This window comes from Enterobacter sp. FW301-JW81 (assembly GCF_058788735.1).
The window spans coordinates 114,635-170,412 of the sequence record NZ_JBYTBA010000008.1 but is presented as its reverse complement, the minus strand read 5'-3'; the positions used below and the strand labels follow the sequence as shown (position 1 = coordinate 170,412).

Here is a 55,778-nt window from a genome sequence, read left to right as displayed (position 1 = left end):
GCAGTCAGGGTAGTTTTACCATGGTCAACGTGGCCGATAGTACCAACGTTGACGTGCGGTTTTGTACGTTCAAATTTTTCTTTAGACACGGCTATATTCCTTACTATAGTGCTCTCCCCTCTGGAGAGAGCACGGGACTTAGGTTTTAATCCTGTGGATTACTTACCACGGGCTTCAATAACGGCCTGAGCAACGTTGTTAGGCGCATCATCATACTTCAGGAATTCCATGGTGTATGATGCACGACCTTTGGTCAGAGAACGCAGCTGAGTTGCATATCCGAACATTTCAGACAGCGGAACTTCAGCGTGGATCTTAACGCCAGTTACTTCGGATTCCTGACCACGCAGCATACCGCGACGACGGCTCAAGTCACCGATAACGTCACCGGTGTTCTCTTCAGGAGTTTCTACTTCAACCTTCATGATTGGCTCAAGCAGAACTGGTTTTGCTTTCTTAAAGCCTTCTTTAAAGGCAATAGACGCAGCCAGTTTAAACGCCAGTTCAGAGGAGTCAACGTCGTGGTAAGAACCGAAGTGCAGACGAACACCCATGTCAACAACCGGATAGCCAGCCAGAGGGCCCGCTTTCAGCTGTTCCTGAATGCCTTTATCAACGGCTGGGATGTATTCGCCAGGAATTACACCACCTTTGATGTCGTTGATGAACTCGTAACCTTTAGGGTTAGAGCCCGGCTCCAGTGGGTACATGTCGATCACAACGTGACCGTACTGACCGCGACCACCAGACTGCTTAGCGTGTTTACCTTCAACATCGGTAACTTTCGCACGAATCGCTTCGCGGTAAGCAACCTGAGGTTTACCCACGTTCGCTTCAACGTTGAATTCACGCTTCATACGGTCAACGATGATGTCCAGGTGCAGTTCACCCATACCAGCGATGATGGTCTGGTTAGATTCTTCATCAGTCCATACGCGGAATGATGGGTCTTCTTTCGCCAGACGGCCCAGAGCCAGACCCATTTTTTCCTGGTCAGCTTTGGTTTTTGGTTCAACCGCGATGGAGATTACCGGCTCAGGGAATTCCATACGCTCCAGAATGATCGGGTGATCCGGGTCACACAGGGTGTCACCAGTGGTCACGTCTTTCAGACCGATAGCTGCAGCGATGTCGCCCGCACGAACTTCTTTGATCTCTTCACGTTTGTTAGCGTGCATCTGTACGATACGGCCAAAACGTTCACGCGCCGCTTTCACGGAGTTCAGGATGGTGTCACCGGAGTTAACCACACCAGAGTAAACGCGGAAGAAGGTCAGGTTACCCACGAATGGGTCGGTAGCGATTTTGAACGCCAGTGCAGAGAATGGCTCTTCGTCGCTTGCGTGACGCTCTGCTGGAGTATCTTTACCGTCGTCCAGGATGCCGTTGATCGCAGGAACGTCAACCGGGGATGGCAGGTAGTCAACTACCGCATCCAGCATTGCCTGAACACCTTTGTTCTTGAACGCAGAACCACAGGTTACCAGGATGATTTCGTTGTTCAGAACGCGCTGACGCAGAGCTTTTTTGATCTCTTCTTCAGTCAGTTCTTCACCACCCAGGTATTTCTCCATCAGCTCTTCAGAAGCTTCAGCTGCGGATTCGATCAGGTTCTGGTGCCATTCGTCAGCCAGGTCCTGCATTTCAGCCGGGATATCTTCGTATTCGAAGGTAACGCCCTGGTCTGCGTCGTTCCAGTTGATGGCTTTCATTTTCACCAGGTCGATAACGCCGGTGAAGCCTTCTTCAGCACCAATTGCCAGCTGCAGCGGAACAGGGTTCGCGCCCAGACGGGTTTTGATCTGACCAACAACTTTCAGGAAGTTAGCACCCATACGGTCCATTTTGTTAACGAACGCGATGCGTGGAACTTTATATTTGTTCGCCTGACGCCATACGGTCTCAGACTGTGGCTGAACACCACCAACTGCGCAATAAACCATTACCGCGCCGTCAAGAACACGCATGGAACGTTCTACTTCGATGGTGAAGTCAACGTGGCCCGGGGTGTCGATGATGTTTACGCGATGCGGTTCGTACTGCTTAGCCATACCTGACCAGAATGCAGTAGTCGCTGCGGAGGTGATAGTAATACCACGCTCCTGCTCCTGTTCCATCCAGTCCATGGTGGCTGCGCCGTCATGAACTTCACCGATTTTGTGGTTTACACCGGTGTAGAACAGAATACGTTCGGTAGTAGTGGTTTTACCGGCGTCGATGTGCGCACTGATACCGATGTTACGGTAGCGTGCGATGGGTGTTGTACGAGCCATTTGATTCCTCGTTTATATCTTTAGGCGTTCAGTTAAGTTACCCAGAGCGGGCGGCTTCTCTGAAGCGCCCGCCTGGTGACTAATACTCCGAAGGGATTACCAACGGTAGTGTGCGAACGCCTTGTTGGCTTCTGCCATACGGTGAACGTCTTCACGTTTCTTAACTGCAGTACCTTTGTTGTCTGCAGCATCAGAAAGTTCGTTCGCCAGACGCAGAGCCATGGATTTATCACCGCGTTTACGAGCAGCTTCAACGATCCAACGCATTGCCAGAGCATTACGACGAACCGGACGAACTTCAACTGGAACCTGATAAGTAGAACCACCAACGCGGCGGGACTTAACTTCTACGGTAGGGCGAACGTTGTCGAGAGCGACTTCGAAAGCTTCCAGTTCATTTTTACCAGAACGCTGAGCCAGGGTCTCAAGCGCGCTGTATACGATTGCTTCTGCAGTAGATTTTTTACCATCTACCATCAGGATATTTACAAATTTTGCCAGCAGTTCTGATCCGAATTTCGGATCTGGAAGAATTTTACGCTGACCAATGACGCGACGACGTGGCATGGGAATACTCCGTTGTTAATTCAGGATTGTCCAAAACTCAAAGAGTTTAGTTTGACATTAAGATAAATCAGTTTGGCCTTACTTAACGGAGAACCATTAAGCCTTAGGACGCTTCACGCCGTACTTGGAGCGAGCCTGCTTACGGTCTTTAACACCTGAGCAGTCGAGCGCACCACGAACGGTGTGGTAACGAACACCCGGAAGGTCTTTAACACGACCGCCACGGATCAGGATCACGGAGTGTTCCTGCAGGTTGTGACCTTCACCACCGATGTAGGAAGTCACTTCGAAACCGTTAGTCAAACGCACACGGCATACTTTACGCAGTGCGGAGTTTGGTTTTTTAGGAGTGGTGGTATATACACGAGTACATACACCACGTTTCTGCGGGCAGGCTTCCAGCGCAGGCACGTTGCTCTTTGCAACTTTGCGTGCGCGTGGTTTGCGTACCAGCTGGTTAACTGTTGCCATTAAATAGCTCCTGGTTTTAGCTTTTGCTTCGTAAACACGTAATAAAACGACCTCATACAATATGAGGACGCGAAATTTTAGGGCTACGTCGAAAAGGTGTCAAGAAATATACAGCGATCTCAAATCACCAGTTCATTTGACTGGCGTGTATCACAGTAAGATTGACGAAATCAGTATAGCCAACCACGTCAACTTTGGCTGAAATTTGACCAGACAGTCCTCGCGCATCAAGATCGTCTTTCAGCGCAGAGACAGATATGGGGGCATTGCAGAGGATTTCAACGAAACGACTGCCTTCAAGCGCGGCGAGCACGCCATCCTGAATCAGCAGCAGGTCATCACCTTCGCGCAGCATACTCAATAACGCGTCGATATCACATTGCCACGGTGAATGGCTCAGAGTATGGAGCATGGCAGCCTCAGAAAGTCAGAACGGTGTCGTAACGGGAAAGGTGTTCGCGCAGTGCGGCAGAAGACAGCGTTGTCACATCCAGCACGAAAGGCGTTGCCTCATTTAAACCGCGCGCGGCCAGGGAGTCGGCACAGACATAGCACGTTTCGATGTCGTAAAGCGGTAAAACTTTGAAGGTTGCAATGTAATCCCGCGCCAGAATGGCCTGAGGCTGTTGCCCCGCCAGAAGCTGAAATACACCGTCCCCCAAAAAGAAGACGCCAATATCGTCGGTCAGCGCTGATGTCGCGAGCAGCGCATCCAGCCCTTCTCTGCCTGACGCATTACCGTGCGGCGCGGAGGAAAAAACAAACGCGACACGCTTCATCAGAATTGCACCACTCTGTCGCAGGTTAACGCCGCCTGTGCCAGTGCACCCAGACCACTCAACGAAAAACCGGGCTGCAGGTTAGAACCCGATAAACCAAGCCGGGCGGCTTCGGTTGCATCGGTCACGCCGCGGCGCAGTGCCGCCGCAACGCAGATATGCAGTTCTACGCCCTGCTTTTCGTTTAATGCCTGCCAGGCGCGCACCAGATCAAACTCATCGCTCGCCGGTGACGTAAACTGGTTCGCGTTATACACCCCTTCCCGATAGAAGAAGACGCTTGCCAGCTCATGTCCGGCCGCCAGTAGCGCATGCGCAAACTGCAGCGCGCTGCTGGCCTGCTGAGTACCGTACGCCGGGCCTGTCACCATTAACGCAAAACGCATTACTTGTCTTGTCCCAGGAAATCACCGCTTTTGAACTGGCGGATGTAGAGGTAAACCGTGTGCTTGGAGATGTTCAGACGATCGGCCACCTGATTGATGGCGTCTTTAATATCAAAAATTCCTTTCTCATAGAGATTAAGCACGATCTGGCGATTCTTGGCGTTGTTCGAAACGTTGCGATCGGCATTCACCTCTTCAATCGTAAACTCAAGCGTCTGAGTCACGAGATCTTCAACGGAGGAGGCAAAGTTAACAGAAGAGCCCACATCCGGCGTTTCTGGTGGAATAAAGGTGCTCATGATTTGCGAGAATGGCACATCAAGGTTCATGTTGATGCACAGCAGACCAATTACACGATGCTCGCGGTTTCGAATCGCGATGGTTTCTGATTTCATCAGCACGCCGCTTTTGGCGCGGGTGAAATAGCATTTGGAGACGCTGCTGTCCGCGCCGGTCATGTCATGCAACATACGCAATGCAAGGTCGGTGATTGGCGAACCAATTTTACGGCCAGTATGCTCACCATTCGCAATGCGGATGGCGGAACACTTCAGATCTTGCAGGGAGTGCAATACGATTTCGCAGTGGGAGCCAATGAGCATCGCTAACCCGTCCACCACCGCTTCATAGGATTTCAGAATATCGAAGTCGGTCTGATCGAAAGGACGTTGATCCAGCAAATCAAGTTCACTGGTTTCGTTGGTTAAAAGCGACCTGGACATGAAAAAAACACTCCTTTTCAGGAGCCTGTCGTTAGGTTTTCAGGGCAGGCTCATTATCTACACGGACAACTAAATTAATACAGCGTGTATAGCGCTTTCCAGTGTTAATTATATCTGCCCCACAATAAAAAAACCGCCGCCTTAAAGGCGGCGGTTTTTATCACATTACTTCTTAGCGTCTGTCGCGGCTTTTTCTTCAGCCGGCGCGTCTGCCTTTGCATCCGCTTTCGGTGCCGGTTTGATATCCAGCAGCTCTACGTCAAAGACCAGCGTAGAGTTGGCAGGGATACCCGGAACGCCGGTTTTGCCGTACGCCAGATCTGGTGGGATAACCAGCTTGATTTTGCCGCCTTTCTTGATGTTTTTCAGGCCTTCAGTCCAGCCAGGGATCACACCATCCAGACGGAAAGAGAGCGGCTCACCACGGGTGTAAGAGTTATCGAACTCTTTACCGTCGATCAGCGTACCTTTGTAGTTCACAACAACGGTATCGCTGTCTTTAGGCGCATCGCCGGTGCCTTCTTTCTCAACTTTGTACACCAGACCAGTAGAAGAGGTTTTCACACCCTTCTCTTTAGCAAAGGTATCGCGGTAGGCTTTGCCTTTCGCTTCGTTGTCTTTAGCGTCCGCTTCCATCTTGGTCTGAGCGGCACCCTTCACACGCGCTTCAAACGCCTGCAGAGTCTGTTCGATTTCCTGGTCAGACAGCTTGCTCTTATCTGCAAATGCGTCCTGAACACCGGCGATCAGCTGAGCTTTATCCAGTTTGATGCCCAGTTTCTCTTGTTCTTTCAGAGAGTTTTCCATGTAACGACCCAGAGATGCGCCGAGTGCGTAGGCGGATTTCTGGTCGTCATTTTTGAACGCCGCTTTGCTGTCTGCAGTGGCAGCAGGCTTCGCAGCAGTTTCAGCAGCGAATGACAGCGGCGCGTTCAGCGCAACAGCCATCGTCGTCGCCAGCAGCGTTACTTTAAACAGTGATTTCATCCATATCTCCAGGGCCTGGGGACTCTCACCCCAGCATTAAACGTAAATGAGTTACGTACTATAAATCGTTGCGGAAGAAATCTACAGACAGACTCCCCCGATTCTCGCCACTTTTCAGACTATTTTTGTTTAAATAAGTTTCTTGCTGCAGGGATGAATACTGCACTCAGGGATAAACTCGGTTAAACTTCGCCGCCGCTGACCCATTATGGCGAATCAGAAACAGACGAGGTGAATCATGAAGGACACGATGATAGAAGAGAGACTGGCCGAGCTTGAAAGCCGCCTGGCTTTTCAGGACATCACCATCGAAGAGCTCAACCAAACGGTGACCGCCCACGAGCTAGAAATGGCAAAACTGCGGGATCTGCTGCGTCTGCTCACTGAAAAAGTGAAGGCCACACAGGCATCGCACATCGCCTCTCAATCTGAAGAGACGCCACCACCTCATTACTGAGGCGTAAAAAAAGCGGGATTATCCCGCTTTTTTATTTTCCGCATGACGGAATTAGTGGCAACCGCAGCCGCCGTTACCGCAACCACCTTTACCGTGGTCGTGACCATGGCCGTGATCGTGGCCGTGACCACCGCAGCAGCCGTCGTGGCCGTGATCGTGGTCATGGTCGTGGCCGTTTGCACCGTGAACGTGGCCATGAGCCAGCTCTTCTTCGGTTGCTTCACGGATAGCGACAACTTCTACGTTGAACTTCAGGTTCTGGCCAGCCAGCATGTGGTTGCCGTCAACCACAACGTGGTCGTCTTCCACTTCGGTGATTTCAACAGGAACCGGACCCTGGTCAGTTTCAGCCAGGAAGCGCATGCCAACCTGCAGCTCGTCAACGCCCATGAACACGTCTTTAGGAACGCGCTGAACCAGGTTGTCGTCATACTGACCGTAAGCGTCATTCGCGCCTACAGCAACGTCAAATTTGTCGCCAACTTCATGACCTTCCAGCGCGGTTTCCAGGCCAGAAATCAGGGAGCCGTGACCATGCAGGTAGTCAAGCGGCGCACTCACCGGAGACTCATCAACCAACACACCGTCTTCTGTACGTACCTGATAGGCCAGGCTGACCACCAGGTCTTTTGCTACTTTCATGATATCTCCTGAGCGTGGGAAAATTGCTGGCGCAGATTGTAGCGGAAATCTGCACCCGTGTACCCTTTAGCTTAAAAAAACTCAGGCGATATCGCTAGTCCGGATGAAAAATCCCGATAACTTGCTCTTCTTTGCGTACATGATCGCGGGCCTCTTTATCGGCCTCACGCATCTGGTGACCGCACTTAACACACTCAACAACATCAATATTATTTTCCCGCCACATTGCCAGGGTATCTTGCGCCTGGCAGGTCGGGCATTTTGCACCCGCAATAAAGCGTTTACGTACAGCCATCTTTCGTTACCCTTTATTCAAATTCATCCCAGCCATCAAGCTGGCGTCGTTCCTGTTGCATCTCTCGCTGGAAGATCTCCTCCAGCTCGCGACGCGCTTCCCGCACGCGGGAGATCTGCTCAGTATCGGAATGTACCGGCATCAGCTCGCGCAACATTTGCATATCCAGCCGGCGGAAATGCATCTGGGCGCGCTGCGCCTGATGAGGATGCATCCCCAACGAGATCAACGCCTTGCGGCCCAGCTCCAGCGCACTGGAAAAGGTCTCACGGGAGAAGTTTTTCACACCCGCCTGTAACAGTTCGTGAGCTTCAACACGTCCACGCGCGCGCGCCAGAATATGCAGATGCGGAAAATGCTGCTGGCACAGCTCCACCAGCTTCATCGTGTCTTCCGGATCGTTGCAGGTAATCACGATGGACTCTGCTGCCTCTGCACCCGCCGAGCGCAAGAGCTCAAGCTGGGTCGCGTCGCCGTAGTAAACCTTGTAGCCATATTTACGCATCAGGTTGACTGCGCTGATATCGCGTTCCAGCACCGTAATGCGCATTTTGTTCGCCATCAGCAAACGCCCGATAACCTGTCCAAAGCGGCCAAAGCCCACCACAATCACCTGCGGCTTATCGTCTTCCACCCACGGCGCTTCATCTTCATCGTCAGTCGGGTTTAAGCGGCGCGACAGGAGCTTATCAACCAGCTTCATCAGTAGCGGTGTGGTCATCATAGACAGCGTGACCGTCACCAGCAAAAGCGCCATCTGATCGTCTTTAAAAAGCTTCTGGGACGATGCCGTGGAGAACAGCACAAACGCGAACTCGCCCCCCTGGCTTAACACGCTGGCAAACTGCATGCGTTCCGAACTGCGCAAGCCGTAAATGCGCGCCATGACGTACAGCACCAGCGTTTTCACCGCCACCAGGATGGCAACGCTCACCACCACCCACAGCAGATGGGTATAGAGCACGCCGAGATTGAGCGCCATCCCCACCGAAATAAAGAACAAACCTAGCAGCAGCCCTTTGAAGGGATCGATGGCAATTTCCAGCTCGTGGCGATATTCGCTCTCCGCCAGCAGCACCCCGGCGATGAAGGTCCCGAGCGCCATCGACAGCCCCAGCGCGTCCATAAACAGCGCCGATCCCAGCACCAGCAGGAGCGTCGCGGCCGTAAAGACCTCGCGCACGCCCGACGCGGCAATAAAGCGGAACACGGGACGTAAAAGAAAACGTCCGCCAATCAGCATGCCCGCGAAGGCCAGCACCTTCATGGCAATTTTTGCCCAGTCAAAGTGATCGTCGCCAGAACCCGCCAGCAGCGGCACCAACGCCAGCGCCGGGATCACCGCTAAGTCCTGGAACAGCAGCACCGAAAAGCCCAGCTGACCGGCTTCATTGCGATTCATCCCTTTGTCGCGCATCAGCTGCAGGGCCATCGCCGTCGAGGACATCGCAAGGCCTATTCCGCCTATCACCGCCGCCTGCCAGGAGAAACTCGTCAGCATTAACAGGCCGCCCAGAATAGCGGCGCTGAACAGCACCTGCGCGGCCCCCACGCCAAAGATAGAGCGCCGGAGCTGCCACAACTTAGAAGGATTCAGCTCCAGGCCAATGATGAACATCAGGAACACCACGCCCAGCTCGGAGAAGTGGAGAATTTCATCCACATCGCTGATGAATCCCAGCCCCCAGGGGCCAATCGCGATCCCCGCCAGCAGATAACCCAGCACCGCACCTATTCCAATCCGTGCAGCAAGCGGCACCGCGACGACGGCCGCAAATAAAAATAGCACCCCGGCGAGGAGCAAATTCGATCCTTCCATTAACGACCTCCTGCCGGAATCGGGGATGCCAGCCATTCACCGTAGGCTCTGGCGTGGCTTGCCAGCTCTTTCGGATCCTGACGCCGTGCCCAGTAGACAATAATCGGGCTCATCCAGTGCATACGGCACATCGCCGCCGTCAGCTCGAAAGGCCGCAGAATGTCGCTCATCGGATAACGGTTCAGCCCGTCGTGGCGGTAAGCGCTTTCTGGCTCACCGGTTGTAATCACGCTGCGCCAGTACTTTCCCGCCAGCTGGTTGCCCCCCACACCGCTGGAGAAGCCCCGGCTCAGCACGCGGTCCAGCCACTCTTTGAGCAGCGCCGGACAGCTGTAGGTATAAAGCGGATGCTGAAACACAATCACGTCATGCTGACGCAGCAGTTCCTGCTCGTAAGGGATATCAATAAAAAAATCAGGATAGTGCGCGTAAAGATCGTGCACCGTCACGTTGCTGAGCTGAGTAGCCGGCTTAAGCAGAACCCGGTTCGCCACCGAGTCCTGAGATTCCGGATGGGCATACAGCAGCAGCACTTTTGCTGTCTGAGACATCATTCCCCTCCCGGTCTTGTTTCTGTTTTTGTGTATCGTCGTTGTTTTGGGCTACCATGGCGGCCCGGTGCGGAAAATGGCGCACACCTTACATTATCATAATGACAAATTAACATAGTCGGAACATACGGCGCTTCTATGATTGTTTTCTCCTCGTTACAAATTCGTCGCGGCGTGCGCGTCCTGCTGGATAACGCCACTGCTACCATCAATCCGGGCCAAAAAGTGGGTCTGGTCGGCAAAAACGGCTGCGGTAAATCCACGCTGCTGGCGCTGCTGAAAAACGAGATTAGCGCGGATGGCGGTAACTTCACCTTCCCGGGGAACTGGCAGCTCGCATGGGTGAACCAGGAGACGCCAGCCCTGAGCGAACCGGCACTCGACTATGTTATCGACGGCGATCGTGAATACCGTAAGCTCGAGGCGGAACTCAACGCCGCTAACGAGCGCAACGACGGCCACGCCATCGCCACCGTTCACGGAAAGCTGGACGCCATCGACGCGTGGACCATTCGCTCCCGCGCCTCCAGCCTGCTGCACGGCCTGGGCTTCAGCAATGAACAGCTGGAACGCCCGGTCAGCGACTTCTCCGGCGGCTGGCGTATGCGCCTCAACCTGGCGCAGGCGCTGATCTGCCGCTCTGACCTGCTGCTGCTCGATGAACCGACCAACCACCTCGATCTCGATGCGGTTATTTGGCTGGAGAAGTGGCTCAAGAGCTATCAGGGCACTCTGATTCTGATCTCCCACGACCGCGACTTCCTCGACCCGGTGGTGGATAAAATCATTCATATCGAACAGCAAACGATGTTCGAGTACACCGGCAACTACAGCTCCTTCGAGCGCCAGCGCGCGACGCGCCTTGCTCAACAGCAGTCCATGTACGAAAGCCAGCAGCAGCGCGTGGCGCACCTGCAGAGCTTTGTGGATCGCTTCAAGGCCAAAGCGTCAAAAGCCAAGCAGGCCCAGAGCCGCATCAAGATGCTCGAACGCATGGAGATGATTGCCCCGGCGCACGTGGATAACCCGTTCCACTTCAGCTTCCGCGCGCCGGAAAGCCTGCCGAACCCGCTCCTGAAGATGGAGAAAGTGAGCGCGGGCTATGCCGATCGCATAATTCTCGACTCCATCAAGCTCAACCTGGTGCCGGGCTCACGTATTGGTCTGCTTGGGCGCAACGGTGCCGGTAAATCCACGCTGATCAAACTGCTGGCGGGCGAGCTTAACCCGGTCAGCGGCGAAATCGGGCTGGCGAAGGGCATCAAGCTGGGCTACTTCGCCCAGCATCAGCTGGAATTTTTACGCGCGGATGAATCTCCAATTCAGCACCTCGCGCGTCTGGCACCGCAGGAGATGGAGCAGAAGCTGCGCGACTATCTCGGCGGCTTCGGCTTCCAGGGCGATAAGGTCACTGAAAATACCGAGCGCTTTTCCGGGGGCGAAAAAGCCCGCCTGGTGCTGGCGCTGATCGTCTGGCAGCGCCCGAACCTGCTGCTGCTCGATGAACCCACCAACCACCTGGATCTCGACATGCGTCAGGCGCTGACCGAAGCGCTGATTGAGTTCGAAGGTGCGCTGGTTGTGGTTTCGCACGATCGTCACCTGATCCGCTCCACCACGGATGATCTCTACTTAGTTCACGACGGCAAAGTCGAACCGTTCGACGGCGATCTGGAGGACTACCAGCAGTGGCTGACGGACGTGCAGAAGCAGGAAAACCAGCCGGAAGAGTCCGCGAAAGATAACGCCAACAGCGCGCAGGCGCGTAAAGACCAGAAGCGCCGTGAAGCGGAGCTGCGCACCCAGACGCAGCCGCTGCGTAAAGAGATTGCCCGCCTCGAAAAAGAGATGGAAAAGCTCAACGCCACGCTTGCCGCCGTTGAAGAAAAGCTCGGCGATAGCGGTCTGTATGACCAGAGCCGTAAAGCGGAACTGACGGACTGCCTGCAAACCCAGGCGAAGACCAAATCGAGCCTCGAAGAGTGTGAGATGTCATGGCTCGACGCGCAGGAACAGCTTGAAGCGATGCTGCAGGTTGAATAAGACTCCGGGAGGGCTATGAGTTTCGATATCACGAGCGAGATTACGTTCCGCAAGCTCAGCATCTTCATGACGTTTATGGAGAAGGGGAATATCGCGCGTACCGCCGAGACTCTGGGCCTGAGCGGCGTAAGCGTGCACCGCGCGCTGCACACCCTGGAAGAGAACGTGCGCTGCCCGCTCTTTACCCACAAGGGGCGCAACCTGATTGCCCTACCTTCCGCCTGGACGCTGCTGGAGTATTGCCAGGAAGTGATGCAGGTGATGGAGCGCGGGCTGGAAGAGTCGCGCAAGGTCGCCGGCATTGGCCAGGGGCGCTTACGCGTCGGTACGCTCTACTCGCTCACCCTGGAAACCGTGCCGCGTCTGATTATGGGCATGAAGCTGCGTCGTCCGGATCTGGAAATGGATCTGACGATGGGCTCTAACGACACCTTGCTCCACATGCTGGACGACGGGTCGCTGGACGCCATCCTGATCTCCATCTCCGAAAGCGATATCGACCGCAACAGCCTTGAGGTTCTGCCGCTGTTCCATGACGACATATTCCTTGCCGCACCGGCTTCCGCCACGCTGAATACCCACGGGCCAGCGGATCTCCGCGATTATAAAGATCAGAAATTTGTCGCGCTTGCAGAAGGGTTTGCGACCTACGCCGGGTTCCAGGAAGCGTTCCATATCGCCGGGTTCGAACCGGAGATTGTTACCCGGGTGAACGACATTTTTTCAATGCTCAGTCTGGTTCAGGCGGGCGTCGGCTTTACGCTAATGCCGGGCAGGATGAAGAAGGTCTACGAGAATTCGGTGCAGCTACTGAAGCTGGCTGAACCGTACCAGATGCAGCAGCTTATCGCGATTGTATTCGCCCGCAACCGCGAGCAGGACCCGAGCCTGCGGGCATTGGCGGCCGAAGGCCGGATGTATGCGCGCAGCCTGCAGGAAAGTGCGTGATACAAAACAAGACAACCGAACCCGTAGGCCCGGTAAGGCGCAGCCGCCACCGGGCAAAAAACTCATCGCTGAAGCCGACCCGCCAGATGCACCGCCACGTCCACCCCGCTGCGCTCCAGTGAAATCGTCTCTCCTTCCCACGCAGCCTGTCGCGTCAGACAGGTCAGTACGCCGCCGGGCGGCATCTCGATCGCTAGCCGGGCTTCGCGTTCGTTAGCGGAAATCATCGCCTCCTGCCAGCGCACCGTACGCGCCATGTTCAATGCCAGATCGTCCGCGATTTTCTCCGGCTGCCAGAGCACGCGCCCGGTGCTGCCGCTCAGATACGCACAGCGTGGGCGAGCCAGCGTGACGGACTCAAACGCCGCCGCCAGCGTTTGTGCCGGTGCCGCCAGCAGTTCACAGTGCGACGGCACGCTCACCGCCAGCCGTTTGGCCTTGTTTGCCCCTTTTGCCAGCGCGCGCGCCGCCACCTGCGCCATCCCGTCATCGCTTCCGGCAATCACGATCTGCGTTTCGGCATTCAGGTTAGCAATATACGTTCCGGTACCCTCGATAAGCTGCTCCACCTGCGGCAGGGTCAGCCCCATAATCGCCGTCAGGCCGTAGCCGTGCGGATACGCCTGCTCCATCAGATCGCCACGCAGCGCCACCAGCTTAAGCGCGTCCGTAAATTCCAGCGCGCCAGCCACGACCGCTGCGGGATACGCACCAATCGATAAACCGCTCACAATGTCAGGCGACACGCCGCGCCGCTCGAGCTCGCGCGCCCAGGCCACGCCTGAAATCAGCAGACTCAGCTGAACCGCGCGGGTGTGAGTTAGCGAGGCTGCACTATCCAGCGTATCGACTTCGCTACCCAGCACCTCGCGTGCCTGTGCAAGCGTCGTTCCCGGCAAATTTTGCAGCATGCCTTCGTGCTGCGTGCCCTGTCCCGGAAAGGTAAACAGTATTTTCATCACTCCTCCCTGCGCCACGGATCCGCTACCAGGCGCGGTCCGCGGCGGGTTTTCAGCAGCGTTTTTCCGTCGCGTAACCACTCCGCCAGCGCAAAGCCCCCTTCGGGCGTATCGACCTGCGTATCCGCCCGGCACAGCGCGCGGCCCAGCTGCGACTGCCATGCGGTAAAAGCATCAGGGGAAATCGGCTCAGGGGCGCGGATCAGCAGGTCAAGATCGCTGTCGGCGTGTATCACCGGAATGCCGGTCGCCAGCGCGTAGCCGGTGCTGCCGGTAACGCCCCACGTCCACGGCCACGCCTGCTGTGAAAGCTGCAACGCCACCTGAACCGGTGGCTGAGTCACAAACGGCGAGCGCAGCAGATCGGCCGTCACGCTCAGCGCCTCAGGCGAAACCACGCGTAGCACATTCTCAGGCTTTACCCACCCGGCCGCACGCTGGTCGCGGCGCAGGCCGCGAACGCCAACGGGGATGCGGCCGTCGCTATCAACATCACGCCGCACCACTACCGGCAGGCCGGTATGCCAGATGGCATCCACCCAGGATTCGGCGATCCCTTCCAGCGCGTCGCGCGCGGTAAGCCAGATGAGGTCGTGCGGGCGTAATGTTGTGGTCATAATTACATTCCTGAAGTCAGCGAGATAAACAGCGGCAGCGACAGGATACACAGTACGGAGCTTAACAGCAGCACGGCTTCAGCATCCGGCGACTGCACGCCAAAGCGGTTACCGAACACCACGCCGAAGAAGCCCGCAGAAAGCGCAATCATCAGGATAGCGGTAATCGCCACGGAGCCATGCAGACCGAAGATCAGCACAATACCCCAGGCAATCGCAGGCTGAATCAGCAGCTTGGCGATAGTTGAGGTGATAACCATGGTGTTGATCTGCAGCTTACGGGCAGAGAGGATCACCCCGGTCAGGAACAGCGCCGCAGCGGTGGCGGACAGCCCCAGCGGTTTAATCGCCGCCAGAACCAGATCCGGCATTTTGATGCCGATGGCAGACAAAATCACACCCAGCAGCGGGCCCATCACGATCGGTTTCTTAATGGAGCGCCACATCAGCACCGGCAGCATGGAGAGCGTTGAGCCGGAGCTATTGCCCTCAGCGCGCGCTTTTTCACGCTCCAGGATCAGCAGGCAGAACGGCGTCATCAGCACGGAGCCGCAGGCAATAGAGACCGCGACGGACAGAGACGTGGAAGAACCTTCCCCCAGCACGCTGCCCAGAATCGGCAGGCCAAGCGCCGCGTAGTTCGGCAACGCGACCGTCAGGGTCAGTACCGCGGCGTCCTGTGGAGATTTTTTAAAGACTTTGGTGGCGAGGAAGTAGATGGCCGCATAGGTAATCCACATCGCCAGGGTCAGCACGAGGATCAGCGGCGACTGCGCCACAATGCCGGTCCACGGCGTTTGCACGGTGGCGCTAAACAGCGCGGCAGGCAGTGCAAAATCCATCACGAAGATATTGAGCAGGGAAACGTTTTTATTATCGACAATCTTTGCCTTACCGGCCCAGAATCCCAGCAGCATGATGACGAAAATCGGTGCAAGAGCATGAACAATTACGTAAGTCATAAATCACCTGTAGTAAAAAAAGTTTTAGCACTGGCGCGATGATTATTATTTTTCAGGATGCAGGCTCCCACGCGAGCGCAGCGGACGCGCCCGCGGGGTTATGCATCTGGCAGGTCTCTTTTTTACTTACCAGCTGGCTCGCATACGTTCGCGTACGAGCGCCGAGCTGCGGCGGTTGTCAGCACCCAGACGATTTTTCAGCGTGGTGTCCTGACGAGCGTCACTGATGGCCTGTTGCAGGGTGGTTTTCACCTGCGCCAGATCGTTATCGGATGGGGCATCCGGGTTGCTGATGTCCAGCAGGCTGGAGAGCAGCCCCAGCGTGGCGTAGTTGCTGATGTCATAGGCCATTGGCGGAATGGTTGCCGCCAGTTTTTCCAGCGCCTCGACGGTACGCAGCGTAATGCGCGCGGCAGACTCTTTGCCCATCGCGTGGATCAGCACGCCTTTGTCGTTAAAGGCAATCAGGCGGTTGGCCTGGTAGCCGTGCGCCAGAAACGCGCCGGACATCGCCTTGCCGACGATCAGGCCAATCACCGGATGACCGGCCAGGCGAGCGTTCGCATACGCGGCAGCGGCTCCCGCCAGCGCCTGGTGAATACCAAACGCCTCTTCACGACGGCCATAGGCCTGGCTTGGAACGTCAATCACCGCCACAATCGGGCGCTTTACGGCCTTATCGGCGTCCGCCGCGACGGTCTCGCTGACCACTTTCGCCAGCGTCCAGCCTTCCAGCAGACCGACTTCACCCTTCGCGGCGCGCGGGAAGTGGTTGTTGGCATCCGGAACCACGGCAACAAAGCGCACCGCTTCGCCGTTAAGCTCGCCGTCTGCAGCCTGCACCGACGGGCATAGCCCTTCCACACGTTTTGCATTCGGGGCGAGAATATCCAGCCAGAGTTCGCCACGGCTAATTGAGTTAGTCATCATTTCACCTCCCGGGCAAAAAGCGCGTTAATTTGTTCGGCATCGGCCTGTTTGCGGGTGTCGAAATTCGTCAGACGGTTCAGGTAATCGTCGTAATTATCGGTGCGATGTTTCGCCGGCACGCCTTTAGCAATCGCGTCGTTCATCGCCTGTTTCACCGCGTTGATACCGTCACCGACCAGGGCATCCACCAGCCCGCTTTGGTAGCGCACTTCGCCGCCAGTCATGCTCCAGATAAACGGACGGTCGCGAGAGTCGTACTCTTCAATCCCGGCTTCCTGCTCGATAACCTGCGGGCCGTTCAGGCCAAGACGCGCTTCGCGGGTCACAATCAGGTAGCTGCACAGCGCCGCCGCGATGGACATGCCGCCGAAGCAACCCACGGTCCCGGCAACAATCCCGACCACCGGGGTATACCGGCGCAGGTCAACAATCGCGGCGTGGATATCGGCAATCGCCGCCAGGCCGAGGTTAGCTTCCTGCAGACGCACGCCGCCGGTTTCGAGGCACAGCACCGCCTGCGTCGGAATGCCGTTGCGGTTATCTTCTGCCGCCAGCTCCAGCGCCGCCGCCATTTTGGCGCCGGACACTTCGCCCATGCTGCCGCCCTGGAACGCGCCTTCAATCGCCACGACAACGGCTGGCTGACCGTTAATGGTGCCTTTCGCCACCACCATGCCGTCGTCGGCCTGCGGCACAATACCCTGCGGGCCAAGCCACGGAGAGATAATGCCTTCAAACGGATCCAGCAGTTCGCGGTAGCTGCCCTCGTCGAGCAGGGCCTGCGCACGCTGGCGTGCTTTTAATTCGATAAAGCTGCTGTCATCACGCATGGCTCACCCCCTCAAATACCTGTTCGATGCGAATGCGGGCCACGCCCGGCGTCGCGCCGAAATCATGAATGGTCAGTTTTCCTGCCGGCAGGCTGCTGACCGTTTGCAGGCGGTTGAACAACGCCTCCCAGCGACCACGGCTGTTGTCAACGGAGGTGGTGATATCAATGGTTAGCGTCTGGCCCGGTTCGGCGGTGAAGAGCACCTCCATATCCCCGGAACCGACTACCCCCGCCAGTGCCCTGCCGCTTAACGCGCGGCTGGCTGGCACGGTCAATGTAATTTTTTCCATAACATCCTCTTAATGCTTTGAATAAGGCGATTCGACGCGGTCAAGAAACAGCGTGGCGGCAAGCAGGTCGGCGGCACCGCCCGGTGACGCGTTAAGCGCCAGCATCTGACGGTCTAAGTTCGCCAGCGCCTGCTGGCCCGCGAGGGTGGCACAGCCTCCCGCATTCAGTACCGCACGGGCACCGTGCTGCATAGCGTCCAGCCCCTCCATGCCGGCGCGCGACAGCACGCATGTATCGGTGAGCGACGTCATGATGGCCATCAGCGCGTCGAGTCTGGCCTGTGCTTCACTGCTGCCGTTCAGGCGGCTGAGGCGAAGCTGCGGCAGCGCGCGCTGCATAACGTGCGGGAACGCCTGCTGAGCCTCTTCGCGGGCACCCGGCACGCGGTAGCGGTGCGTGGCGCGCAGGCCTTTACTGAAGGCCTTCGGCGCCGCATCGTCCGGCAGTTTTGCCAGCTGCGCGGCGGTGCGGGCGACGTTTTGCGCACGGGCATCACCGCCCAGCATCGCCACCGCGCTGACCAGCAATCCCAGCGCCCAAATCGCGCCGCGATGGGTGTTTACGCCCCCGGTTGCGGCCATCATCTGCTGCTCGCCCTCGCGGCCGAGCCGCCCGACGGTTTGCCTGAGCGCAATATCTGCCGGACGCTGCCAGCTTTGCTGCGCCAGCGCCTGAAACGTGGGGGTCAGGCTGTGCGCGGAGCGCTCCATCAGCGCAAGGGATAAATCGTGGTGCGCGCCGTTCCCCCGACTGTCCACCAGACCGGGTTTCGGGCTTAAACGTGCTTCGTCAATCAGACACTGCGTGGCGGTTCGCGCCAGCCATTCGGCACCGCCTTCAACCTGAATCTGGGGCAGAAGTTTCATTACCAGCTCCGGAATTTCGCAGGTGGGTTGTAGAGACCGCCGGACCATTCCACGAGGTCTGACACGCTGCCTGCCGCCAGCAGAGAGCGGGTGGCGTCGGTTCGGCGAATCCCCATATCTTCCGGGTAGACCACTTTGCCGCTCTGACGCAGTTCCGCCACGCGTTTGGCATCCACGCCCAGACCGATATCGGTGATACCGGCGACGGCCGCGACCATGGCACGACGCTCTTCCAGATCTTTCGCCCGGTAGAGGTAAGCGATCCCCTCTTCCGTCAGCACGTGGGTCACGTCGTCGCCGTAGATCATCACCGGCGCCAGCGGCATGCCGGAGGCTTTCGCCACGTCAACGGCATCGAGTTTTTCCACGAAGGTTGGCTTCACGCCCGCCTGGAAGGTTTCCACCATCTGGACGACCAGTTTTTTACCGCGCTGCATCGGGTCAGGTTCGGTGATCATGTTCAGCCAGGCCGGCGTGGCGTGACGACGACCGTGCGGGTCGTGGCCCATGTTTGGCGCACCGCCGAAGCCGGAAAGACGACCGCGGGTCACCGTTGAGGAGTTGGCGTAACCATCAACCTGCAGCGTAGAGCCGATAAACATATCGACCGCGTACTGGCCTGCCAGCTGGCAGAACGCGCGGTTAGAGCGCATGGAGCCGTCGGCACCGGTAAAGAACACGTCAGGACGGGCGCGGATGTACTCTTCCATCCCCAGCTCGCCGCCGAAGCAGTGCACGCTTTCGACCCAGCCGCTTTCAATGGCCGGGATCAGCGTCGGATGCGGGTTCAGCGTCCAGTGCTTACAGATTTTGCCCTTCAGGCCGAGCTGTTCGCCGTAGGTGGGCAGCAGCAGCTCAATTGCCGCAGTGTTAAAGCCGATCCCGTGGTTCAGGGACTGCACCTGATGTTCCGCGTAGATGCCTTTGATGGCCATCATCGCCATCAGGATGTGTTCCTGTTTAATCAGACGCGGGTCGCGGGTAAACAGCGGTTCGATAAAGAACGGCTTATCGGCAACCACAACGAAGTCGATCCAGGAGCCCGGAATATCGACGCGCGGCAGGTCACACTCGTCATCCACCAGCTCGTTCACCTGGGCAATGACAATCCCGTCGTGGAACGCTGCGGCTTCCACCAGCGCCGGGGTGTCTTCGGTGCTCGCCCCGGTGTAGAGGTTGCCTTTGCGGTCGGCTTTAAAGCCGGCGATCAGCGCCACGTTTGGCGAGAGGTCGACGTAGAGGCGTGAATAGAGTTCGATATAGGTGTGAATCGCGCCGATTTCGAGCTGACCATCCTCCAGCAGCTGGGAGATTCGCAGGCTCTGCGTCCCGGAGAAGGAGAAATCCAGCTTGCGGGCGATGCCTTTCTCAAAGATATCCAGATGCTCGCTGCGGCCGACGCTCGGCATGATCATATGCAGGTCGTGGACAATTTGCGGGTTCACTTCGGCAAGCGAGCGGGAAAGGAAATCCGCCTGCTTCTGGTTGTTACCTTCCAGAACGACCTTGTCGCCAGGCGCGATCAGTTTTTCCAGCATGGCGACAAGATCGCCGGTTGGCAGTACCTTGCCCTGCACCGGTACGGACGCCAGACGACGCGCTTTTTCGCTGCGTCGGGTGTTCCATTGCCGGGTGGGTGTTTGCCCAGATAACATTATTAACCTCCTGATTCAGCTAATCATTTTGATTTGCTTAACGTTGAGTAAAGTGTGCGCTCTGGTGAGAAAGGCATCAATTAAGCGTAGAGCCAAATCATTAGCCTGAGAGTAATAATCAAGGTAAATATTTGTGATCGGGATCAGTTCATGTTTCGGAAAACCAGGCTAAACGGGGTACAATTCGGAAAGTATCGTTAATTTCCGACAAGAATCAGCATCGCGCTTATGACCCAAATCATTCCATCAGACTTCGACATTGCAGCCGAAGACAGCACTGAGTTCGTGCCTATGCGCGGCGTCGCCAATCGCCATTTGCAGACCATGCTGCCGCGACTGATCCGCCGCAAGGTTCAGTTCACCCCGCACTGGCAGCGCCTTGACCTGCCAGACGGTGACTTTCTGGATCTCGCCTGGAGCGAAGCGCCGGAGCAGGCCCGCCATAAGCCGCGCCTGGTGGTCTTTCACGGCCTGGAAGGCAGCCTGCACAGCCCCTATGCGCATGGGTTAATTGAGGCGGCAAAAGCGCGCGGCTGGCTCGGCGTGGTGATGCATTTCCGCGGCTGCAGCGGCGAACCCAATCGTCAGAAACGCATCTATCACTCGGGTGAAACCGAAGATGGAACGTGGTTTTTACACTGGCTGCGGGAAAACTTTGGCACCGTGCCCACCGCTGCCGTGGGCTACTCGCTGGGCGGAAATATGCTGGCCTGCCTGCTGGCGAAAGAGGGCGAAAGCGTACCGCTGGATGCCGCAGTGATTGTCTCCGCGCCGTTTATGCTGGAGCAGTGCAGCTACCACATGGAGAAAGGCTTTTCTCGCGTCTATCAGCGCTACCTGCTCAACCTGCTGAAAGCCAACGCGGCGCGTAAGCTGAAGGCCTATCCTGATACCCTTCCGGTGAGCCTGCGCCAGCTGAAAAAGGTGCGCCGTATTCGCGAGTTCGACGATCTGATCACCGCGAAAATCCACGGCTTCGCCGATGCGATTGACTACTATCGTCAGTGCAGCGCCATGCCGCTGCTCAGCAAGATCACGCAGCCGACGCTTATCATTCATGCCAAAGATGACCCTTTTATGGATCATCACTCGATCCCCGCTCAGGAATTCCTGCCCGACAACGTTCACTATCAGCTGACGGAGCACGGTGGCCACGTTGGGTTTATCGGCGGCACGCTGCGCCGCCCGAAAATGTGGCTTGAGACGCGTATTCCTGACTGGCTAACCCCTTATCTGGACGGTGCAAAATGATTATTCCCTGGCAGGATCTGGCTCCCGAAACGCTCGATAATCTGATTGAAAGCTTTGTATTACGCGAAGGCACCGATTATGGTGAACAAGAACGCTCGCTTGAGCAAAAGGTCAACGATGTAAAGCGCCAGCTGAAAAGCGGCGACGTGGTGCTGGTGTGGTCAGAGCTGCATGAGACGGTCAATATCATGCCCCGCAACGCGTTTCACGGCTGATCTTCCACCCATTTCAGTCAGGGAGTTGCTATGTCTGCCAGACATCCGGTTATTGCCGTTACGGGGTCGAGTGGTGCGGGAACCACCACCACCAGCCTCGCCTTTCGCAAGATTTTCGCCCAGCTGAATCTCCGTGCGGCGGAGGTCGAAGGCGACAGCTTTCACCGCTACACGCGCCCTGAGATGGACATGGCCATCCGTAAGGCGCGCGATCTGGGTAAACACATCAGCTACTTCGGCCCGGAAGCCAATGACTTCGGCCTGCTGGAGCAAACCTTCCACGAATATGGCCTGAGCGGCACAGGGCAGTCCCGTAAGTATCTGCACACTTACGACGAAGCCGTGCCCTGGAACCAGGTACCGGGCACCTTTACCCCCTGGCAGCCGCTGCCGGAACCCACCGACGTGCTGTTCTACGAAGGATTACACGGCGGCGTGGTCACGCCCCAGCACGACGTGGCGCGCCACGTGGATCTGCTGGTCGGGGTGGTTCCTATCGTTAACCTGGAGTGGATCCAGAAGCTGACGCGTGACATGAGCGAGCGCGGCCACTCGCGCGAGGCGGTGATGGATTCCGTCGTTCGCTCAATGGAAGACTACATCAATTACTTAACGCCGCAATTCTCCCGCACGCACATTAACTTCCAGCGCGTGCCGACGGTGGACACCTCCAACCCGTTTGCCGCCAAAACGATCCCTTCTCTGGATGAGAGCTTTGTGGTGATCCATTTCCGCAATCTTGAAGGCATCGATTACCCCTGGCTGCTGGCGATGCTGCAGGGCTCGTTTATTTCGCACATGAATACATTGGTGGTGCCGGGCGGAAAAATGGGACTGGCAATGGAGCTTATCATGACGCCGCTGGTGGAGCGGCTGATGGAAGGGAAGCAGATCGCATAATCATTTTTGCCCGGTGGCGCTGCGCTTACCGGGCCTACAATCCGTAGGGCGGGTAAGCGCAGCGCCACCCGCCAAAAGATTAAGCCTCGATCACTTCATACGAATGGGTAATTTTTACCGCTTTCTCCAGCATTAACGCCACAGAGCAGTACTTCTCCGCAGACAGGTCCACCGCGCGTGAGACCGCCGCGTCTTTCAGCGCTTTACCGGTGACAACAAAGTGAAGATTAATGTGGGTGAACAGGCGTGGCGCCTCTTCCCGGCGCTCTGAGGTGAGTTTGACCTCGCAATCCGTCACGTCATGACGGCCTTTTTGCAGAATCGACACCACGTCAATCGCGCTGCATCCGCCTGCCGCCATCAGCACCATTTCCATTGGGCTTGGCGCTTTATCACCGGAGTTACCATCCATCAAAATCTGGTGTCCTGACGCGGACTCGCCCAGGAACGTTAAACCTTCAACCCACTTCACGCGCGCTTGCATATTTTTGAACTCCAACGTTGCATTTTTGGTGACAGATTACGCGTGCGTTACATTTCTCGCAATGGAAGGCGACCTGCATCATGCTGAAGCGAGACACCAGGAGACACGCGGCGAAAGCTATGCTAAAACACTCAGGATGCTACAGTAATACATTGACGTTACACGTGTATGCAGAGGACATCAAACTTTACTGGCTGCGAAACGTTACGGTAGCCGACTTCCCAGGGTATGGGTAAGAATTCGATTGCAACCCCAGAGTCCGGATGCATCTGATGACTCTGGTGACAGCTTATAACAGAGGATAACAGCGCATGGTGCTTGGCAAACCGCAAACAGACCCGACTCTCGAATGGTTCTTGTCTCATTGCCACATTCATAAGTACCCATCGAAGAGCACGCTGATTCACCAGGGTGAAAAAGCGGAAACGTTGTATTACATCGTTAAAGGCTCGGTGGCAGTGCTGATCAAAGATGAAGAAGGGAAAGAGATGATCCTTTCTTATCTGAACCAGGGCGATTTCATCGGTGAACTGGGCCTGTTTGAAGAGGGCCAGGAACGTAGCGCCTGGGTTCGTGCAAAGACAGCATGTGAAGTGGCTGAAATTTCTTACAAGAAGTTCCGTCAGCTGATTCAGGTTAACCCTGACATCCTGATGCGTCTTTCTTCCCAGATGGCGCGCCGTCTGCAGGTCACCTCTGAGAAAGTGGGTAACCTCGCCTTCCTGGACGTAACTGGCCGTATTGCACAAACGCTGCTGAACCTGGCGAAACAGCCAGACGCAATGACCCACCCGGACGGCATGCAAATTAAAATTACCCGTCAGGAAATTGGTCAGATCGTCGGTTGTTCCCGTGAGACAGTGGGCCGTATCCTGAAAATGCTGGAAGATCAAAACCTGATCTCCGCCCACGGTAAAACCATCGTGGTCTACGGAACGCGTTAATTCCGCTTAAACGGCGTGTCACCGCAGGGTGTCACGCCGTTTTTGTCTCTACTCCCCATGTGGCGCAGGCTGATCTATCACCCCGAAGTTAACTACGCACTGCGACAAACGCTGGTGTTGTGTCTTCCTGTGGCCGTGGGCTTGATCCTCGGACATCTTCAGCAAGGTCTGCTGTTTTCTCTCGTGCCCGCCTGCTGCAACATCGCCGGTCTGGACACGCCGCATAAGCGCTTTTTCAAACGTCTGACTATTGGCGGCTGCCTGTTTGCGGGCTGCAGCCTCGCCGTACAGCTTCTGCTTGCCCGGGACATCCCGCTGCCGCTGATCCTGACCGTGCTGGCCATGACCCTCGGCGTCACCGCCGAAATCAGCTCGCTGCACGCCCGCCTGCTTCCCGCCTCGCTGATTGCGGCCATTTTCACGCTGAGCCTCGCCGGGAATATGCCGGTGTGGGAGCCGCTGCTGATCTACGCTCTGGGGACGCTGTGGTACGGGCTGTTCAACTGGTTCTGGTTCTGGCTGTGGCGCGAACAGCCGCTGCGTGAATCTCTGAGCCTGCTCTATGTGCAGCTGGCGGATTACTGCGAAGCCAAATATACCCTGCTCACCCAGCATACCGATCCGGAAAAATCCTTGCCGCCGCTGCTGACGCGCCAGCAAAAGGTGGTAGATCTGATAAGCCAGTGCTATCAGCAGCTGCACATGCTCGCCGCCAACAAAAACCACGAATACAAACGGCTGCTGCGCACCTTCCAGGTCGGTCTCGATCTGCAGGAACATATCTCCGTTAGCCTTCACCATCCGCAGGAGGTACAAAAGCTGGTCGAGCGCAGCCACGCCGAAGCGGTGATCCGCTGGAACGCGCAGACAGTATCGGCACGTCTGCGGGTCCTGGCTGACGATATTCTCTACCACCGCTACCCCACGCGCTTTAACATGGAAAAACAGCTCGGCGCGCTGGAGAAAATCGCACGCCAGCATCCGGATAACCCGGTTGGCCAGTTTGCCGCCTGGCACTTCAGCCGCATCGCCCGCGTGCTGCGCACGCAGCGCCCGCTTTATCCCCGCGATCTGATGGCGGATAAGCAGAAACGGTTGCCGCTACTGCCCGCGCTCAGAAGCTATCTTTCTCTTAAATCATCCGCCCTGCGCAACGCCGCCAGGATCAGCGTTATGCTCAGTACCGCCAGCCTGATGGGCATGGCGCTGCATCTGCCGAAACCCTACTGGATCTTAATGACCGTGCTGTTTGTCACCCAGAACGGCTACGGCGCCACGCGGGTGCGTATTCTGCACCGGGCCGGCGGAACGATGGCCGGGCTGATTATTGCGGGCGTGACGCTACACTTCCACGTGCCGGAAGGCTATACCCTGGCTGGCATGCTGGCGATTACGCTGGTGAGCTACCTGATTATCCGCAAAAACTACGGCTGGGCGATGGTGGGCTTTACGGTGACGGCGGTGTATACCCTGCAGCTGCTCACGCTCAATGGTGAACAGTTTATTGTCGCCAGGCTGATTGATACCCTCATTGGCTGCCTGATTGCCTTTGGCGGCATGGTCTGGCTGTGGCCGCAGTGGCAAAGCGGGCTGCTCAGGCAGAACGCCCACGACGCGCTGGAGGCCGACCAGCAGGCCATTCGATTGATCCTGAGCGACGACCCGCAGCCCTCCCCGCTGGCCTATCAGCGCATGAAGGTCAACCAGGCGCATAACGCCCTGTTTAACTCGCTCAACCAGGCGATGCAGGAGCCGGGCTTTAACTCGCACTATCTGGCGGACATGAAGCTCTGGGTGACGCACAGCCAGTTTATCGTCGAGCATATAAACGCCATGACAACGCTGGCGCGCGAGCACACGATGCTGACGCCAGACCTGGCCCAACGTTACCTGCAGTCGTGTGAAATTGCGCTGCAGCGATGTCAGCAGCGCCTGGAATATGACTCGCCGGGCGAGTCGGGAGATTCGAACATTCTGGAAGCGCCGGAGACGTTAACCCACGGGCCAATGAGCACCCTGGAGCAGCATTTGCAGCGCATTCTGGGGCATCTGAACACCATGCACACCATTTCGTCGGTGGCATGGCGTCAGCGTCCACATCACGGGATTTGGCTCACCCGCAGGCTGAAGCGGACGGCGTATTAACCTTTTACGATCTTCGCGACCGCAGCGGCAAAACGGGTTAACCCGTCTTCAATGTCTTTGTCTTCCACCACCAGCGACGGTGCAAAACGCATCACGTCCGGACCCGCGTTCAGCACCATCACCCCTTCGTGGGCGGCGGCGTGCAGGAAATCGCGCGCGCGGCCTTTGTACTGCGGCTTCAGCTCGGCACCAATCAGCAGCCCCATCCCGCGGATCTCGCTGAACACGTCGTACTGGTCGTCAATCTTTTGCAGGTGTTTTACGAACAGCTCGCGCTTCGCGTTCACGCCGTTCAACACCTCAGGCGTGTTGATAATATCAAACGCCGCGCCCGCCACAGCACTCGCCAGCGGGTTGCCGCCGTAGGTAGAGCCGTGAGAGCCCACGTGGAACGCGGAGGCGATATCCTGGGTCGTCAATACTGCACTCACCGGGAAGCCGCCGCCGAGCGCTTTGGCGCTGGTCAGAATATCCGGCGTCACGCCGTAGTGCATGTAGGCAAACAGATCCCCGGTACGGCCCATTCCACACTGAACTTCATCAAAGACCAGCAGCGCCTGATGCTCGTCGCACAGTTCGCGCAGCCCTTTCAGGAATTCCGGCGTGGCCGCCGTCACGCCGCCTTCGCCCTGAATAGGCTCCACCACCACCGCGCAGGTGTGATCGTCCATTACCGCTTTCACCGCATGCAGATCGTTAAACGGCACGTGGACAATATCGGCCGGTTTCGGGCCAAAACCGTCGGAATACTTCGGCTGACCGCCAACGGAGACGGTAAAGAAGGAGCGCCCGTGGAAGGCATTGTGGAAAGCGATAATTTTGGTTTTGTACGGACTGTGGCGCGTGGTGGCGTAGTAGCGCGCCAGCTTGAAGGCGGTTTCGTTGGCTTCGGTACCGGAGTTCATAAACAGCACGCGCTCGGCAAACGTGGCATCAATGATCTTGCGGCCTAGACGCAGCGCCGGTTCGTTGGTGAACACGTTGCTGGTGTGCCACAGGGTTTCGCCCTGGGTTTTCAGCGCGTCCACCAGCGCAGGATGGCAATGACCGAGCGCCGTAACCGCAATCCCGCCCGCGAAATCCACGTACTCTTTACCCTGCTGATCCCAGACGCGGCTGCCTTTTCCCTTCACCGGGATAAACTCAGCCGGTGCATAAATCGGCAGAATCACTTCATCGAATGTCGCGCGGGTAATTGCTGGTTGTTCAGTTGCCATGTCATGCCCATCCATTTTATGTCACATCAATTGTGAAAATATAATCACAAAATATGCATAAAAAATCACGGCAAGGCAACAGATATTCAGCGATTGAGGAAATTTGCCAGCAGCGCGTGCCCCTGTTCGCTGAGGATGCTTTCCGGGTGGAACTGCACGCCTTCGAGATCCCATTCGCGGTGGCGAATCCCCATGATCTCCTGCGACTCGCTCCAGGCCGTCACGTCAAAGCACTCAGGCAGCGTCGGTGGGTCAATCACCAGCGAATGGTAGCGCGTCACGGTTAAAGGATTATTAAGCCCCGTAAATACTCCGGTACCGGCGTGAGTGACCGGAGAGGTTTTGCCGTGCATCACTTTCGCGGCACGCACGATGGTAGCGCCAAACGCCTGGGCAATCGCCTGGTGGCCCAGGCAGACGCCCAGAATCGGCAGCTTGCCGGCATAGTGCCGGATGACATCCAGAGAAACACCCGACTCCGACGGCGTACACGGCCCGGGTGAAATCACGATTTTCTGCGGAGCCAGCGTCTCAATATCGGCGAGATCGATCTCGTCGTTGCGGCGGACAACCACCTCTGCACCCAGTTCACAAAAATACTGGTAAAGGTTCCAGGTGAAGGAATCGTAGTTATCAATCAGCAGAATCATGGCGGCTCCCGAAAAAAATGCCGCCCTATTCTACTCAGATTCCCGCGCTTCGCTCACTACTTTGGCAAAGATCGCGCTCAGCGCGGACAAATCACCCGTTGCGCCACTTCGGTTAGCGGCGACCCACTGCTCGGGATCGATATCGCGCCAGTCCAGGGCGTAATCCGCATGAATGGCCAGTTGCTCGAAGAAAACGCGTTGGGCAATACCGTTGCCGCGCATAAAAGGATGCAGCATATTGATTTCGCAGTAATAGTGGCTAATTCTGTCAACAAACGCCGCTTTCTCAAGGCCAGCCAGATACTTCTCGCTTTCCAGCGCCGCCATCAGCTCGTTACCCATCTTTTCGATGTATTCGAAATGGCAGAACGGAATATCGCCCTTAAAAATATCGTCGGTACGGAACTCGCCTGCCCCCTTCATTTCACTGCGATACAGGTGTCGATGAATGAGGCACAGATGGGGTAACCCGGGCGCGGGAGGCCCAAGCTCCAGCGTCTCAATATGGGGTTCTGAGGGACCAATACCTTTTTCAAGGAGACAACTGGCCTGAAGATTGACGTTACGCTGCTGCTCCCAGAGACGGGATTTTTGCTTATCGGTGAGTTTTTTCACTTAACGCCTCCCTGAATAGTCCGTTTGCCACAAGTATAAGCAGCAAAACGCGCTTTCGCAGGGAGGGCTAAATCATACGGGCGAGGATCGCCCGTATTTAAGACAATTACGGCAGCACTTTCGCGGAGAGGATAACCACCGGTTTTGACGGCACATTCTGGTACGGGCCGACGTCATGGGTAGGCACCTGAGAAATCTTATCAGCCACATCCATTCCTTTCACAATTTTACCGAAAACGGCATAACCGAAATCACGCTGACCGTGATCCAGGAAGGCGTTATCGGCCACGTTGAGGAAGAACTGACTGGTCGCGCTGTCTTTATCCGCCGTACGCGCCATAGAAATGGTCCCGCGCTTGTTCAGCAGGCCGTTGTCCGCTTCGTTTTTAATCGGCGGGTTCGGCTGTTTCTGCTGCATCTGCTCGTTGAAGCCGCCGCCCTGAATCATAAAGCCTGGGATCACGCGGTGGAAAGTGGTGTTGTTGTAGAAACCACTGTTCACATAGTCGAGGAAGTTTTTCACGGAAACAGGGGCTTTCTGGCTGTTCAGTTCCAGCTCAATGTTCCCGGCGGAGGTGGTCAGCAGAACGTGAGGGTCTCCTTTTGCTGCCAGCGCAGCAGGGGAAACGGCAGAAAGAGCAAACACAGCTGCGACAGCCGCCAGTGTTGATTTGAGCATGAGAATTCCTTAACAAAGCGCAGTATAAAAAGCGAATGGCTTGATTCTAAAGAGCAGTATGAACGGAGACCAGCCTTTTACCTAATTTTACGAAATTGAAACAGTTGTAACCGCGCAAACGATTGGTATTTGCGGCTTTTTATGTGATCATGATCACATAAAAACCTGCAATGAAGTTCTAATTTCTCTTAAAAGATATGAATAGATCACTTTAATGTCTAAAATCTGCCCGCTCTCAGCGCCCGATGGGCGCTTTTCTTTTTTTGAACAGGCCAGACATGACTAACAGCAATCGCATCAAGCTCACATGGATCAGCTTCTTCTCCTACGCCCTGACCGGCGCGTTGGTGATCGTCACCGGGATGGTGATGGGAAATATCGCAGACTACTTCCAGCTGCCCGTTTCCAGCATGAGTAACACCTTCACCTTCCTCAACGCGGGGATCCTGATCTCCATCTTCCTGAATGCCTGGCTGATGGAGATCGTGCCGCTGAAAACCCAGCTGCGCTTTGGTTTTGTGCTGATGCTCGCCGCCGTGGCGGGCCTGATGCTGAGCCACAGCATCGCCCTGTTCTCCGCCGCCATGTTCGTGCTCGGTCTGGTCAGCGGTATCACCATGTCGATCGGGACCTTCCTGATTACCCATATGTATGAAGGCCGTCAACGCGGCGCGCGCCTGCTGTTTACCGACTCTTTCTTCAGCATGGCCGGAATGATCTTCCCGATGGTCGCCGCCGTTCTGCTGGCCCGCAGCATTGAGTGGTACTGGGTTTATGCCTGCATCGGCCTGGTCTACGTGGCAATCTTTATTCTGACCTTCGGCTGTGAGTTCCCGGTGCTGGGCAAAAAAGCGCAGACTACCGCAGAACCCGTCGCGAAAGAGAAATGGGGCATCGGCGTGCTGTTCCTCTCCATTGCCGCCCTGTGCTACATCCTGGGCCAGCTGGGCTTTATCTCTTGGGTACCGGAATACGCGAAAGGCCTGGGCATGAGCCTGAACGACGCGGGTAAGCTGGTGAGCGATTTCTGGATGTCTTACATGTTCGGCATGTGGGCATTTAGCTTCATCCTGCGCTTCTTCGACCTGCAGCGTATTCTGACCGTGCTGGCGGGCCTGGCCACCGTGCTGATGTATCTGTTCATCAACGGTTCTCCGGAGCACATGCCGTGGTTCATTCTGACCCTGGGCTTCTTCTCCAGCGCGATCTACACCTCGATCATTACCCTGGGCTCTCTGCAGACCAAAGTGGCCTCGCCGAAGCTGGTTAACTTCGTCCTGACCTGCGGCACTATCGGCACCATGCTGACCTTCGTGGTCACGGGCCCGATCGTCGCCCACAGCGGTCCGCTGGCCGCCCTGCACACCGCGAACGGCCTGTATGCCGTGGTGTTCATCATGTGCCTCGTTCTGGGCTTCGTGACCCGCCACCGCCAGCACAACGCGGCAGCGGCATCTCACTAAACCCTACGCCCCTTTGCGCTCGGCAGAGGGGCTGTTTCTGGCAAAGCTCACCTCTTCCCCTCCGATGTCCATCTGGATCCAGGTCTGCGCCAGCTGCGTGGTGGCAATCACGCGCCCCTGTCGAATCGACCAGCGCACCGGCACCTGACAGCGCACCGCTTCAAACCCGCTCTCCGCAGGCAGAATAATCAGATTCGCCGGGTTTCCCGTTTCAATGCCGTAATCACTCAGGCCGAAGGTCCGGGCGCTGTTATGGGTTATCAGATTCAGGCCGCTGTCGATTTGCGGATACCCCATCATCTGGCAGACGTGCAGCCCCATATGCAGCACCTGCAGCATGTTGCCGGTACCGAGCGGGTACCACGGATCAAACACATCGTCATGCCCGAAGCAGACGTTAATGCCCGCTTCCTGCAGCTCTTTCACGCGGGTGATACCGCGACGCTTCGGATAGTCGTCAAAGCGACCCTGCAGGTGGATGTTGACCAGCGGGTTAGCGACGAAGTTAATTCCCGACATCTTCAGCAGGCGGAAAAGCCTCGAGGTGTACGCGCCGTTGTAGGAGTGCATGGCGGTGGTGTGGCTTGCCGTCACGCGTTGGCCGATACCGGCCTCATACGCCAGCGTTGCCACCGTCTCGACAAACCGCGACTGCTCGTCGTCAATTTCATCGCAGTGGATATCCAGCGGACGGTCATATTTCTTCGCCAGGTCAAACGCGATATGCAGCGACTGGACGCCGTACTCGCGGGTGAACTCGAAGTGTGGGATCGCCCCCACCACGTCGGCTCCCAGCTTTAAGGCTTCTTCCAGCAGCGCCGCGCCGTTCGGGTAAGAGAGAATGCCCTCCTGCGGGAACGCGACGATTTGCAGCGTCACCCACGGCGCAACCTCCTGCTTCACCTCCAGCATCGCCTTCAGGGCGGTGAGCGTCGGGTCGGAGACATCCACGTGGGTGCGGACAAACTGAATGCCGTTGGCGATTTGCCACTTCAGCGTTTTCCAGGCACGCGCTTTCACATCGTCATGGCTGAGCAGCGCCTTGCGCTCCGCCCAGCGCTCAATGCCCTCAAACAGCGTTCCGGACTGGTTCCAGTTCGGCTCGCCCGCCGTCTGGGTGGTATCAAGATGGATATGCGGCTCGATGAACGGGGGAATAGCCAGCCCACCGCGCGCATTCAGTACTTCATAACTCTCGGCATGAGTATCGTCCATTGGGGTGATGTCACCAAATCGCCCGTTCTCAATGGCAAGCTGCCACAGCCCTTCCCGACCCGGTAAACGAACATTCTGAACAAGCCATAACGGTGTTGTAGACATACCTTTCCCCTAAAAAACGCAGCTGATATTCAGGCGTATCGATTTTTGCAAAACCGCCCCTGATTTGTACACAAATTCAACGAACACGAAAAGCCTGCGATTTCCGCCACTTATAAAAATCCTGACAAATCAGTCGCATACCACCTAAGGGGTAGGCGAAGGCGTATTTGATTTGCATCAATAAGCGCCCCTGCTGAATCGTTAAGGTAGGCAGTAATAGAAAAGAAATCGAGGCAATAATGAGCAAAGTCAGACTCGCTATCATCGGTAACGGCATGGTCGGCCACCGCTTTATTGAGGATCTTCTCGATAAAGCCGATGCTGAGCAGTTCGATATTACCGTGTTCTGTGAAGAACCCCGCAAGGCGTACGACCGTGTGCACTTGTCTTCCTACTTCTCCCATCATACCGCCGAAGAGCTCTCTCTGGTGCGCGAAGGTTTCTACGAGAAGCATGGCGTAAAAGTGCTGGTAGGCGAACGCGCTATCACCATCAACCGTCAGGAAAAAGTGATCCACTCCAGCGCCGGGCGTACGGTTTTTTACGACAAGCTGATTATGGCGACGGGCTCCTATCCGTGGATCCCACCGATTAAAGGCTCAGAAACTCAGGATTGCTTCGTTTATCGTACCATTGAAGATCTCAACGCCATTGAGTCCTGCGCACGTCGAAGCAAGCGCGGCGCGGTGGTCGGCGGCGGCCTGCTGGGCCTCGAAGCCGCGGGCGCGCTGAAAAACCTCGGCGTTGAAACCCACGTCATCGAATTTGCCCCAATGCTGATGGCCGAACAGCTGGACCACATGGGTGGTGACCAGCTACGCCGTAAAATCGAAAGCATGGGCGTGAAGGTTCACACCAGCAAAAACACCAAAGAGATCGTCCAGGAAGGCACCGAGGCGCGCAAAACCATGCGCTTTGCCGACGGCAGCGAGCTGGAAGTCGACTTCATCGTCTTCTCCACCGGTATTCGCCCGCGCGACAAGCTGGCAACCCAGTGCGGCCTGGCCGTCGCCCAGCGCGGCGGGATCATGATTAACGATACCTGCCAGACCTCAGACCCGGATATCTACGCGATTGGCGAATGCGCCAGCTGGAACAACCGCGTGTATGGTCTGGTCGCGCCGGGTTACAAAATGGCGCAGGTTGCCGTGGACCATATCCTCGGCACTGAAAACGCCTTCGAAGGCGCGGACCTGAGCGCCAAGCTGAAGCTGCTGGGCGTGGACGTTGGCGGTATTGGCGATGCGCATGGCCGCACGCCTGGCGCTCGCAGCTACGTTTATCTCGATGAAAGCAAAGAGGTCTACAAACGCCTGATCGTCAGCCAGGACAACAAAACCCTGCTCGGCGCGGTGCTGGTGGGCGATACCAGCGACTTCGGCAACCTGCTGCAGCTGGTGCTGAATGCTATCGAACTGCCGGAGAACCCGGACGCGCTGATCCTGCCGGCGCACGCCTCCAGCGGTAAGCCCTCTATCGGCGTGGATAAATTGCCGGACAGCGCGCAGATCTGCTCCTGCTTCGACGTCACCAAAGGCATGCTGATTTCAGCCATCAACAAAGGCTGCCACACCGTGGCGGCGCTGAAAGCGGAAACCAAAGCCGGTACCGGCTGCGGCGGCTGTATTCCGCTGGTCACTCAGGTGCTGAACGCCGAGCTTGCGAAACAGGGTATCGAAGTGAACAACAACCTGTGCGAGCACTTTGCGTACTCTCGCCAGGAGCTTTACCACCTGATCCGCGTGGAAGGCATCAAATCCTTCGACGAACTGCTGGCGAAACACGGCCAGGGCTACGGCTGCGAAGTGTGTAAACCGACCGTCGGGTCACTGCTGGCCTCCTGCTGGAACGAGTACGTGCTCAAACCGGAACACACGCCGCTGCAGGATACCAACGACAACTTCCTGGCAAACATTCAGAAAGACGGCACCTACTCCGTCATCCCACGTTCCGCCGGTGGCGAAATTACGCCGGAAGGGCTGGTCGCGGTGGGCCGCATTGCACGTGAATTTAACCTGTACACCAAAATCACCGGTTCCCAGCGCATCGGCCTGTTTGGCGCGCAGAAAGACGATCTGCCGGAAATCTGGCGTCAGCTGATTGAAGCTGGCTTCGAAACCGGCCACGCGTATGCCAAAGCGCTGCGTATGGCGAAAACCTGCGTGGGCAGCACCTGGTGCCGCTACGGCGTCGGTGACAGCGTGGGCTTCGGCGTGGAGCTGGAAAACCGCTACAAAGGCATCCGTACGCCGCACAAAATGAAGTTCGGCGTCTCCGGATGTACCCGTGAATGTGCGGAAGCGCAGGGTAAAGACGTGGGTATTATCGCCACCGAAAAAGGCTGGAACCTGTACGTCTGCGGTAACGGCGGGATGAAGCCACGCCATGCGGACCTGCTGGCCGCGGATCTCGACCACGATACGCTGATTCAGTATCTCGACCGCTTCATGATGTTCTACATCCGTACCGCCGATAAGCTGACCCGTACGGCCTCCTGGCTCGATAACCTGGAAGGCGGTATCGACTACCTGAAAGCGGTCATCATCGACGACAAGCTGGGCCTGAACGAACATCTGGAAGCCGAGATGGCTCGCCTGCGCGCGGCGGTTATCTGCGAGTGGACTGAAACCGTTAATAGCCCGGCGGCACAGACCCGCTTCAAACACTTTATCAACAGCACCCAGCGCGACCCGAACGTACAGGTTGTGCCAGAGCGTGAACAGCATCGTCCAGCAACGCCGTATGAACGTATTCCGGTTACGCTGGTGGAGGAAAACGCATGAGCCAGTGGATAAACATTTGCGATATTAACGACATTATCCCCGCAACCGGCGTGTGCGCGCTGCTGGGCAGCGAGCAGGTTGCGATTTTCCGCCCTCGCCGCGATGAACAGGTTTTTGCCATCAGCAATATCGACCCGTTCTTCGAGGCCAGCGTGCTCTCCCGTGGACTGATTGCGGAACATCAGGGTGAGCTCTGGGTCGCCAGTCCGTTGAAAAAGCAGCGTTTCCGTTTAAGCGACGGGCACTGCATGGAAGATGAAAGCTTCTCTGTGAAGCACTACGACGCCCGCGTGAAGGACGGCAAGGTGCAGCTGAAAGGCTAATTCCCTCGCCTTTTCAATATGAAAAGCTTATGACCCCTTATGGGTAACGGCAGGAAAAACCGTATGTTCTGTACGATTCCTGCTGTTATCCTGACGTCAATTCTTACCCCCTCCATGAATGCTGCGAGGTAACGTCGTGGATCACCTGCCGATTTTTTGTCAATTACGCCACCGCGACTGCCTGCTTGTGGGCGGCGGCGACGTGGCCGAGCGCAAAGCGCGCCTGCTGTTAGAGGCTGGCGCCCGACTGACCGTCAACGCCATTGCCTTCTCCCCCCAGTTTGACGTCTGGGCGCAGGAAGGGATGCTTACGCTGGAGCAGGGGGAGTTTAATGAATCCCTGCTGGATACCTGCTGGCTGACCATTGCCGCGACGGATGACGATGCAGTGAACCAGCGCGTCAGCGACGCCTGCGAAGCGCGCCGGATCTTCTGCAACGTGGTGGATGCGCCGAAAGAGGCCAGCTTCATCATGCCGTCGATTATCGACCGTTCGCCGCTGATGATCGCGGTATCGTCCGGCGGCCGCTCGCCCGTTCTGGCGCGCCTGCTGCGGGAAAAGCTGGAAGCCGTATTGCCACAGCACCTCGGTCAGATTGCCCACTACGCGGGGCAGCTGCGTTCCCGCGTGAAGCAAACCTTCGCGACCGTTGGCGAGCGTCGACGCTTCTGGGAAAAATTCTTCGTGAACGACAGGCTGGCGCAGTCGCTGGCGAATCAGGACAGCAAAGCGGTTGAAGAGACAACGGCGCAGCTATTCTCTGAACCGCTGGACCATCGCGGTGAAGTAGTGCTGGTGGGCGCAGGCCCTGGCGACGCAGGGTTACTGACCCTGAAAGGGCTACAGCAGATCCAGCAGGCGGATATTGTGGTTTACGATCGTCTGGTCTCTGATGACATCATGAACCTGGTGCGTCGCGACGCCGACCGCGTCTTCGTCGGCAAACGCGCGGGCTACCACTGCGTTCCGCAGGAAGAGATTAACCAGATCCTGCTGCGCGAGGCGCAAAAGGGCAAACGCGTGGTGCGTCTGAAAGGGGGCGATCCGTTTATCTTTGGTCGCGGAGGCGAAGAGCTGGAAACCCTGTGCGACGCGGGTATTCCCTTCTCCGTCGTGCCTGGGATTACGGCGGCATCCGGCTGCTCGGCTTACTCTGGCATTCCGCTGACCCACCGGGATTACGCCCAGAGCGTGCGCCTGGTGACGGGCCACCTGAAGACCGGCAGCGAGCTGGACTGGCATAACCTGGCAGCCGAAAAGCAGACGCTGGTGTTCTACATGGGGCTGAACCAGGCTGCCACAATCCAGGCGAAGCTGCTGGAGCATGGCATGGAGTCAGATATGCCCGTCGCGCTGATCGAAAACGGTACCGTCATTACGCAGCGCGTGGTGGATGGGGTGCTGACGCAGCTAGGCGAACTGGCGCAGCAGGTCGAAAGCCCGGCGCTGATTGTAGTTGGGCGCGTGGTCGAACTGCGCGATAAACTCAACTGGTTCTCGAATCACTAACGCATATTCTTCCTTTCCGGAGTAGTCCTTAAGCGGACTACTCCCCTCTTACCGCTGTCGATAACATACCGCCCCGAAGTGGAAATTTTCCCTTTATTCCCTTGAGTTACATCCAATTTTCGTTTTTAAGACAAGGAATGCGTATGTTCAAACTGGCAAAAGCCGCCGTTCTGGTCGGCCTGTTATCCACTCTGACGGCCTGCACCGGTCACGTACAGAACACCAAAAATAACTGCAGCTACGATTACCTGCTGCACCCGGCGATCTCCATTTCAAAGATCATCGGTGGTTGCGGCCCGGCGGCACAGCAGTAAGCGTTTTACAGGCGTAAAAAAACCGGGGCTTCCCGGTTTTTTATTAGGGTGGTTTTTTGTCGGGTGGCGGCTCCGCCTTACCCGACCTACATGACCTCGTAGGCCGGGTAAGCGTCAGCGCCACCCGGCAAAGCAGGCTTAAGGTTTACCCACAAACCCAATCGCTTCGTACACCGCTTTCAGGGTTTCGGACGCGCGCGCGCTGGCTTTTTCCGCGCCCTCTTTCATCACTTTCTGCAGGAAAGCTTCATCGTTGCGATAGCGGTGATAACGCTCCTGCAGCTCAGTCAGCATGCCGGAAACGGCATCTGCCACTTCGCCTTTCAGGTGGCCGTACATCTTCCCTTCAAAGTGCTGTTCCAGCTCAGAAATGCTCTGGCCGGTAACACCGGAGAGAATATCCAGCAGGTTGGAGACGCCCGCTTTATTCTGCACGTCGTAGCGCACCACAGGCGGCTCGTCGGAGTCGGTCACCGCGCGCTTGAGCTTTTTGACCACCGATTTCGGATCTTCCAGCAGGCCGATAACGTTGTTGCGGTTATCGTCAGACTTGGACATCTTCTTGGTTGGCTCCAGCAGCGACATCACGCGCGCGCCGGATTTCGGAATAAACGGCTCTGGCACCTTAAAGACATCGCCGTAGATCGCGTTGAAGCGCTGGGCAATATCGCGGCTCAGCTCGAGATGCTGCTTCTGGTCTTCACCCACCGGCACCTGGTTAGTCTGGTACAGCAGGATGTCTGCCGCCATCAGCACCGGATAGTCAAACAGACCGGCGTTGATGTTTTCAGAGTAGCGCGCGGATTTATCCTTGAACTGGGTCATGCGGCTCAGTTCACCGAAGTAGGTGTAGCAGTTCAGCGCCCAGCCCAGCTGTGCATGCTCTGGCACATGGGACTGAACAAAAATGGTGCTCTTCTCAGGATCGATCCCACAGGCCAGATACAGGGCGAGGGTGTCCAGCGTGGCTTTGCGCAGCTTCTCAGGATCCTGACGCGCGGTAATCGCATGGAGATCGACGATGCAGTAAATGCAATGGTAGTCGTCCTGCATGCTGACCCACTGACGTAACGCACCCATGTAGTTACCAATGGTCAATTCACCTGAAGGCTGTGCGCCACTAAAAACGATGGGCTTAGTCATTATTCAATTCCTGATGTTCACTGTGCGAAAGCCCGAGTGCGGGCAACAAATCTTTGAAGTGGTCGAACACAACATCCGGCTCACTTAGCGTGATGGCCTCACCGTAGTTGTAGCCATAGGTTAATCCGACGGAAGGACATCCAGCCGCTCGGGCAGCCAGAATATCATTGCGCGAATCACCGACAAAGAGCAGCTCAGCAGGTGTTAAGGATAATTTTCCTGCCACCAGCAGCAGCGGTTCCGGATGCGGCTTTTTGTTTTGCACATCGTCACCGCCCACAATCACGGAGAAGTACTTCGCGATATCCAGCGCTTCAAGCAGCTGTGCCACAAACGGCGTTGGTTTGTTGGTCACCAGCCCCAGCGGAATACCCTTCGCGCGCAGCGCGCTCAGCGTTTCCGTAACGTCCGGGAAGAGGAAACTGCCCTCCTCGACGGTCTCTTCGTAGAAACGATCGAACAGTTTGCGCAGAATGCGCAGCTGCTCTTCCTGCGGGATATCGGCACCATCGACGCTCGGTTTACCCTGCGCGGAACGCTGCGACGCGCGCTCCTGGCGCGCCCACGTCAACGCGCGCTCCATCAGCACATCAGCGCCGTTGCCAATCCACGTGACGACACGCTCTTCGCCCGCAACAGGCAGTTCAAGGGCATACAGCGCCTGGTCGACGGCACTCGTTAAGCCCGGCGCGCTGTCAACCAGCGTGCCGTCGAGGTCGAATGCCACACCCCGAATTGCCTGCAACTTATCCATGACTTACCTTCGCCAGCTCGCGGCGCATTTCATCAATGACTTTTTTGTAATCCGGTTGGTCGAAAATCGCTGAACCTGCAACGAACATATCCGCGCCCGCTGCCGCAATTTCACCAATGTTATTCACTTTCACACCGCCGTCTACTTCAAGGCGAATATCGTAACCTGACTCATCAATGCGACGGCGTACTTCACGCAGCTTATCCAGCGTGTGAGGAATGAACGACTGACCGCCAAAGCCAGGGTTAACGGACATCAGCAAAATGACGTCCAGCTTATCCATCACATAGTCGAGATAGCTCAGCGGCGTGGCCGGGTTAAATACCAGACCCGCCTTGCAGCCGTTCTCTTTGATCAGCTGCAGGGTGCGATCCACATGTTCAGAAGCTTCCGGATGGAAGGTGATGATGCTGGCGCCCGCTGCGGCGAAATCCGGCACGATACGGTCGACAGGTTTCACCATCAGATGGACGTCAATCGGGGCGGTAATGCCGTAGTTGCGCAGCGCCTTAAGCACCATTGGACCAATGGTCAGATTGGGGACGTAGTGGTTATCCATAACGTCGAAATGGACGACATCTGCGCCAGCCGCGAGAGCTTTAGCGGTATCTTCACCCAGGCGGGCAAAATCGGCCGACAGAATTGAGGGAGCAATCAAAAACTGTTTCATCCGCATCTCCTTGAAATGTGTTTACCGGCGGGCAAAACGGCTCAGGGGCGATAAAGAGCCAGGAGTTCGTCCACCTTTTTACGTGTGCCGCCGTTGCTGCTAATGCTACGCCGCACTTTAACCTGAAAATGCTTCGCGGCTTTGTACCATTCGCGTGTATCAGGGGTATCGTGATTTGAAATTAACACCGGAATTCTTTTGCTGACCAGCTTTTCCGCCATCTCCGCCAGACGGGCCTGTTCGGCCGGGCTGAAGCTGTTGGTGTGATAGGCGGTGAAGTTCGCCGTCGCCGACAGCGGCGCGTAAGGGGGATCGCAGTAAACCACCGAGTTTACGCCTGCCAGTTCCATACACTCTTCATACGAGAGGCAGTGAAACTCGGCATGCTGTGCTTTTTCGGCAAAGTGATACAGCTCGTCCTGCGGGAAATAGGGACGCTTATAGCGGCCAAAAGGCACGTTAAATTCCCCACGAAGATTATAACGGCACAGGCCGTTGTAACCATGACGGTTGAGATAGAGGAACAGCAGCGCCCTGCGGAACGGATCCTGACTCTGGTTAAACTCCGCACGGAACTGGTAGTAAACGTCCGGGTTATTGTTCTCAGGCGTAAACAGTGCACGCGCCTCTGCGACATACTCATCGGTACGATGCTTAACGATGTTATAGAGGCTGATAAGGTCGCTGTTGATATCCGCCAGGATATAACGAGAAAAATCGGTGTTCAGGAACACCGATCCCGCACCCACGAAAGGCTCGATAAGACACTCGCCTTTCGGCAGGTGCTTTTTAATATCATCGAGCAGGGGGTATTTCCCCCCTGCCCATTTCAGAAAAGCGCGATTTTTTTTCATGCTGACTAACTGATTACACCTTCTCCGGCTGTGGAGAAAGCTCCGACAGCATCCTGCGCTTTAAACATTACTTCAGATCGGCCTGAACCTGATGAATCGGCTTCGCCCACGGGTTTTTCGCCTGCACGTCTGCTGGCAGCGTCGCCACGGCACGTTTTGCTTCATCTTTAGAAGCATACACACCGCTGACCAGCACATACCACGGCTGACCGTTACGGGTCGTCTGATAAACAACATAGTTTTTCAGATTGGATTTCTTCGCCCAACCGTTGAGGTTGTCATAGTTAGACGAACTGCTCAGCTGCAGCGTGTAGTTGCTGGATGGCGCAGACTTCAGCGAACCGACGTTACCTGCCGTTTTACCTGCCGCGCTGCTGGATGCTGTTGCCGTTGCGGCAGGCGCAGCTGTAGCAGCCGGTGCCGTGGTGGTCGCCGTTGCTTTCGGCGCAGTCTGCGTGACTGGCGCTTTAGCAGGCTCGCTCACCGCAGCCGTTTCAGTGTGTTTCGGCTGTGCCGGTACGGCTTTCACTTCAGGCGCTTTTACCACTGCCTGAGGTTTAGTTTCGCGCTTAGGCTCAATCACCGCCTGCTTACGTTCAGGACGTGTCGCAGTTTGCGTCTGGCGCGGTTTGGTTTCCGTCGCGGCCGTTTGCGGCTGAGCGTTACCGCCGCGAATCGGGGCAACGGTTGCAGGTTCAGTTGGCAGCGTAGAGTTAACCACGACGTTATCAACCTGCTGCTGGTTCTGCGGCTGCGTCAGCGCATTGTTCAGGTCTCCCTGAACTTCTACGCGCTGCTGGCCTTCAGGCGTAGCAGGTGCCTGACCCTGAGCAGGGGTAGAGGAAACGGGCGGCAGAGAAACATCCTGCGGCGTTGTTGTGTTACCAGCAGTCTGCTCTGCAGAAGTGGTACCCGGTGCAGGCTGTGCGCCATTCGCCTGATTGGACGCATCGTTACCGGAAAGGTTAATGCTCTTCTCGGCGGAAGCGGTTTGCTCGGTTGAGTTCGTTGACGGTGCTTTTAGCGCGGAGCCAATGCCGACAATCAGCAGCACAAGCACCAAAACGCCAAGGCCCATCATGATGTACTGGCGGGAAGCCGGTTTTGGCGCAGCGGCTTTTTTACGTTTACGCGGGCGACGCTCTACAGGCTGTTCGTCCATTGAATCTTCTTCGGACTCATAATCCTCTTCTTCTCGCTCCTCGTGCGCGTTGCGGCTGCGCGAAGGGCGACGATCGTCTGCATCCAGATCAACATCGTCAAAGTTGATCTGCGGCTCGTTATCACGTTCTGAAGATTGACGAGAACGACCAGTACGACGATCGCTGGGATCGGGTTTCAGCTCGTCTTCTGGTTTGAATTCATCCATTTAACACCCCACTCAAAGGCTTATGCCAACGACTTTGCATTTCACCTGAAGCTAAACGACCACCTGCAACAGTGGCCTGACCTTTCTAGTTGTTACGCCTGCTGACAATCAGCGATAGCGCCAAGAACGACATCGTGCGGTACTCCGCCGCGCACTTCACTCTTCCCTATTGCAAGTGGGAGTACAAGACGCATCTCACCTGCCAATACTTTTTTATCGCGCATCATGTGGGGTAAATACGCTTGCGCCGACATCTCCTGCGGCCCGGTTACCGGCAAACCTGCACGCTCAAGCAGCGCAATGATGCGTGCCGTCTCTTCCGGCTTGAACTGTCCAAGACGTTCAGAGGTGCGGGCAGCCATTACCATTCCGGCCGCAACGGCTTCACCGTGCAGCCAGTTACCGTAACCCATTTCGGCTTCAATCGCGTGACCAAACGTATGCCCAAGATTCAGTAAAGCACGTAAGCCCGTTTCACGCTCGTCTGCCGCGACAACTTCTGCTTTCAGCTCACAGCAACGACGAATGCAGTATGCCAGTTTAGCCTCATCCAGGCGCAACAACGCATCCATATTCTCTTCAAGCCAGTTAAAGAACTCGCCATCCAGAATAATGCCGTATTTGATCACTTCCGCCAGACCGGAAGCCAGCTCGCGCTTCGGCAGGGTTTTCAGACAGTCGAGATCCACCACCACCGATGCGGGCTGGTAGAACGCGCCAATCATGTTTTTACCGAGCGGATGGTTGACTGCCGTTTTGCCACCCACAGAGGAGTCGACCTGAGACAGTAACGTGGTCGGGATTTGAATAAAGCGGACACCACGTTGATAGCTTGCGGCCGCAAAGCCGGTCAGATCGCCCACAACACCGCCGCCCAGGGCAAGCAGTGTTGTATCGCGACCGTGCGGTTTTTGCAGCAATGCGGTAAAGACGGTATCCAGTACCGTCAGGCTTTTATACTGCTCGCCATCGGGGAGAATCACACTGTCGACTTTAACGCCCGCCTGCTCAAGCAGGTGGCGCACGCGGTCGAGATAAAGCGGAGCCAGCGTCTCATTGGTGACCAGCATCGCCTGATCACCCGCTTTCAGTGGTAAAAAGGAAGCTGGATCGTTAAACAAACCAGCCGCGATGGTGATAGGGTAACTACGTTCCCCGAGAGTAACTGTAATCCTCTCCATGACGCGACATCCACCTTTAATGCTTTACCCGCAGGCGAGTGTATATAAAGCCAGAATCAGTTGCTTTCCAGCATATGAATAATCTGGTTTGCAACCACTTTAGCGCTCTGATCGTCAGTACGAATGGTCACATCGGCAATCTCTTCATACAGCGGATTGCGTTCATCGGCCAACGCTTCCAGAACTTCGCGTGGTGGCGTTTCAACCTGCAGCAACGGGCGCTTTTTATCGCGCTGCGTACGTGCCAGCTGTTTCTCAATGGTCGTCTCAAGATAGACCACTACGCCACGGGCGGAGAGACGGTTGCGGGTTTCGCGAGATTTCACAGAGCCGCCGCCTGTTGCCAGAACGATGCCCTGTTTTTCCGTGAGTTCGTTGATCACTTTTTCTTCTCGGTCACGGAAACCTTCTTCGCCTTCTACGTCGAAAACCCAGCCCACATCAGCTCCGGTTCGTTTCTCAATCTCTTGATCAGAATCGTAAAATTCCATATTGAGTTGTTGAGCTAACTGACGCCCAATAGTGCTTTTGCCGGCACCCATAGGCCCAACCAGAAAGATATTGCGTTTCTCTGCCATTTTATCGGTACTACTAAGACTATTCGTTAATGGTAATCCCCGCTTCGCAGACACCCAGCGTAGCAGGACATGAACTGAAACCTCATATGCAATAGAGCGAGAGTCAGACTAAAAATTATCTCAATACTCCGGCTTGTTTGGCAACTGATTAAATCACCGCGCCGGGCGCATAAGGTAATAAGACGTAAGTCCAACTCAAATCGGTACTCCTTGTATGCTAATTCATGCCCCACGTCAAACTTCTGCAACAAACTGAATGCAAAATCATTGCGGAGATCGTCACCCGTCAGTGAATAGCGACCAGACGTGGCGTAATAAACACCACTAACTCGCGTCGTTCGTTATCTTTCCCGTCATGGCGAAAAAGCGCCCCAATCCAGGGAATGCTACCCAGCCCCGGTACGCTGTCAGTGCCGGTTTTGTTCTTCTGCGAAAAAATTCCGCCCAGCGCCAGCGTTTCTCCACTTTTTACCTCAACCTGCGTTTCTATCTCCTGTTTGTCGATAGCCAGCGTTTCACCGTCAGCCTGCTGCAGCACCTGTCCTGGCATATTTTCGCTGATGTGTAATTTCAGGCGCACGCGTCCCCCCGGCAATACCACCGGTGTCACCTCCATTCCCAATACCGCCTCTTTGAACTCAACGGAGGTCGCGCCGCTTTCACCGCTTGAGACCTGATACGGAATTTCACTGCCCTGCTTAATACTGGCCGGTTGCATATGCGAGGCCAGCAGCCGCGGGCTGGCGATGATATCGACCTGCTGTTTTTGCTCCAGCGCAGACAGCTCCAGATCCAGCAGCCGACCGTTGATTCGCCCGATATTAAAACCCACGTGGCTGGTGGCGCCAGGCACAGAAAGATCGCCGCCAAGCGTCGTGAGCTGTCCGACCTTGCCCGCGTCGGTGGCGTCGGCGAGATTCCACTTCACCCCCAGCTCGCGCAGACTTTTTTCAGTAATGGTCACAATGTGCGCAGCCAGCTCCACCTGCTCGACGGGAATATCCATCTGAGCGGCCCAGCGCTGGAGCGTATCCACCACCGTCTGGTTATCCCGGATCAGCAGGCGGTTGGTACGTTTGTCGACGGATAAGCTCCCCTTTGGGCTCAGGAGTTTTTCTGCGGCTTTTTGCAGATCTGCGGCATCGGCATAGGAAAAAGAGATGCTCTGTGAGACCAGCGGTGCATCAAGCTGTCGACGCGTCCGCTCCTGCTCAGAACGTTCCTGCTGTTCACGCTGCCACGCTGCGGTATGAACATAAAAAATGCCCCCTTCCTCTCGCAAAACGAGCCCGGCGCTGGAGACAACCGTCTGTAGCGCTTGCCGCCAGGGGACGCGCGTCAGATTGAGCGAAAGCGTGCCGCTGACATCAGGCGATACCACCAGATTACGGCTCTCCTGTGCGACCAGCGCCTGCAGCACCTGGACCACAGGGACGTCATCCACCACCAGCGTGACCGGCTTCGGCGCGGCGGCCCACAGTGGATGGCTGAACGCCAGCAGCCACAGCATTATCCGTAAATTCATTTTTATCCGTTCCTTCTCGTTGCCACGTCCATCGGACGGGTTCACAGGTATCACCCACATCAACAACCAGCTCAGATTCATTGATGGCTGTTATCTGCCAGCCCGCCGGGAAGCGTTCGTACGCTTTCAGGCGGTACCAGCGCTTTTGCCCATCCTGTAAGATGCCAATAGCCTGACCTCCTCCCACCATGCCGCGATAGTGCCATTGCGCCAGTTCGCCAATGGCGCAAGGATCGTCCGGCGGGCGAAACGGATCGCGCATGCCTGTTAAGAGCAACACTGAGCAAACCAGCAAATATCGCGCGCTATTTCGCATGATTCAGCTCCAGCCGCAGGCGTAGCGCCTTACCTTCTGACGAAATAGCGAAAGCTGCGACCTGCACGTCCCGCTGCGCCAGCCGGAAAAAAAGCCCCGGGATCGCCGGCCACTCAACCTCCAGCGCCAGTTCTCCTCCGTTCGGCAGCGGCTTCCAGTGAACCAGCGTCGTGCCATTGTCCTGAAAATCGAGCGGTGAAAACGGCGTCAGCTCCCGTACTTCCGTCATTTCCGGGTGAAACGGCGCCTTTCTGACCGCAGGCCATAACGCCGCGTTTGCCCTTACGTCCTGGATAAGCTGGCGTTGTCGTTCAGCACACTGTCTGTCTACCGGTCTGAGCAAGGTGCCCCACGCGGCCAATGCTGCCAGGAGACTCCCCAGACACCAGCAGAGCACCCGAATCCAGGAACGACTCTCGCACCAGCGTTCCAACAGGGTATTCACGCGTTATCCCTCGCTTTTAAGATTAAAGGTAAACATCCAGCGCCCCTGATTATCCTGCCGAAGCTCACCCGCCGTCCCGGGGGTAAAACCGGCAATTTGTCCAAGCGCATCACGCAGGGCGGACAGGGCTGGCAGGGTTGCGGCATATCCGGTCAGCATCAGCGCAGGCGGCTGATAGCGCAGCTCCGTCAGCCAGACCTGTGCAGGAATGGCGCTGGAAAGTGTTTCCAGCACCGGTTGCCACTGGCGTTGCTGACGCGCAGGTATCTGCGTTTGTGTAGCGAGCCTCTGGCGAGAGGCCAGCACGTGCTGCACGGATTGTGTTCCCGCCAGATCCGCTTGCAGGGCATGCAGCCGCATGAGATGGGTCATCCGCAGACAAAAAATGACCATAAGCATCACCAGCGCTGTGCCGAAAAACATCGCGCCCCAGAAACGCAGGTATCGCGCGCGCCGCTGCTGCCGCCACGGCAGGAGGTTCGTGATGCTCATTCGGGCACCTGACTCATCGCCAGCGCCAGCGCAACGGTATAATCAGCGCCGCATTCCGGTAACGGGGCATGGCAGCGTTCCAGGGTTTCCCACGGGTCACGTCGGCTATCAAACAGCGCGATGTCATCCGGACCAAGGGCCAGCAGCGCCGACAGCTCAGCCACGTTTTCTGCTTCCGCGGCAACGCGGCGGCCCCACTGGTGGCGCATTGCCCAGAGCCACTGCTCCTCGTCCCGCCAGGCGACACACTGCGCCGGGGCCACGGCAGGAAGAAGATTCTTCAGCGCGCTGGCATCCGGGGTAATGGTCACCAGCCGCAAACGCAGCGTTTTCCCCAGCGTCAGAAGCGTTTCGACCTCGTTATTTTGTGCCGCAGTGACGTGAAAGGTATTGCTGAAGGTGTCCTGCGCGTAATCGAAACGGAGCGTCTCTGCAGAGACCTCCAGCTCGCGCGAGAGTGCCCCGCCAAGCCATGAGAGCTGCTCGCTGTCGCGCAGCGCAATGGCCGGGCGGGGAAGCGACCTTTGCAGGGTGCGCGCGGCCGGGAAAGAGAGAAACACCCTGTGAGAGTGCGGCAACGTTTTCCGCCAGTCGCGCAACGCATCAACCAGCTGTTCTGGCTGACAAATCTTGCCGTCACGAATGATGCCTTCGGCCAGAGGAATTGCCCACCAGCGGCGCAAACACCAGCCCGACTTCTCCCGGACCAACGCGACGATCAGCACCCTATCCTGTTGAATATGAACGCCCGTTTGCCATGTTTTGAAAGCCATGCTTCACGATCTCCTTATCGCCCGTCACCTTGACGGCTATATCAATGCATCAGGCTTGCCTTTATACTACCGCGCGATTGTTTAGAAACTGCCCAAGTGAAACCAAATGGGAAATCTCCGGTGAAGTTCGTAAAGTATTTATTCATCCTTGCAGTCTGTTGCATTCTGCTGGGAGCAGGCTCGATTTACGGTTTATACAAATATATTGAGCCACAGCTGCCTGATGTCGCCACGCTTCGCGATGTGCGTCTCCAGATCCCGATGCAGGTCTATAGCGCCGATGGCGAGTTAATGGCGCAGTATGGCGAGAAGCGCCGTATCCCGCTGACCTTAAACCAAATTCCTCCTGTCATGGTGAAGGCCTTTATCGCCACCGAGGACAGCCGTTTTTACGAGCACCACGGTGTCGATCCGGTGGGGATTTTCCGTGCCGCGAGCATTGCGCTGTTTTCTGGTCATGCCTCTCAGGGGGCGAGTACCATTACGCAGCAACTGGCGCGTAACTTCTTCCTCAGCCCTGAAAAGACGCTGACCCGTAAGATCAAAGAGGTGTTCCTTGCGATCCGTATTGAGCAGCTACTGAGCAAAAACGAGATCCTTGAGCTGTACCTCAATAAAATCTACCTGGGCTACCGTGCCTATGGCGTGGGGGCTGCAGCGCAGGTGTACTTCGGTAAGCCCGTTGAGCAACTCACCTTAAGCGAAATGGCAACCATCGCCGGTCTGCCGAAAGCGCCGTCCACGTTTAACCCGCTCTACTCGCTCGATCGCGCCACCGCGCGTCGCAACGTCGTCCTGTCACGTATGCTGAGCGAAGGCTATATCAGCCAGAGCGAGTACGACCAGGCGCGCAACGATGTCATTGACGCCAACTACCATGCCCCTGAGATTGCCTTCTCAGCCCCTTATCTGACCGAAATGGTTCGCCAGGAGATGGTGAACCGCTATGGCGATAAGGCCTATGAAGATGGCTACCGCGTTTACACCACCGTCACCCGCAAGGTGCAGCAGGCGGCTCAGGAAGCGGTGCGCAATAACGTGATGGACTACGATATGCGTCACGGCTATCGCGGTCCGTCAAACGTGCTCTGGAAAGTGGGCGAGAGCGCGTGGGATAGCAAAAAAATTACCAGTACGCTGAAGGCGCTACCAACCTATGGTCCTCTTCTTCCTGCCGTGGTGACGCAGGCCGATCCTCAGGAAGCCGTGGCGACGCTCGCCGACGGAACATCCGTCTCCCTGCGTATGGATGGTATCCGCTGGGCGCGTCCGTACCGTTCCGATACCCTGCAGGGCCCAACCCCGCGTAAAGTGACCGATGCAGTACAAACCGGGCAACAAATCTGGGTGCGCAAGGTCGGTGATGCCTGGTGGCTGGCACAGGTGCCGGACGTCAACTCGGCCCTGGTCTCTATCAATCCACAGAACGGCGCAGTAATGGCCTTGGTCGGTGGCTTCGATTTCAACCAGAGCAAATTTAACCGCGCGACCCAGGCGCTGCGTCAGGTCGGTTCCAATATCAAACCGTTCCTCTACACGGCGGCGATGGATAAGGGCCTGACCCTTGCCAGCATCCTTAACGACGTGCCTATCTCCCGCTGGGATGCCGGCGCGGGTTCCGACTGGCAGCCGAAGAACTCCCCTGCGGAATATGCCGGCCCTATTCGTCTTCGTCAGGGCCTGGGACAGTCGAAAAACGTGGTGATGGTGCGTGCCATGCGCGCGATGGGCGTCGACTATGCCGCAGAGTATCTGCAGCGCTTCGGCTTCCCGGCGCAGAACATCGTTCGCACCGAATCGCTGGCGTTAGGCTCAGCCTCCTTTACGCCGCTTCAGGTCGCGCGTGGATACTCGGTGATGGCCAACGGCGGCTTCCTGATTGACCCGTACTTCATCAGTAAGATTGAGAACGATCAGGGCGGCGTGCTGTTCGAGGCGAAGCCGAAAATTGCCTGTCCTGACTGCGATATTCCGGTCATTTATGGCAACACGCCGAAATCTGACGTGCTTGAGAATAAGGACATGGAAGACCCTGCCGTGTCGCAGGAGCAGCAGAACGGCGTTGTACCGCAGCCGCAGCTGGAGCAGGCGAACCAGGCGCTGGTCGCACAGACCGGCGCGCAGGAATATGCCCCGCACGTGATCAACACGCCGCTGTCGTTCCTGATTAAGAGCGCGCTGAACACCAACATCTTCGGTGAACCGGGCTGGCAGGGCACCGGCTGGCGCGCAGGGCGTGATTTGCAGCGCCATGACATCGGCGGCAAAACGGGGACAACCAACAGCTCGAAAGACGCGTGGTTCTCCGGTTACGGTCCGGGCGTGGTAACGTCAGTGTGGATCGGTTTCGACGATCATCGTCGTGATTTAGGCCGTACAACAGCGTCTGGCGCGATTAAAGATCAGATTTCCGGCTACGAAGGCGGCGCGAAAAGTGCGCAACCGGCCTGGGATGCCTACATGAAATCGGTTCTTGAAGGCGTACCGGAGCAGCCGCTGACGCCGCCGCCAGGCGTGGTGACGGTCAATATCGACCGCAGCACGGGCCAGCTCGCCAACGGCGGCAATAGCCGCGAAGAGTATTTCATCGAAGGCACGCAGCCGACCACACAGGCGGTGCATGAGGTGGGTACAGAGATTATTGATAACGGCGAAACGCACGAGCTGTTTTAAGCATAAAAATGCCCGGTAAAACCGGGCAAAGAATTGTAGGCCGGGTAAGGCGAAGCCGCCACCCGGCTTTTTTTATGGCCTACAGCCGCCCTTGACCCTTCAGCCACTCCCGGACCAGGAACAGCGCGCTCACGTTGCGCGCTTCATTAAAGTCTGGGTCTTCAAGCAGATCCATCAGATGCGCTAACGGCCAGCGAACCTGCGGCAGCGGCTCCGGCTCGTCCCCTTCCAGCGACTCAGGGTAGAGATCTTCAGCCACCACGATATTCATTTTGCTGGAAAAATAGGACGGTGCCATGCTCAGTTTTTTCAGGAACGAAAGCTCGTTCGCACCAAAGCCCACCTCTTCTTTCAGCTCGCGGTTTGCCGCTTCAAAGACGGTTTCGCCCGGGTCGATAAGCCCTTTTGAAAACCCAAGCTCGTAAGATTCCGTTCCCACAGCGTATTCGCGGATCAAAATCAGATGATCGTCGACAATCGGAACAATCATCACCGCTTCGCGCGAAGAGGGGCGCATACGTTCATAAACGCGACGCACACCGTTGCTGAACTCCAGGTCCACGCTTTCGACATTAAACAGGCGCGATTTGGCGACAGTTTCAACATTCAGAATGGTGGGTTTTTGTAGTGGTTTGCTCATCGTGATGGGTCTTAGCAGTGAGAACTGGCGTTATTGTGCGATATGCCGCACGGTTTCGGCAATGTCAATCGTTCTTTATTTACATTTATGCAACGCAGCAGGGATCAATCCTCAATTCAAAACAAAAGTCAAGAGGTTGAAATGTTTCCAGGAATTTGCTGATATCGCGCCATAACAGGCTTTGCTATCATCACCGGTCACTGGGATGCGCTTCAGAATGCTCAAGTTCGACTCCATACTTGCCGATAGCCAACCTCAGATTCTCGTTCAATGGAAAGGTGCTACTGACTACACCTGTAAGATAAGTAAGATGGGGAAAGCATGAGCACCATTTTGATTGTTCTCGCTGCTATGCTGGCCGGCGCGTTGGTTGCAGGGTGGATGTACAGGCGTCGCGTACAGCGCCGTTATCGTCTGCCCTTTTTAAATGCATTTGCGGGAGCGACCACGCGCAAACTCACGCAAGACGAGCGTGATGCGGTTGAAAACTATCTCGAAATTCTGAACCGTTCTCAGTTAACCCCTGGGCCGACGGGAGCCACCGCTGCGCCTGTCGCGCTAAAGCTTAATACGCAAAGCGATACCGTGCTCTGCGTGACGCGCTCCATCACGCGCTACGGCATCACCACCGACGACCCCAACAAATGGCGCTATTACCTCGATTCCGTTGAAGTGCATCTGCCCCCGTCCTGGGAGCAATACATTAATGACGAAAACAGCGTTGAGCTGATTCACACCGATTCGCTGCCACTCGTTATCTCGCTTAACGGACACACGCTGAATGAGTACCTTCAGGAAGCCCCGCGTTTTGCGCTTGAGCGCGCGAGTTCGACGCAGGCCTCCATTCGTGGCGAAGAGACAGAGCAGATCGAACTGCTGAACATTCGCCAGGAGACGTATGAAGAGTACGCCCTGAGCCGCCCGGACGGCATTCGTGAAGCCGTTCTGATCGTCGCCGCCTTCCTGCTCTTTTTTATCTGCCTGCTGACGCCGGACGTGTTTGTCCCCTGGCTGGCCGGTGGTGCGGTGCTGCTGCTGGCAGGCGGGCTTTGGGGACTCTTTGCCCCGCCGGCCAAGACCTCGCTGCGTGAGATCCACTGCCTGCGCGGGACGCCAAAGCGCTGGGGCCTGTTCGGAGAAAACGATCAGGAGCATCTCAACAATATCTCACTCGGTATTATCGACCTTATCTACCCGCGCCACTGGCAGCCGTGGATTGCGCAGGACTTAGGCCAGAAAACCGATATTGATATCTACCTTGACCGCCACGTTGTGCGTCAGGGGCGCTTCTTATCCCTGCATGATGAAGTGAAAAATTTCCCGCTTCAGCACTGGCTACGCAGTACGGTCATTGCCGGAGGCGCCGCGCTGGTCTTTGTCATGCTGCTGCTTTTCGTACCGCTGGATATGCCCATCAAATTCACCCTTTCGTGGATCAAAGGGGCGCAAACCATCGAAGCGACCAGCGTCAACAAGCTAGATGAAGCCGGTGTTCGCGTAGGGGACACGCTGCGCCTGAAGGGAACCGGCATGTGTAATATTCACGCCCCAGGGGCGTGGAACACGCGCCAGACCTCGCCGTTCATGCCGTTCGACTGCTCGCAAATTATCTGGAACGACGCACCGCCGCTGCCGCTGCCGGAATCCGAAGTGGTGAATAAAGCCACGGCCCTTACCCAGACGGTGAACCGCCAACTGCACCCGAAACCGGACGATGATTCGCGCGTCAGCCCTGCCCTGCGCTCGGCCATTCAGAAATCAGGCATGGTCCTGCTGGATGATTTTGGTGACATCGTCCTGAAAACAGAAGATCTCTGCGCCTCGCAGGATGAGTGCATACGCCTCAAGAATGCGCTGGTCAACCTGGGGAACAGCAAAGACTGGGACTCGCTGGTAAAGCGCGCCGAAGCGGGGCGCCTGGATGGCGTAAACGTGCTGCTGCGCCCGGTTAGCGCCGAATCGCTGGATAACCTGGTCGCCACCTCGACATCGCCGTTCATGATGCGCGAAACCACCCGTGCGGCTCAGGCGCTGAACAGCCCGGCACCGGGCGGGTTTGTGATAGTCAGCGATGAAGGCAGCGACCTGGTCGATCAGCCTTATCCGCAGGTAGCGCTTTATGACTACCCGGCGCAGGAACAGTGGAATCAATTCCAGCGCCTGGCGCAGATGCTGATGCAAACGCCGTTTAGCGCCGAAGGGATTGTTACGAGTATTTATACCGACGCCAACGGCACTCGCCATATCGGCCTGCACCGGATGCCGGATAGCGCAGGTTTGTGGCGTTACATCGGCACCTCACTGCTGATGATCGCGATGCTTGTCGCCATTTTCTGGAACGGTTTTATGGCCCTGCGCCGCTACCAGCGCTCGCGCACGCGGCTTGCCGAAATTCAGCAGTATTACGAAAACTGCCTCAATCCGAAGCTGATCCCCTCCTCTGAGAGCCTGATCTGATAACGTCGTTGCGCGACAAGATGTGCTACCCTGTCGCGCACGTTTCTTCTGGCTGGAGTTCCCCTTATGCATCTTGATATCGCCTGGCAGGAGGTTGATACCGTTCTGCTGGATATGGACGGCACGCTGCTCGATCTCGCCTTTGATAACTACTTCTGGCAAAAGCTGGTTCCTGAGACCTATGGCGAGCAACAGGGTATCTCCCCGGCAGAAGCACAGGCATTCATTCGTTCGCAATATAGCGCCGTGCAACATACGCTAAACTGGTACTGTCTTGACTACTGGAGCGAACGCCTCGGTCTGGACATTTGCGCCATGACCACCGCCCAGGGCCCACGCGCCGTTTTGCGCGAGGATACGGTTCCGTTCCTGGATGCGCTGAAAGCGAGCGGCAAGCGCCGCATTTTGCTGACCAACGCGCATCCACATAACCTGGCCGTGAAGCTGGAGCATACGGGGCTTGCGTCGCACCTTGATTTATTACTTTCCACCCACACATTTGGTTATCCGAAAGAGGATCAGCGTTTGTGGCATGCGGTGAAGGAAGAGACGGGTTTGCAGCCAGAACGCACGCTGTTCATTGATGACAGTGAACCCATTCTGGATTCCGCGGCTAAGTTTGGCATTCGCTACTGTCTGGGCGTTACCAATCCTGACTCGGGCCTGGCTGAAAAGAGCTATCTGCGCCATCCGGGACTGAACGACTATCGCCAGATGATCCCCTCACTGACCGTGAAGGAGACGCCATGAAAGAAAAACCCTCTGACGGGGTAAGACTGGATAAATGGCTGTGGGCAGCGCGTTTTTATAAAACCCGCGCCCTTGCCCGCGAGATGGTTGACGGCGGTAAAGTGCATTACAACGGCCAGCGCAGCAAGCCAAGCAAGCTGGTTGAGCTGAATGCCACCTTAACGCTGCGTCAGGGCAACGATGAGCGTACGGTAGTAATCAAAGCCATTACCGAACAACGACGGCCCGCAGCAGAAGCCGTACAGCTGTATGAAGAGACGGCGGAAAGCATTGAAAAGCGCGAGAAGACCGCGCTGGCGCGCAAAATGAACGCGCTGACTATGCCCCACCCAGACCGGCGGCCGGATAAAAAAGAGCGCCGCGATCTGATGAAATTTAAACACGGTGAGACCGAGTAAGCCTCACCTGCACGAGAGACTATTATGGCCCAACACGACCAATTACACCGCTATCTGTTTGAACAATTCGCCGTGCGCGGCGAGCTGGTCACCGTATCCGAAACCTGGAAACAGATTCTGGAAAACCACAACTACCCGCTGCCGGTGAAGACCCTGTTGGGCGAACTGCTGGTTGCCACCAGCCTGCTGACGGCGACGCTGAAATTTGCCGGTGATATCACCGTGCAGCTGCAGGGTGACGGGCCGATGACGCTGGCGGTAATCAACGGCAATAACCAGCAGCAGATGCGCGGCGTGGCGCGCGTTCAGGGCGACGTGCCTGAAAATGCAGACCTCAAAACGCTGGTGGGTAATGGCTACCTGGTGATCACCATCTCCCCGGAAGAAGGTGAACGCTATCAGGGCGTGGTGGGTCTGGAAGGCGATACCCTGGCGGCCTGTCTGGAAGATTACTTCATGCGTTCTGAACAGCTGCCAACGCGTCTGTTTATCCGCACCGGTGAAGTGGACGGCCAGCCTGCTGCGGGCGGCATGCTGCTCCAGGTTCTGCCTGCGCAGGACGCACAGACCAATGATTTTGAGCACCTGGCAACGCTGACCGAAACCATCAAGGCGGAAGAGTTGTTCAACCTGTCGGCGACCGACGTGCTGTGGCGTCTGTACCACGAAGAAGAAGTCACCGTCTACGATCCGCAGTCCGTAGAGTTTAAGTGCACCTGTTCACGCGAGCGCTGCGCTGGCGCGCTGAAAACCCTGCCGGACGAAGAGATCGACAGCATCATGGCGGAAGATGGCGAAATTGACATGCACTGTGACTACTGCGGTACGCACTACGTGTTCAATTCGATGGATATCGCTGAGATCCGTAACAACGCCTCCCCGGCGGACCCGCAGGTTCACTGATCCCCGCTGTCCGTTACCTTTATACAGTTCCCTCTCCCTCCGGGAGAGGGTTAGGGTGAGGGTAAAACACCCCCCCAAAAGCTGAATCGTTTTCACAATGTAACTCTTACGTAATTTTCTTACGTGTATGCGATTACATTCACATTCTCTCCGATAAAATCACCAGCCTTTAACCTTTTCGGAACATTTTCCCCAACCAAAAAGCGATTCCTGCGATAATCCGCCTGCACTGTGACTGGAGTCGCAGCGTTTTCCGTTAGTAAGGGTTTTGTCCAGATGCGTAAATCTATGAGCCCCGTCGCGGTTAACAACCTCAGAAAAACCCTACAATTTCAGGCAGTACATATTGGCTAAGGAGCAGTGATATGCGTGTTACTGGTTTAACCCCGCAAGATCTCAAGGCTTATGGTATTCACGACGTCCAGGAAATCGTCTACAACCCCGACTACGATACGCTGTATCAGGAAGAGCTCAATCCAGCACTGGAAGGATACGAGCGCGGTGTGTTGACGAATCTTGGTGCTATCGCCGTCGATACCGGTATCTTTACCGGTCGTTCGCCGAAAGATAAGTATATCGTCCGAGACGAAACCACCCGCGATACGCTGTGGTGGGCTGACAAGGGCAAAGGGAAGAACGACAACAAACCGCTCTCTCCGGAAACCTGGCAGCACCTGAAAGGGCTCGTCACCCATCAACTTTCCGGCAAGCGTCTGTTCATTGTCGACGCTTTCTGCGGCGCTAACGCCGACACCCGTCTTTCCGTACGCTTTATTACCGAAGTGGCCTGGCAGGCGCATTTCGTGAAGAACATGTTCATTCGTCCAACCGACGAAGAGCTGCAGGATTTTACCCCTGATTTCATCGTGATGAACGGCGCAAAATGCACGAACCCACAGTGGAAAGAGCAGGGTCTGAACTCCGAAAACTTTGTTGCCTTCAACCTGACCGAGCGTATCCAGCTGATCGGCGGTACCTGGTACGGCGGCGAA

General features: G+C 56.5%; 59 protein-coding genes (2 of these 59 running past the window's edge). 19 read left to right on the top strand and 40 right to left on the bottom strand.

Annotated elements, in window-relative coordinates:
* The 9 genes from tuf to fkpA all read right to left on the bottom strand — a co-directional run.
* Positions 1–89, bottom strand: the beginning of a protein-coding gene (tuf, locus tag AC3WOK_RS21435; RefSeq protein ID WP_014068448.1) for an elongation factor Tu. 1,096 nt of this gene lie to the left of the window's left edge; 89 of the gene's 1,185 nt are visible here — the first part of the coding sequence; its start codon is at positions 87–89; the stop codon falls past the left edge of the window.
* Positions 90–158: 69 nt separating this feature from the next.
* A complete protein-coding gene (gene fusA, locus AC3WOK_RS21430; RefSeq protein WP_032662329.1) occupies positions 159–2,273 on the bottom strand; it encodes an elongation factor G in 2,115 nt (704 codons plus the stop codon).
* Between the two features lie 96 nt (positions 2,274–2,369).
* Positions 2,370–2,840, bottom strand: a complete 471-nt coding sequence (gene rpsG, locus AC3WOK_RS21425; protein WP_004106370.1) for a 30S ribosomal protein S7 — start codon at positions 2,838–2,840, stop codon at positions 2,370–2,372.
* Positions 2,841–2,936: 96 nt separating this feature from the next.
* Positions 2,937–3,311: a 30S ribosomal protein S12 gene (rpsL, locus tag AC3WOK_RS21420; protein ID WP_000246815.1), complete on the bottom strand. Its 375-nt coding sequence runs from the start codon at positions 3,309–3,311 to the stop codon at positions 2,937–2,939.
* 124 nt (positions 3,312–3,435) lie between these two features.
* Entirely contained in the window at positions 3,436–3,723 is a 288-nt protein-coding gene (gene tusB, locus AC3WOK_RS21415) for a sulfurtransferase complex subunit TusB (RefSeq protein ID WP_492355092.1), read from the bottom strand.
* Between the two features lie 7 nt (positions 3,724–3,730).
* Positions 3,731–4,090, bottom strand: a complete 360-nt coding sequence (tusC, locus tag AC3WOK_RS21410; RefSeq protein WP_492355091.1) for a sulfurtransferase complex subunit TusC — start codon at positions 4,088–4,090, stop codon at positions 3,731–3,733.
* Complete coding sequence (gene tusD, locus AC3WOK_RS21405; RefSeq protein ID WP_033146792.1) at positions 4,090–4,476, bottom strand: sulfurtransferase complex subunit TusD; 387 nt, start codon at positions 4,474–4,476, stop codon at positions 4,090–4,092. The genes tusC and tusD overlap by 1 nt, the downstream gene beginning before the upstream one ends.
* A complete protein-coding gene (locus AC3WOK_RS21400; RefSeq protein ID WP_003861697.1) occupies positions 4,476–5,198 on the bottom strand; it encodes a helix-turn-helix transcriptional regulator in 723 nt (240 codons plus the stop codon). The genes tusD and AC3WOK_RS21400 overlap by 1 nt, the downstream gene beginning before the upstream one ends.
* 165 nt (positions 5,199–5,363) lie before the next feature.
* Positions 5,364–6,185 (bottom strand): FKBP-type peptidyl-prolyl cis-trans isomerase, encoded by an 822-nt coding sequence (gene fkpA, locus AC3WOK_RS21395; RefSeq protein ID WP_492355090.1) that lies wholly within the window; start codon positions 6,183–6,185, stop codon positions 5,364–5,366.
* Positions 6,186–6,423: 238 nt separating this feature from the next.
* Here fkpA and AC3WOK_RS21390 point away from each other — a divergent pair, with 238 nt between their 5' ends.
* On the top strand, positions 6,424–6,642 hold the full coding sequence (locus AC3WOK_RS21390; protein ID WP_047345774.1) for a protein SlyX: 219 nt from the start codon (positions 6,424–6,426) through the stop codon (positions 6,640–6,642).
* A gap of 51 nt (positions 6,643–6,693) precedes the next feature.
* On the opposite strand, the gene slyD is transcribed toward AC3WOK_RS21390, so the two are convergent.
* The 4 genes from slyD to kefG form a co-directional block, all read right to left on the bottom strand.
* Positions 6,694–7,284, bottom strand: a complete 591-nt coding sequence (gene slyD, locus AC3WOK_RS21385) for a peptidylprolyl isomerase (RefSeq protein WP_063430420.1) — start codon at positions 7,282–7,284, stop codon at positions 6,694–6,696.
* Positions 7,285–7,378: 94 nt separating this feature from the next.
* Positions 7,379–7,579 (bottom strand): YheV family putative zinc ribbon protein, encoded by a 201-nt coding sequence (locus AC3WOK_RS21380; protein WP_010436300.1) that lies wholly within the window; start codon positions 7,577–7,579, stop codon positions 7,379–7,381.
* A gap of 13 nt (positions 7,580–7,592) precedes the next feature.
* Positions 7,593–9,398 (bottom strand): glutathione-regulated potassium-efflux system protein KefB, encoded by a 1,806-nt coding sequence (gene kefB / locus AC3WOK_RS21375; RefSeq protein WP_492355089.1) that lies wholly within the window; start codon positions 9,396–9,398, stop codon positions 7,593–7,595.
* Entirely contained in the window at positions 9,398–9,949 is a 552-nt protein-coding gene (gene kefG / locus AC3WOK_RS21370) for a glutathione-regulated potassium-efflux system ancillary protein KefG (RefSeq protein WP_014885493.1), read from the bottom strand. The genes kefB and kefG overlap by 1 nt, the downstream gene beginning before the upstream one ends.
* 138 nt (positions 9,950–10,087) lie before the next feature.
* Here kefG and AC3WOK_RS21365 point away from each other — a divergent pair, with 138 nt between their 5' ends.
* Positions 10,088–11,992, top strand: a complete 1,905-nt coding sequence (locus AC3WOK_RS21365; protein ID WP_063430416.1) for an ABC transporter ATP-binding protein — start codon at positions 10,088–10,090, stop codon at positions 11,990–11,992.
* Positions 11,993–12,007: 15 nt separating this feature from the next.
* Entirely contained in the window at positions 12,008–12,940 is a 933-nt protein-coding gene (locus AC3WOK_RS21360) for a LysR substrate-binding domain-containing protein (RefSeq protein WP_063430414.1), read from the top strand.
* A gap of 62 nt (positions 12,941–13,002) precedes the next feature.
* Here AC3WOK_RS21360 and mdcH read toward each other — a convergent pair whose 3' ends face one another.
* The 8 genes from mdcH to mdcA all read right to left on the bottom strand — a co-directional run bounded on the left by mdcH (position 13,003) and on the right by mdcA (position 20,052).
* A complete protein-coding gene (gene mdcH, locus AC3WOK_RS21355; RefSeq protein ID WP_492355088.1) occupies positions 13,003–13,899 on the bottom strand; it encodes a malonate decarboxylase subunit epsilon in 897 nt (298 codons plus the stop codon).
* Positions 13,899–14,516: a malonate decarboxylase holo-ACP synthase gene (locus tag AC3WOK_RS21350; RefSeq protein WP_492355087.1), complete on the bottom strand. Its 618-nt coding sequence runs from the start codon at positions 14,514–14,516 to the stop codon at positions 13,899–13,901. The genes mdcH and AC3WOK_RS21350 overlap by 1 nt, the downstream gene beginning before the upstream one ends.
* Positions 14,517–14,518: 2 nt before the next feature.
* Positions 14,519–15,478: an AEC family transporter gene (locus AC3WOK_RS21345; protein WP_492355086.1), complete on the bottom strand. Its 960-nt coding sequence runs from the start codon at positions 15,476–15,478 to the stop codon at positions 14,519–14,521.
* A 126-nt stretch (positions 15,479–15,604) separates the two neighbouring features.
* Entirely contained in the window at positions 15,605–16,405 is an 801-nt protein-coding gene (gene mdcE, locus AC3WOK_RS21340; RefSeq protein ID WP_492355097.1) for a biotin-independent malonate decarboxylase subunit gamma, read from the bottom strand.
* A complete protein-coding gene (locus AC3WOK_RS21335; RefSeq protein WP_447856388.1) occupies positions 16,405–17,238 on the bottom strand; it encodes a biotin-independent malonate decarboxylase subunit beta in 834 nt (277 codons plus the stop codon). The genes mdcE and AC3WOK_RS21335 overlap by 1 nt, the downstream gene beginning before the upstream one ends.
* Entirely contained in the window at positions 17,231–17,530 is a 300-nt protein-coding gene (gene mdcC, locus AC3WOK_RS21330) for a malonate decarboxylase acyl carrier protein (RefSeq protein ID WP_014885504.1), read from the bottom strand. Before mdcC ends, AC3WOK_RS21335 begins: the two co-directional genes overlap by 8 nt.
* Positions 17,531–17,539: 9 nt before the next feature.
* Positions 17,540–18,397, bottom strand: a complete 858-nt coding sequence (locus tag AC3WOK_RS21325) for a triphosphoribosyl-dephospho-CoA synthase (protein WP_492355085.1) — start codon at positions 18,395–18,397, stop codon at positions 17,540–17,542.
* Positions 18,397–20,052, bottom strand: a complete 1,656-nt coding sequence (mdcA, locus tag AC3WOK_RS21320) for a malonate decarboxylase subunit alpha (protein ID WP_039024078.1) — start codon at positions 20,050–20,052, stop codon at positions 18,397–18,399. Before mdcA ends, AC3WOK_RS21325 begins: the two co-directional genes overlap by 1 nt.
* 228 nt (positions 20,053–20,280) lie before the next feature.
* Between mdcA and AC3WOK_RS21315 the strand changes: the two genes are divergently transcribed.
* Genes AC3WOK_RS21315 through AC3WOK_RS21305 form a run of 3 tightly spaced genes read left to right on the top strand, consistent with a single transcriptional unit; the run spans position 20,281 to position 22,418 of the window.
* Complete coding sequence (locus AC3WOK_RS21315) at positions 20,281–21,303, top strand: hydrolase (RefSeq protein ID WP_047345764.1); 1,023 nt, start codon at positions 20,281–20,283, stop codon at positions 21,301–21,303.
* Positions 21,300–21,518: a YheU family protein gene (locus tag AC3WOK_RS21310; RefSeq protein ID WP_008503016.1), complete on the top strand. Its 219-nt coding sequence runs from the start codon at positions 21,300–21,302 to the stop codon at positions 21,516–21,518. Before AC3WOK_RS21315 ends, AC3WOK_RS21310 begins: the two co-directional genes overlap by 4 nt.
* 30 nt (positions 21,519–21,548) lie before the next feature.
* On the top strand, positions 21,549–22,418 hold the full coding sequence (locus AC3WOK_RS21305) for a phosphoribulokinase (RefSeq protein ID WP_047345763.1): 870 nt from the start codon (positions 21,549–21,551) through the stop codon (positions 22,416–22,418).
* A 79-nt stretch (positions 22,419–22,497) separates the two neighbouring features.
* Here AC3WOK_RS21305 and AC3WOK_RS21300 read toward each other — a convergent pair whose 3' ends face one another.
* Positions 22,498–22,902 (bottom strand): OsmC family protein, encoded by a 405-nt coding sequence (locus AC3WOK_RS21300; protein WP_014885509.1) that lies wholly within the window; start codon positions 22,900–22,902, stop codon positions 22,498–22,500.
* Between the two features lie 311 nt (positions 22,903–23,213).
* Between AC3WOK_RS21300 and crp the strand changes: the two genes are divergently transcribed.
* Both crp and AC3WOK_RS21290 read left to right on the top strand, forming a co-directional pair.
* Positions 23,214–23,846 (top strand): cAMP-activated global transcriptional regulator CRP, encoded by a 633-nt coding sequence (gene crp, locus AC3WOK_RS21295; RefSeq protein WP_000242758.1) that lies wholly within the window; start codon positions 23,214–23,216, stop codon positions 23,844–23,846.
* Between the two features lie 57 nt (positions 23,847–23,903).
* Positions 23,904–25,991 carry a YccS/YhfK family putative transporter gene (locus AC3WOK_RS21290; RefSeq protein WP_264440032.1) on the top strand — a complete coding sequence of 696 codons (2,088 nt, stop codon included), beginning with the start codon at positions 23,904–23,906 and terminating at the stop codon, positions 25,989–25,991.
* Here the strand turns inward: AC3WOK_RS21290 and argD are convergent.
* From argD to ppiA, 4 genes are all read right to left on the bottom strand, one after another.
* Positions 25,988–27,208 (bottom strand): bifunctional acetylornithine/succinyldiaminopimelate transaminase, encoded by a 1,221-nt coding sequence (argD, locus tag AC3WOK_RS21285; protein ID WP_492355084.1) that lies wholly within the window; start codon positions 27,206–27,208, stop codon positions 25,988–25,990. The genes AC3WOK_RS21290 and argD overlap by 4 nt on opposite strands.
* 86 nt (positions 27,209–27,294) lie before the next feature.
* Positions 27,295–27,858 (bottom strand): aminodeoxychorismate synthase component 2, encoded by a 564-nt coding sequence (gene pabA / locus AC3WOK_RS21280; protein ID WP_059311246.1) that lies wholly within the window; start codon positions 27,856–27,858, stop codon positions 27,295–27,297.
* Positions 27,859–27,888: 30 nt separating this feature from the next.
* Positions 27,889–28,473: a putative adenosine monophosphate-protein transferase Fic gene (locus tag AC3WOK_RS21275; protein ID WP_063958057.1), complete on the bottom strand. Its 585-nt coding sequence runs from the start codon at positions 28,471–28,473 to the stop codon at positions 27,889–27,891.
* Between the two features lie 106 nt (positions 28,474–28,579).
* Positions 28,580–29,152, bottom strand: a complete 573-nt coding sequence (ppiA, locus tag AC3WOK_RS21270; RefSeq protein ID WP_014885514.1) for a peptidylprolyl isomerase A — start codon at positions 29,150–29,152, stop codon at positions 28,580–28,582.
* A 278-nt stretch (positions 29,153–29,430) separates the two neighbouring features.
* On the opposite strand from ppiA, the gene tsgA reads away from it, so the two are divergent.
* Positions 29,431–30,615: an MFS transporter TsgA gene (tsgA, locus tag AC3WOK_RS21265; RefSeq protein WP_059311244.1), complete on the top strand. Its 1,185-nt coding sequence runs from the start codon at positions 29,431–29,433 to the stop codon at positions 30,613–30,615.
* Between the two features lie 3 nt (positions 30,616–30,618).
* Here tsgA and AC3WOK_RS21260 read toward each other — a convergent pair whose 3' ends face one another.
* Entirely contained in the window at positions 30,619–31,935 is a 1,317-nt protein-coding gene (locus AC3WOK_RS21260; RefSeq protein ID WP_059311243.1) for a cytosine deaminase, read from the bottom strand.
* Positions 31,936–32,174: 239 nt separating this feature from the next.
* Here AC3WOK_RS21260 and nirB point away from each other — a divergent pair, with 239 nt between their 5' ends.
* From nirB to AC3WOK_RS21240, 4 genes are all read left to right on the top strand, one after another.
* Positions 32,175–34,718, top strand: coding sequence for a nitrite reductase large subunit NirB (gene nirB, locus AC3WOK_RS21255; protein ID WP_447856396.1), 2,544 nt, complete (start codon positions 32,175–32,177; stop codon positions 34,716–34,718).
* Positions 34,715–35,041, top strand: coding sequence for a nitrite reductase small subunit NirD (gene nirD / locus AC3WOK_RS21250; RefSeq protein WP_063430390.1), 327 nt, complete (start codon positions 34,715–34,717; stop codon positions 35,039–35,041). The genes nirB and nirD overlap by 4 nt, the downstream gene beginning before the upstream one ends.
* Before the next feature lie 136 nt (positions 35,042–35,177).
* Entirely contained in the window at positions 35,178–36,551 is a 1,374-nt protein-coding gene (gene cysG, locus AC3WOK_RS21245) for a siroheme synthase CysG (RefSeq protein ID WP_447856398.1), read from the top strand.
* A gap of 143 nt (positions 36,552–36,694) precedes the next feature.
* Complete coding sequence (locus AC3WOK_RS21240) at positions 36,695–36,865, top strand: YhfL family protein (protein WP_008503029.1); 171 nt, start codon at positions 36,695–36,697, stop codon at positions 36,863–36,865.
* A gap of 138 nt (positions 36,866–37,003) precedes the next feature.
* Here the strand turns inward: AC3WOK_RS21240 and trpS are convergent, their stop codons facing one another.
* From trpS to AC3WOK_RS21180, 12 genes are all read right to left on the bottom strand, one after another.
* Positions 37,004–38,008, bottom strand: a complete 1,005-nt coding sequence (gene trpS / locus AC3WOK_RS21235) for a tryptophan--tRNA ligase (protein ID WP_063430386.1) — start codon at positions 38,006–38,008, stop codon at positions 37,004–37,006.
* The gene (gph, locus tag AC3WOK_RS21230; RefSeq protein WP_492355083.1) at positions 38,001–38,762 is read right to left on the bottom strand and encodes a phosphoglycolate phosphatase; all 762 of its coding nucleotides are present in this window, start codon (positions 38,760–38,762) and stop codon (positions 38,001–38,003) included. The genes trpS and gph overlap by 8 nt, the downstream gene beginning before the upstream one ends.
* Positions 38,755–39,432 (bottom strand): ribulose-phosphate 3-epimerase, encoded by a 678-nt coding sequence (gene rpe / locus AC3WOK_RS21225; RefSeq protein WP_024907923.1) that lies wholly within the window; start codon positions 39,430–39,432, stop codon positions 38,755–38,757. The genes gph and rpe overlap by 8 nt, the downstream gene beginning before the upstream one ends.
* A 41-nt stretch (positions 39,433–39,473) precedes the next feature.
* Positions 39,474–40,286 (bottom strand): adenine-specific DNA-methyltransferase, encoded by an 813-nt coding sequence (gene dam / locus AC3WOK_RS21220; RefSeq protein ID WP_047345751.1) that lies wholly within the window; start codon positions 40,284–40,286, stop codon positions 39,474–39,476.
* A 67-nt stretch (positions 40,287–40,353) separates the two neighbouring features.
* Positions 40,354–41,655, bottom strand: a complete 1,302-nt coding sequence (gene damX, locus AC3WOK_RS21215) for a cell division protein DamX (protein ID WP_063430384.1) — start codon at positions 41,653–41,655, stop codon at positions 40,354–40,356.
* A gap of 92 nt (positions 41,656–41,747) precedes the next feature.
* The gene (gene aroB / locus AC3WOK_RS21210; RefSeq protein WP_063958054.1) at positions 41,748–42,836 is read right to left on the bottom strand and encodes a 3-dehydroquinate synthase; all 1,089 of its coding nucleotides are present in this window, start codon (positions 42,834–42,836) and stop codon (positions 41,748–41,750) included.
* Positions 42,837–42,892: 56 nt separating this feature from the next.
* Complete coding sequence (gene aroK, locus AC3WOK_RS21205; protein WP_003861630.1) at positions 42,893–43,414, bottom strand: shikimate kinase AroK; 522 nt, start codon at positions 43,412–43,414, stop codon at positions 42,893–42,895.
* 286 nt (positions 43,415–43,700) lie between these two features.
* Positions 43,701–44,924: a DNA uptake porin HofQ gene (gene hofQ, locus AC3WOK_RS21200; RefSeq protein WP_235836465.1), complete on the bottom strand. Its 1,224-nt coding sequence runs from the start codon at positions 44,922–44,924 to the stop codon at positions 43,701–43,703.
* Complete coding sequence (locus AC3WOK_RS21195) at positions 44,851–45,219, bottom strand: HofP DNA utilization family protein (RefSeq protein ID WP_415270344.1); 369 nt, start codon at positions 45,217–45,219, stop codon at positions 44,851–44,853. Before AC3WOK_RS21195 ends, hofQ begins: the two co-directional genes overlap by 74 nt.
* A gap of 25 nt (positions 45,220–45,244) precedes the next feature.
* Positions 45,245–45,700, bottom strand: a complete 456-nt coding sequence (locus AC3WOK_RS21190; RefSeq protein ID WP_492355082.1) for a HofO family protein — start codon at positions 45,698–45,700, stop codon at positions 45,245–45,247.
* A gap of 3 nt (positions 45,701–45,703) precedes the next feature.
* Positions 45,704–46,192: a PilN domain-containing protein gene (locus tag AC3WOK_RS21185; RefSeq protein WP_492355081.1), complete on the bottom strand. Its 489-nt coding sequence runs from the start codon at positions 46,190–46,192 to the stop codon at positions 45,704–45,706.
* Positions 46,189–46,965 carry a type IV pilus biogenesis protein PilM gene (locus AC3WOK_RS21180; protein ID WP_447856409.1) on the bottom strand — a complete coding sequence of 259 codons (777 nt, stop codon included), beginning with the start codon at positions 46,963–46,965 and terminating at the stop codon, positions 46,189–46,191. The genes AC3WOK_RS21185 and AC3WOK_RS21180 overlap by 4 nt, the downstream gene beginning before the upstream one ends.
* A 120-nt stretch (positions 46,966–47,085) precedes the next feature.
* Between AC3WOK_RS21180 and mrcA the strand changes: the two genes are divergently transcribed.
* Positions 47,086–49,638: a peptidoglycan glycosyltransferase/peptidoglycan DD-transpeptidase MrcA gene (gene mrcA, locus AC3WOK_RS21175; protein WP_492355080.1), complete on the top strand. Its 2,553-nt coding sequence runs from the start codon at positions 47,086–47,088 to the stop codon at positions 49,636–49,638.
* Between the two features lie 79 nt (positions 49,639–49,717).
* Here the strand turns inward: mrcA and nudE are convergent, their stop codons facing one another.
* Positions 49,718–50,278: an ADP compounds hydrolase NudE gene (nudE, locus tag AC3WOK_RS21170; RefSeq protein WP_008503041.1), complete on the bottom strand. Its 561-nt coding sequence runs from the start codon at positions 50,276–50,278 to the stop codon at positions 49,718–49,720.
* A 321-nt stretch (positions 50,279–50,599) separates the two neighbouring features.
* On the opposite strand from nudE, the gene AC3WOK_RS21165 reads away from it, so the two are divergent.
* The 5 genes from AC3WOK_RS21165 to pckA all read left to right on the top strand — a co-directional run.
* Positions 50,600–52,735: an intracellular growth attenuator family protein gene (locus AC3WOK_RS21165; RefSeq protein WP_492355079.1), complete on the top strand. Its 2,136-nt coding sequence runs from the start codon at positions 50,600–50,602 to the stop codon at positions 52,733–52,735.
* A 66-nt stretch (positions 52,736–52,801) separates the two neighbouring features.
* Positions 52,802–53,485: a GMP/IMP nucleotidase gene (yrfG, locus tag AC3WOK_RS21160; protein ID WP_047345742.1), complete on the top strand. Its 684-nt coding sequence runs from the start codon at positions 52,802–52,804 to the stop codon at positions 53,483–53,485.
* A complete protein-coding gene (hslR, locus tag AC3WOK_RS21155) occupies positions 53,482–53,883 on the top strand; it encodes a ribosome-associated heat shock protein Hsp15 (protein ID WP_059311228.1) in 402 nt (133 codons plus the stop codon). Before yrfG ends, hslR begins: the two co-directional genes overlap by 4 nt.
* A gap of 24 nt (positions 53,884–53,907) precedes the next feature.
* On the top strand, positions 53,908–54,786 hold the full coding sequence (hslO, locus tag AC3WOK_RS21150; protein WP_023309492.1) for an Hsp33 family molecular chaperone HslO: 879 nt from the start codon (positions 53,908–53,910) through the stop codon (positions 54,784–54,786).
* 365 nt (positions 54,787–55,151) lie between these two features.
* Positions 55,152–55,778, top strand: the 5' end (the start) of a protein-coding gene (pckA, locus tag AC3WOK_RS21145) for a phosphoenolpyruvate carboxykinase (ATP) (protein WP_047345740.1). The gene runs 993 nt beyond the window's last position; only the first 627 of its 1,620 coding nucleotides appear in the window; its start codon is at positions 55,152–55,154; its stop codon lies beyond the right edge, outside the window.

What these genes read in the sequence shown, in the direction of transcription:
- fusA (WP_032662329.1), bottom strand. Translation starts at nt 2,273, where the DNA reads ATGGCTCGTACAACACCCATCGCACGCTACCGTAACATCGGTATCAGT.
- rpsG (WP_004106370.1), bottom strand. Translation starts at nt 2,840, where the DNA reads ATGCCACGTCGTCGCGTCATTGGTCAGCGTAAAATTCTTCCAGATCCG.
- rpsL (WP_000246815.1), bottom strand. Translation starts at nt 3,311, where the DNA reads ATGGCAACAGTTAACCAGCTGGTACGCAAACCACGCGCACGCAAAGTT.
- tusB (WP_492355092.1), bottom strand. Translation starts at nt 3,723, where the DNA reads ATGCTCCATACTCTGAGCCATTCACCGTGGCAATGTGATATCGACGCG.
- tusC (WP_492355091.1), bottom strand. Translation starts at nt 4,090, where the DNA reads ATGAAGCGTGTCGCGTTTGTTTTTTCCTCCGCGCCGCACGGTAATGCG.
- tusD (WP_033146792.1), bottom strand. Translation starts at nt 4,476, where the DNA reads ATGCGTTTTGCGTTAATGGTGACAGGCCCGGCGTACGGTACTCAGCAG.
- AC3WOK_RS21400 (WP_003861697.1), bottom strand. Translation starts at nt 5,198, where the DNA reads ATGTCCAGGTCGCTTTTAACCAACGAAACCAGTGAACTTGATTTGCTG.
- fkpA (WP_492355090.1), bottom strand. Translation starts at nt 6,185, where the DNA reads ATGAAATCACTGTTTAAAGTAACGCTGCTGGCGACGACGATGGCTGTT.
- AC3WOK_RS21390 (WP_047345774.1), top strand. Translation starts at nt 6,424, where the DNA reads ATGAAGGACACGATGATAGAAGAGAGACTGGCCGAGCTTGAAAGCCGC.
- slyD (WP_063430420.1), bottom strand. Translation starts at nt 7,284, where the DNA reads ATGAAAGTAGCAAAAGACCTGGTGGTCAGCCTGGCCTATCAGGTACGT.
- AC3WOK_RS21380 (WP_010436300.1), bottom strand. Translation starts at nt 7,579, where the DNA reads ATGGCTGTACGTAAACGCTTTATTGCGGGTGCAAAATGCCCGACCTGC.
- kefB (WP_492355089.1), bottom strand. Translation starts at nt 9,398, where the DNA reads ATGGAAGGATCGAATTTGCTCCTCGCCGGGGTGCTATTTTTATTTGCG.
- kefG (WP_014885493.1), bottom strand. Translation starts at nt 9,949, where the DNA reads ATGTCTCAGACAGCAAAAGTGCTGCTGCTGTATGCCCATCCGGAATCT.
- AC3WOK_RS21365 (WP_063430416.1), top strand. Translation starts at nt 10,088, where the DNA reads ATGATTGTTTTCTCCTCGTTACAAATTCGTCGCGGCGTGCGCGTCCTG.
- AC3WOK_RS21360 (WP_063430414.1), top strand. Translation starts at nt 12,008, where the DNA reads ATGAGTTTCGATATCACGAGCGAGATTACGTTCCGCAAGCTCAGCATC.
- mdcH (WP_492355088.1), bottom strand. Translation starts at nt 13,899, where the DNA reads ATGAAAATACTGTTTACCTTTCCGGGACAGGGCACGCAGCACGAAGGC.
- AC3WOK_RS21350 (WP_492355087.1), bottom strand. Translation starts at nt 14,516, where the DNA reads ATGACCACAACATTACGCCCGCACGACCTCATCTGGCTTACCGCGCGC.
- AC3WOK_RS21345 (WP_492355086.1), bottom strand. Translation starts at nt 15,478, where the DNA reads ATGACTTACGTAATTGTTCATGCTCTTGCACCGATTTTCGTCATCATG.
- mdcE (WP_492355097.1), bottom strand. Translation starts at nt 16,405, where the DNA reads ATGACTAACTCAATTAGCCGTGGCGAACTCTGGCTGGATATTCTCGCC.
- AC3WOK_RS21335 (WP_447856388.1), bottom strand. Translation starts at nt 17,238, where the DNA reads ATGCGTGATGACAGCAGCTTTATCGAATTAAAAGCACGCCAGCGTGCG.
- mdcC (WP_014885504.1), bottom strand. Translation starts at nt 17,530, where the DNA reads ATGGAAAAAATTACATTGACCGTGCCAGCCAGCCGCGCGTTAAGCGGC.
- AC3WOK_RS21325 (WP_492355085.1), bottom strand. Translation starts at nt 18,397, where the DNA reads ATGAAACTTCTGCCCCAGATTCAGGTTGAAGGCGGTGCCGAATGGCTG.
- mdcA (WP_039024078.1), bottom strand. Translation starts at nt 20,052, where the DNA reads ATGTTATCTGGGCAAACACCCACCCGGCAATGGAACACCCGACGCAGC.
- AC3WOK_RS21315 (WP_047345764.1), top strand. Translation starts at nt 20,281, where the DNA reads ATGACCCAAATCATTCCATCAGACTTCGACATTGCAGCCGAAGACAGC.
- AC3WOK_RS21310 (WP_008503016.1), top strand. Translation starts at nt 21,300, where the DNA reads ATGATTATTCCCTGGCAGGATCTGGCTCCCGAAACGCTCGATAATCTG.
- AC3WOK_RS21305 (WP_047345763.1), top strand. Translation starts at nt 21,549, where the DNA reads ATGTCTGCCAGACATCCGGTTATTGCCGTTACGGGGTCGAGTGGTGCG.
- AC3WOK_RS21300 (WP_014885509.1), bottom strand. Translation starts at nt 22,902, where the DNA reads ATGCAAGCGCGCGTGAAGTGGGTTGAAGGTTTAACGTTCCTGGGCGAG.
- crp (WP_000242758.1), top strand. Translation starts at nt 23,214, where the DNA reads ATGGTGCTTGGCAAACCGCAAACAGACCCGACTCTCGAATGGTTCTTG.
- AC3WOK_RS21290 (WP_264440032.1), top strand. Translation starts at nt 23,904, where the DNA reads ATGTGGCGCAGGCTGATCTATCACCCCGAAGTTAACTACGCACTGCGA.
- argD (WP_492355084.1), bottom strand. Translation starts at nt 27,208, where the DNA reads ATGGCAACTGAACAACCAGCAATTACCCGCGCGACATTCGATGAAGTG.
- pabA (WP_059311246.1), bottom strand. Translation starts at nt 27,858, where the DNA reads ATGATTCTGCTGATTGATAACTACGATTCCTTCACCTGGAACCTTTAC.
- ppiA (WP_014885514.1), bottom strand. Translation starts at nt 29,152, where the DNA reads ATGCTCAAATCAACACTGGCGGCTGTCGCAGCTGTGTTTGCTCTTTCT.
- tsgA (WP_059311244.1), top strand. Translation starts at nt 29,431, where the DNA reads ATGACTAACAGCAATCGCATCAAGCTCACATGGATCAGCTTCTTCTCC.
- AC3WOK_RS21260 (WP_059311243.1), bottom strand. Translation starts at nt 31,935, where the DNA reads ATGTCTACAACACCGTTATGGCTTGTTCAGAATGTTCGTTTACCGGGT.
- nirB (WP_447856396.1), top strand. Translation starts at nt 32,175, where the DNA reads ATGAGCAAAGTCAGACTCGCTATCATCGGTAACGGCATGGTCGGCCAC.
- nirD (WP_063430390.1), top strand. Translation starts at nt 34,715, where the DNA reads ATGAGCCAGTGGATAAACATTTGCGATATTAACGACATTATCCCCGCA.
- AC3WOK_RS21240 (WP_008503029.1), top strand. Translation starts at nt 36,695, where the DNA reads ATGTTCAAACTGGCAAAAGCCGCCGTTCTGGTCGGCCTGTTATCCACT.
- trpS (WP_063430386.1), bottom strand. Translation starts at nt 38,008, where the DNA reads ATGACTAAGCCCATCGTTTTTAGTGGCGCACAGCCTTCAGGTGAATTG.
- gph (WP_492355083.1), bottom strand. Translation starts at nt 38,762, where the DNA reads ATGGATAAGTTGCAGGCAATTCGGGGTGTGGCATTCGACCTCGACGGC.
- rpe (WP_024907923.1), bottom strand. Translation starts at nt 39,432, where the DNA reads ATGAAACAGTTTTTGATTGCTCCCTCAATTCTGTCGGCCGATTTTGCC.
- dam (WP_047345751.1), bottom strand. Translation starts at nt 40,286, where the DNA reads ATGAAAAAAAATCGCGCTTTTCTGAAATGGGCAGGGGGGAAATACCCC.
- damX (WP_063430384.1), bottom strand. Translation starts at nt 41,655, where the DNA reads ATGGATGAATTCAAACCAGAAGACGAGCTGAAACCCGATCCCAGCGAT.
- aroB (WP_063958054.1), bottom strand. Translation starts at nt 42,836, where the DNA reads ATGGAGAGGATTACAGTTACTCTCGGGGAACGTAGTTACCCTATCACC.
- aroK (WP_003861630.1), bottom strand. Translation starts at nt 43,414, where the DNA reads ATGGCAGAGAAACGCAATATCTTTCTGGTTGGGCCTATGGGTGCCGGC.
- hofQ (WP_235836465.1), bottom strand. Translation starts at nt 44,924, where the DNA reads ATGCTGTGGCTGCTGGCGTTCAGCCATCCACTGTGGGCCGCCGCGCCG.
- AC3WOK_RS21185 (WP_492355081.1), bottom strand. Translation starts at nt 46,192, where the DNA reads ATGAGCATCACGAACCTCCTGCCGTGGCGGCAGCAGCGGCGCGCGCGA.
- AC3WOK_RS21180 (WP_447856409.1), bottom strand. Translation starts at nt 46,965, where the DNA reads ATGGCTTTCAAAACATGGCAAACGGGCGTTCATATTCAACAGGATAGG.
- nudE (WP_008503041.1), bottom strand. Translation starts at nt 50,278, where the DNA reads ATGAGCAAACCACTACAAAAACCCACCATTCTGAATGTTGAAACTGTC.
- AC3WOK_RS21165 (WP_492355079.1), top strand. Translation starts at nt 50,600, where the DNA reads ATGAGCACCATTTTGATTGTTCTCGCTGCTATGCTGGCCGGCGCGTTG.
- yrfG (WP_047345742.1), top strand. Translation starts at nt 52,802, where the DNA reads ATGCATCTTGATATCGCCTGGCAGGAGGTTGATACCGTTCTGCTGGAT.
- hslR (WP_059311228.1), top strand. Translation starts at nt 53,482, where the DNA reads ATGAAAGAAAAACCCTCTGACGGGGTAAGACTGGATAAATGGCTGTGG.
- hslO (WP_023309492.1), top strand. Translation starts at nt 53,908, where the DNA reads ATGGCCCAACACGACCAATTACACCGCTATCTGTTTGAACAATTCGCC.